Origin of the sequence: Paenibacillus athensensis, assembly GCF_004514475.2 — a bacterium.
In the GTDB taxonomy this organism is placed as follows: Bacteria; Bacillota; Bacilli; order Paenibacillales; family NBRC-103111; genus Paenibacillus_AL; species Paenibacillus_AL athensensis.
Window position 1 is genome coordinate 1 of the sequence record NZ_MYFO02000013.1, and the last position, 54,940, is coordinate 54,940.

General features: G+C 56.0%; 64 protein-coding genes, 1 rRNA gene and 2 pseudogenes (1 of these 67 cut by a window edge). 13 read left to right on the forward strand and 54 right to left on the reverse strand.

The features are described 5' to 3' along the window. Window positions 1-244: ribosomal RNA gene (locus B5M42_RS19875) — 16S ribosomal RNA — on the reverse strand; the annotation flags it as partial. Window positions 245-615: 371 nt separating this feature from the next. Beyond that, complete coding sequence (locus B5M42_RS19880) at window positions 616-1,485, reverse strand: nucleotidyltransferase-like protein (protein ID WP_134753404.1); 870 nt, start codon at window positions 1,483-1,485, stop codon at window positions 616-618. Between the two features lie 123 nt (window positions 1,486-1,608). On the opposite strand from B5M42_RS19880, the gene B5M42_RS19885 reads away from it, so the two are divergent. Further along, window positions 1,609-2,019 carry a DUF2614 family zinc ribbon-containing protein gene (locus B5M42_RS19885; protein ID WP_134753406.1) on the forward strand — a complete coding sequence of 137 codons (411 nt, stop codon included), beginning with the start codon at window positions 1,609-1,611 and terminating at the stop codon, window positions 2,017-2,019. A 135-nt stretch (window positions 2,020-2,154) separates the two neighbouring features. On the opposite strand, the gene B5M42_RS19890 is transcribed toward B5M42_RS19885, so the two are convergent. The 21 genes and pseudogenes from B5M42_RS19890 to ehuB all read right to left on the reverse strand — a co-directional run bounded on the left by B5M42_RS19890 (window position 2,155) and on the right by ehuB (window position 18,896). After that, on the reverse strand, window positions 2,155-3,861 hold the full coding sequence (locus B5M42_RS19890; protein ID WP_230633044.1) for a glycosyl hydrolase family 18 protein: 1,707 nt from the start codon (window positions 3,859-3,861) through the stop codon (window positions 2,155-2,157). A 135-nt stretch (window positions 3,862-3,996) separates the two neighbouring features. Next, complete coding sequence (gene perR / locus B5M42_RS19895; RefSeq protein ID WP_134753410.1) at window positions 3,997-4,431, reverse strand: peroxide-responsive transcriptional repressor PerR; 435 nt, start codon at window positions 4,429-4,431, stop codon at window positions 3,997-3,999. 90 nt (window positions 4,432-4,521) lie between these two features. After that, a complete protein-coding gene (locus B5M42_RS19900; RefSeq protein ID WP_134753412.1) occupies window positions 4,522-5,139 on the reverse strand; it encodes a hypothetical protein in 618 nt (205 codons plus the stop codon). 27 nt (window positions 5,140-5,166) lie between these two features. After that, window positions 5,167-5,478: a hypothetical protein gene (locus B5M42_RS19905; RefSeq protein WP_134753415.1), complete on the reverse strand. Its 312-nt coding sequence runs from the start codon at window positions 5,476-5,478 to the stop codon at window positions 5,167-5,169. Beyond that, window positions 5,429-6,031, reverse strand: a complete 603-nt coding sequence (locus B5M42_RS19910; RefSeq protein WP_134753417.1) for an RNA polymerase sigma factor — start codon at window positions 6,029-6,031, stop codon at window positions 5,429-5,431. Before B5M42_RS19910 ends, B5M42_RS19905 begins: the two co-directional genes overlap by 50 nt. Before the next feature lie 73 nt (window positions 6,032-6,104). Beyond that, on the reverse strand, window positions 6,105-6,803 hold the full coding sequence (locus tag B5M42_RS19915) for an MgtC/SapB family protein (RefSeq protein WP_134753419.1): 699 nt from the start codon (window positions 6,801-6,803) through the stop codon (window positions 6,105-6,107). 155 nt (window positions 6,804-6,958) lie between these two features. Further along, window positions 6,959-7,432 carry a GNAT family N-acetyltransferase gene (locus tag B5M42_RS19920; protein WP_134753421.1) on the reverse strand — a complete coding sequence of 158 codons (474 nt, stop codon included), beginning with the start codon at window positions 7,430-7,432 and terminating at the stop codon, window positions 6,959-6,961. An 81-nt stretch (window positions 7,433-7,513) separates the two neighbouring features. Next, complete coding sequence (gene gatB / locus B5M42_RS19925) at window positions 7,514-8,962, reverse strand: Asp-tRNA(Asn)/Glu-tRNA(Gln) amidotransferase subunit GatB (RefSeq protein ID WP_134753423.1); 1,449 nt, start codon at window positions 8,960-8,962, stop codon at window positions 7,514-7,516. A gap of 36 nt (window positions 8,963-8,998) precedes the next feature. Further along, the gene (gene gatA, locus B5M42_RS19930) at window positions 8,999-10,456 is read right to left on the reverse strand and encodes an Asp-tRNA(Asn)/Glu-tRNA(Gln) amidotransferase subunit GatA (RefSeq protein WP_134753425.1); all 1,458 of its coding nucleotides are present in this window, start codon (window positions 10,454-10,456) and stop codon (window positions 8,999-9,001) included. 33 nt (window positions 10,457-10,489) lie between these two features. Then, the gene (gene gatC, locus B5M42_RS19935; RefSeq protein WP_134753427.1) at window positions 10,490-10,777 is read right to left on the reverse strand and encodes an Asp-tRNA(Asn)/Glu-tRNA(Gln) amidotransferase subunit GatC; all 288 of its coding nucleotides are present in this window, start codon (window positions 10,775-10,777) and stop codon (window positions 10,490-10,492) included. A 149-nt stretch (window positions 10,778-10,926) separates the two neighbouring features. Then, window positions 10,927-11,304, reverse strand: coding sequence for an ATPase (locus B5M42_RS19940; RefSeq protein WP_134753429.1), 378 nt, complete (start codon window positions 11,302-11,304; stop codon window positions 10,927-10,929). A gap of 266 nt (window positions 11,305-11,570) precedes the next feature. After that, window positions 11,571-12,014 (reverse strand): hypothetical protein, encoded by a 444-nt coding sequence (locus B5M42_RS19945; RefSeq protein ID WP_134753431.1) that lies wholly within the window; start codon window positions 12,012-12,014, stop codon window positions 11,571-11,573. Then, the gene (locus B5M42_RS19950; RefSeq protein WP_134753433.1) at window positions 12,011-12,544 is read right to left on the reverse strand and encodes a DUF421 domain-containing protein; all 534 of its coding nucleotides are present in this window, start codon (window positions 12,542-12,544) and stop codon (window positions 12,011-12,013) included. The genes B5M42_RS19945 and B5M42_RS19950 overlap by 4 nt, the downstream gene beginning before the upstream one ends. 158 nt (window positions 12,545-12,702) lie before the next feature. Beyond that, window positions 12,703-13,602 carry an ectoine hydroxylase gene (gene thpD / locus B5M42_RS19955; protein ID WP_134753587.1) on the reverse strand — a complete coding sequence of 300 codons (900 nt, stop codon included), beginning with the start codon at window positions 13,600-13,602 and terminating at the stop codon, window positions 12,703-12,705. A gap of 22 nt (window positions 13,603-13,624) precedes the next feature. Next, the gene (locus tag B5M42_RS19960) at window positions 13,625-14,005 is read right to left on the reverse strand and encodes an ectoine synthase (protein WP_134753435.1); all 381 of its coding nucleotides are present in this window, start codon (window positions 14,003-14,005) and stop codon (window positions 13,625-13,627) included. Continuing rightward, window positions 14,002-15,285, reverse strand: a complete 1,284-nt coding sequence (ectB, locus tag B5M42_RS19965; protein ID WP_134753437.1) for a diaminobutyrate--2-oxoglutarate transaminase — start codon at window positions 15,283-15,285, stop codon at window positions 14,002-14,004. The genes B5M42_RS19960 and ectB overlap by 4 nt, the downstream gene beginning before the upstream one ends. Next, the gene (ectA, locus tag B5M42_RS19970) at window positions 15,286-15,831 is read right to left on the reverse strand and encodes a diaminobutyrate acetyltransferase (RefSeq protein ID WP_134753439.1); all 546 of its coding nucleotides are present in this window, start codon (window positions 15,829-15,831) and stop codon (window positions 15,286-15,288) included. A 73-nt stretch (window positions 15,832-15,904) separates the two neighbouring features. Continuing rightward, window positions 15,905-16,681: pseudogene (gene ehuA, locus B5M42_RS19975) on the reverse strand (ectoine/hydroxyectoine ABC transporter ATP-binding protein EhuA); the annotation flags it as partial. Window positions 16,682-16,694: 13 nt separating this feature from the next. Beyond that, window positions 16,695-17,351, reverse strand: coding sequence for an ectoine/hydroxyectoine ABC transporter permease subunit EhuD (gene ehuD, locus B5M42_RS19980; protein WP_134753589.1), 657 nt, complete (start codon window positions 17,349-17,351; stop codon window positions 16,695-16,697). 2 nt (window positions 17,352-17,353) lie between these two features. Then, the gene (gene ehuC, locus B5M42_RS19985) at window positions 17,354-18,007 is read right to left on the reverse strand and encodes an ectoine/hydroxyectoine ABC transporter permease subunit EhuC (RefSeq protein WP_134753443.1); all 654 of its coding nucleotides are present in this window, start codon (window positions 18,005-18,007) and stop codon (window positions 17,354-17,356) included. Window positions 18,008-18,011: 4 nt separating this feature from the next. Next, window positions 18,012-18,896, reverse strand: a complete 885-nt coding sequence (ehuB, locus tag B5M42_RS19990; protein WP_134753445.1) for an ectoine/hydroxyectoine ABC transporter substrate-binding protein EhuB — start codon at window positions 18,894-18,896, stop codon at window positions 18,012-18,014. A gap of 413 nt (window positions 18,897-19,309) precedes the next feature. Between ehuB and B5M42_RS19995 the strand changes: the two genes are divergently transcribed. The 4 genes from B5M42_RS19995 to B5M42_RS20010 all read left to right on the forward strand — a co-directional run bounded on the left by B5M42_RS19995 (window position 19,310) and on the right by B5M42_RS20010 (window position 21,738). After that, window positions 19,310-19,930 carry a winged helix-turn-helix domain-containing protein gene (locus B5M42_RS19995; RefSeq protein WP_134753447.1) on the forward strand — a complete coding sequence of 207 codons (621 nt, stop codon included), beginning with the start codon at window positions 19,310-19,312 and terminating at the stop codon, window positions 19,928-19,930. Between the two features lie 93 nt (window positions 19,931-20,023). Further along, window positions 20,024-20,359, forward strand: a complete 336-nt coding sequence (locus B5M42_RS20000; RefSeq protein ID WP_134753449.1) for a hypothetical protein — start codon at window positions 20,024-20,026, stop codon at window positions 20,357-20,359. A 315-nt stretch (window positions 20,360-20,674) separates the two neighbouring features. Next, complete coding sequence (gene clpP / locus B5M42_RS20005) at window positions 20,675-21,259, forward strand: ATP-dependent Clp endopeptidase proteolytic subunit ClpP (RefSeq protein WP_134753451.1); 585 nt, start codon at window positions 20,675-20,677, stop codon at window positions 21,257-21,259. 296 nt (window positions 21,260-21,555) lie between these two features. Then, complete coding sequence (locus B5M42_RS20010) at window positions 21,556-21,738, forward strand: hypothetical protein (protein WP_134753453.1); 183 nt, start codon at window positions 21,556-21,558, stop codon at window positions 21,736-21,738. A 46-nt stretch (window positions 21,739-21,784) separates the two neighbouring features. On the opposite strand, the gene B5M42_RS20015 is transcribed toward B5M42_RS20010, so the two are convergent. From B5M42_RS20015 to B5M42_RS20045, 7 genes and pseudogenes are all read right to left on the reverse strand, one after another. Continuing rightward, window positions 21,785-22,186 (reverse strand): LytTR family DNA-binding domain-containing protein, encoded by a 402-nt coding sequence (locus tag B5M42_RS20015; protein ID WP_134753455.1) that lies wholly within the window; start codon window positions 22,184-22,186, stop codon window positions 21,785-21,787. Between the two features lie 51 nt (window positions 22,187-22,237). After that, window positions 22,238-23,443, reverse strand: a complete 1,206-nt coding sequence (locus B5M42_RS20020; protein WP_134753457.1) for a M24 family metallopeptidase — start codon at window positions 23,441-23,443, stop codon at window positions 22,238-22,240. A gap of 569 nt (window positions 23,444-24,012) precedes the next feature. Further along, window positions 24,013-24,303 carry a hypothetical protein gene (locus tag B5M42_RS20025; protein ID WP_134753459.1) on the reverse strand — a complete coding sequence of 97 codons (291 nt, stop codon included), beginning with the start codon at window positions 24,301-24,303 and terminating at the stop codon, window positions 24,013-24,015. A gap of 342 nt (window positions 24,304-24,645) precedes the next feature. Continuing rightward, on the reverse strand, window positions 24,646-25,266 hold the full coding sequence (locus tag B5M42_RS20030) for an MBL fold metallo-hydrolase (protein ID WP_134753461.1): 621 nt from the start codon (window positions 25,264-25,266) through the stop codon (window positions 24,646-24,648). 23 nt (window positions 25,267-25,289) lie between these two features. Continuing rightward, window positions 25,290-25,856, reverse strand: coding sequence for a thioredoxin family protein (locus B5M42_RS20035; RefSeq protein WP_134753463.1), 567 nt, complete (start codon window positions 25,854-25,856; stop codon window positions 25,290-25,292). Between the two features lie 87 nt (window positions 25,857-25,943). After that, entirely contained in the window at window positions 25,944-26,456 is a 513-nt protein-coding gene (locus B5M42_RS20040; RefSeq protein ID WP_329959340.1) for a nuclease-related domain-containing protein, read from the reverse strand. Next, a pseudogene (locus B5M42_RS20045) lies at window positions 26,439-27,026 on the reverse strand (DedA family protein); the annotation flags it as partial. The pseudogene B5M42_RS20045 and the gene B5M42_RS20040, both read right to left, overlap by 18 nt. 199 nt (window positions 27,027-27,225) lie before the next feature. Here B5M42_RS20045 and B5M42_RS20050 point away from each other — a divergent pair. Continuing rightward, on the forward strand, window positions 27,226-27,678 hold the full coding sequence (locus tag B5M42_RS20050; RefSeq protein WP_134753467.1) for a cupredoxin domain-containing protein: 453 nt from the start codon (window positions 27,226-27,228) through the stop codon (window positions 27,676-27,678). A 90-nt stretch (window positions 27,679-27,768) separates the two neighbouring features. Continuing rightward, window positions 27,769-28,080: a dehydrogenase gene (locus tag B5M42_RS20055; protein WP_134753469.1), complete on the forward strand. Its 312-nt coding sequence runs from the start codon at window positions 27,769-27,771 to the stop codon at window positions 28,078-28,080. A gap of 125 nt (window positions 28,081-28,205) precedes the next feature. Here the strand turns inward: B5M42_RS20055 and B5M42_RS20060 are convergent, their stop codons facing one another. Both B5M42_RS20060 and B5M42_RS20065 read right to left on the reverse strand, forming a co-directional pair. Further along, entirely contained in the window at window positions 28,206-28,892 is a 687-nt protein-coding gene (locus B5M42_RS20060) for an oxidoreductase (RefSeq protein WP_134753471.1), read from the reverse strand. Window positions 28,893-29,063: 171 nt separating this feature from the next. After that, on the reverse strand, window positions 29,064-29,861 hold the full coding sequence (locus B5M42_RS20065) for an RDD family protein (RefSeq protein WP_134753473.1): 798 nt from the start codon (window positions 29,859-29,861) through the stop codon (window positions 29,064-29,066). A gap of 62 nt (window positions 29,862-29,923) precedes the next feature. On the opposite strand from B5M42_RS20065, the gene B5M42_RS20070 reads away from it, so the two are divergent. Beyond that, window positions 29,924-30,907, forward strand: coding sequence for a stage II sporulation protein M (locus tag B5M42_RS20070; protein WP_134753475.1), 984 nt, complete (start codon window positions 29,924-29,926; stop codon window positions 30,905-30,907). 36 nt (window positions 30,908-30,943) lie between these two features. On the opposite strand, the gene B5M42_RS20075 is transcribed toward B5M42_RS20070, so the two are convergent. The 12 genes from B5M42_RS20075 to B5M42_RS20130 form a co-directional block, all read right to left on the reverse strand. Then, entirely contained in the window at window positions 30,944-32,317 is a 1,374-nt protein-coding gene (locus tag B5M42_RS20075) for a DUF58 domain-containing protein (RefSeq protein WP_134753476.1), read from the reverse strand. After that, window positions 32,268-33,188, reverse strand: a complete 921-nt coding sequence (locus B5M42_RS20080; protein ID WP_134753478.1) for an AAA family ATPase — start codon at window positions 33,186-33,188, stop codon at window positions 32,268-32,270. Before B5M42_RS20080 ends, B5M42_RS20075 begins: the two co-directional genes overlap by 50 nt. Window positions 33,189-33,194: 6 nt before the next feature. Further along, window positions 33,195-34,439, reverse strand: coding sequence for a DUF4350 domain-containing protein (locus B5M42_RS20085; protein ID WP_134753480.1), 1,245 nt, complete (start codon window positions 34,437-34,439; stop codon window positions 33,195-33,197). Then, window positions 34,436-35,071: a DUF4129 domain-containing protein gene (locus tag B5M42_RS20090; RefSeq protein ID WP_134753482.1), complete on the reverse strand. Its 636-nt coding sequence runs from the start codon at window positions 35,069-35,071 to the stop codon at window positions 34,436-34,438. The genes B5M42_RS20085 and B5M42_RS20090 overlap by 4 nt, the downstream gene beginning before the upstream one ends. Then, the gene (locus tag B5M42_RS20095; RefSeq protein WP_134753484.1) at window positions 35,058-36,314 is read right to left on the reverse strand and encodes a hypothetical protein; all 1,257 of its coding nucleotides are present in this window, start codon (window positions 36,312-36,314) and stop codon (window positions 35,058-35,060) included. Before B5M42_RS20095 ends, B5M42_RS20090 begins: the two co-directional genes overlap by 14 nt. Before the next feature lie 1,070 nt (window positions 36,315-37,384). Beyond that, entirely contained in the window at window positions 37,385-38,440 is a 1,056-nt protein-coding gene (locus B5M42_RS20100; RefSeq protein WP_134753486.1) for an oxidoreductase, read from the reverse strand. Between the two features lie 137 nt (window positions 38,441-38,577). After that, window positions 38,578-39,333 carry a ThuA domain-containing protein gene (locus B5M42_RS20105; RefSeq protein WP_134753488.1) on the reverse strand — a complete coding sequence of 252 codons (756 nt, stop codon included), beginning with the start codon at window positions 39,331-39,333 and terminating at the stop codon, window positions 38,578-38,580. A gap of 22 nt (window positions 39,334-39,355) precedes the next feature. After that, on the reverse strand, window positions 39,356-40,042 hold the full coding sequence (locus B5M42_RS20110) for an SDR family NAD(P)-dependent oxidoreductase (protein ID WP_134753490.1): 687 nt from the start codon (window positions 40,040-40,042) through the stop codon (window positions 39,356-39,358). A gap of 242 nt (window positions 40,043-40,284) precedes the next feature. Then, on the reverse strand, window positions 40,285-40,743 hold the full coding sequence (locus B5M42_RS20115; RefSeq protein WP_134753492.1) for a VOC family protein: 459 nt from the start codon (window positions 40,741-40,743) through the stop codon (window positions 40,285-40,287). A 105-nt stretch (window positions 40,744-40,848) separates the two neighbouring features. Beyond that, window positions 40,849-41,889 carry a LacI family DNA-binding transcriptional regulator gene (locus tag B5M42_RS20120; protein WP_134753494.1) on the reverse strand — a complete coding sequence of 347 codons (1,041 nt, stop codon included), beginning with the start codon at window positions 41,887-41,889 and terminating at the stop codon, window positions 40,849-40,851. 218 nt (window positions 41,890-42,107) lie between these two features. Beyond that, complete coding sequence (locus B5M42_RS20125; protein WP_134753496.1) at window positions 42,108-42,758, reverse strand: HAD hydrolase-like protein; 651 nt, start codon at window positions 42,756-42,758, stop codon at window positions 42,108-42,110. Beyond that, a complete protein-coding gene (locus B5M42_RS20130; protein WP_134753498.1) occupies window positions 42,758-43,045 on the reverse strand; it encodes a hypothetical protein in 288 nt (95 codons plus the stop codon). The genes B5M42_RS20125 and B5M42_RS20130 overlap by 1 nt, the downstream gene beginning before the upstream one ends. Window positions 43,046-43,200: 155 nt before the next feature. Between B5M42_RS20130 and B5M42_RS20135 the strand changes: the two genes are divergently transcribed. Beyond that, window positions 43,201-43,743 (forward strand): hypothetical protein, encoded by a 543-nt coding sequence (locus tag B5M42_RS20135; protein WP_134753500.1) that lies wholly within the window; start codon window positions 43,201-43,203, stop codon window positions 43,741-43,743. A gap of 491 nt (window positions 43,744-44,234) precedes the next feature. On the opposite strand, the gene B5M42_RS20140 is transcribed toward B5M42_RS20135, so the two are convergent. The 4 genes from B5M42_RS20140 to B5M42_RS20155 form a co-directional block, all read right to left on the reverse strand. Then, a complete protein-coding gene (locus tag B5M42_RS20140) occupies window positions 44,235-44,909 on the reverse strand; it encodes a DUF998 domain-containing protein (RefSeq protein WP_134753502.1) in 675 nt (224 codons plus the stop codon). Next, complete coding sequence (locus B5M42_RS20145; protein WP_209280719.1) at window positions 44,906-45,379, reverse strand: hypothetical protein; 474 nt, start codon at window positions 45,377-45,379, stop codon at window positions 44,906-44,908. Before B5M42_RS20145 ends, B5M42_RS20140 begins: the two co-directional genes overlap by 4 nt. Before the next feature lie 68 nt (window positions 45,380-45,447). Next, complete coding sequence (locus B5M42_RS20150; protein WP_134753504.1) at window positions 45,448-45,924, reverse strand: SRPBCC domain-containing protein; 477 nt, start codon at window positions 45,922-45,924, stop codon at window positions 45,448-45,450. A 28-nt stretch (window positions 45,925-45,952) separates the two neighbouring features. Continuing rightward, a complete protein-coding gene (locus B5M42_RS20155) occupies window positions 45,953-46,285 on the reverse strand; it encodes an ArsR/SmtB family transcription factor (protein ID WP_134753506.1) in 333 nt (110 codons plus the stop codon). Between the two features lie 624 nt (window positions 46,286-46,909). On the opposite strand from B5M42_RS20155, the gene B5M42_RS20160 reads away from it, so the two are divergent. Continuing rightward, window positions 46,910-47,887, forward strand: a complete 978-nt coding sequence (locus B5M42_RS20160; RefSeq protein ID WP_134753508.1) for a prenyltransferase/squalene oxidase repeat-containing protein — start codon at window positions 46,910-46,912, stop codon at window positions 47,885-47,887. A 115-nt stretch (window positions 47,888-48,002) separates the two neighbouring features. Here the strand turns inward: B5M42_RS20160 and B5M42_RS20165 are convergent, their stop codons facing one another. The 3 genes from B5M42_RS20165 to B5M42_RS20175 all read right to left on the reverse strand — a co-directional run bounded on the left by B5M42_RS20165 (window position 48,003) and on the right by B5M42_RS20175 (window position 49,611). Then, window positions 48,003-48,209 carry a hypothetical protein gene (locus tag B5M42_RS20165; RefSeq protein ID WP_230633046.1) on the reverse strand — a complete coding sequence of 69 codons (207 nt, stop codon included), beginning with the start codon at window positions 48,207-48,209 and terminating at the stop codon, window positions 48,003-48,005. 75 nt (window positions 48,210-48,284) lie between these two features. After that, entirely contained in the window at window positions 48,285-48,671 is a 387-nt protein-coding gene (locus B5M42_RS20170) for a VOC family protein (RefSeq protein WP_134753512.1), read from the reverse strand. A gap of 79 nt (window positions 48,672-48,750) precedes the next feature. Next, a complete protein-coding gene (locus B5M42_RS20175) occupies window positions 48,751-49,611 on the reverse strand; it encodes a helix-turn-helix domain-containing protein (RefSeq protein WP_134753514.1) in 861 nt (286 codons plus the stop codon). A gap of 203 nt (window positions 49,612-49,814) precedes the next feature. Between B5M42_RS20175 and B5M42_RS20180 the strand changes: the two genes are divergently transcribed. Continuing rightward, on the forward strand, window positions 49,815-50,087 hold the full coding sequence (locus tag B5M42_RS20180; protein ID WP_134753516.1) for a type II toxin-antitoxin system Phd/YefM family antitoxin: 273 nt from the start codon (window positions 49,815-49,817) through the stop codon (window positions 50,085-50,087). Then, window positions 50,071-50,397, forward strand: a complete 327-nt coding sequence (locus tag B5M42_RS20185; protein ID WP_134753518.1) for a type II toxin-antitoxin system RelE/ParE family toxin — start codon at window positions 50,071-50,073, stop codon at window positions 50,395-50,397. The genes B5M42_RS20180 and B5M42_RS20185 overlap by 17 nt, the downstream gene beginning before the upstream one ends. A 33-nt stretch (window positions 50,398-50,430) precedes the next feature. Here B5M42_RS20185 and B5M42_RS20190 read toward each other — a convergent pair whose 3' ends face one another. The 3 genes from B5M42_RS20190 to yyaC all read right to left on the reverse strand — a co-directional run bounded on the left by B5M42_RS20190 (window position 50,431) and on the right by yyaC (window position 54,111). Further along, window positions 50,431-51,300 (reverse strand): arylamine N-acetyltransferase family protein, encoded by an 870-nt coding sequence (locus B5M42_RS20190; RefSeq protein ID WP_134753520.1) that lies wholly within the window; start codon window positions 51,298-51,300, stop codon window positions 50,431-50,433. After that, complete coding sequence (locus B5M42_RS20195) at window positions 51,284-53,122, reverse strand: ABC transporter ATP-binding protein (RefSeq protein WP_134753522.1); 1,839 nt, start codon at window positions 53,120-53,122, stop codon at window positions 51,284-51,286. The genes B5M42_RS20190 and B5M42_RS20195 overlap by 17 nt, the downstream gene beginning before the upstream one ends. 452 nt (window positions 53,123-53,574) lie before the next feature. Beyond that, the gene (gene yyaC / locus B5M42_RS20200) at window positions 53,575-54,111 is read right to left on the reverse strand and encodes a spore protease YyaC (protein ID WP_230633048.1); all 537 of its coding nucleotides are present in this window, start codon (window positions 54,109-54,111) and stop codon (window positions 53,575-53,577) included. Window positions 54,112-54,214: 103 nt separating this feature from the next. Between yyaC and B5M42_RS20205 the strand changes: the two genes are divergently transcribed. Then, window positions 54,215-54,940, forward strand: partial view of a glycosyltransferase gene (locus B5M42_RS20205; protein ID WP_134753524.1) — the 5' portion only. Its footprint extends 465 nt past the window's final position; only the first 726 of its 1,191 coding nucleotides appear in the window; the start codon lies at window positions 54,215-54,217; its stop codon lies beyond the right edge, outside the window.

A 54,940-nucleotide genomic window follows, 5' to 3' on the forward strand; every position in this document is an offset into this window, starting at 1 on the left:
GCGCCGCAGGCCCATCCTCAAGCCACAGATTGCTCCGTGTTTCATGATCTCTCCATGCGGAGAGACCAGCTATCCGGTCTTAGCTATCGTTTCCGATAGTTATCCCGATCTCAAGGGCAGGTTGCCTACGTGTTACTCACCCGTCCGCCGCTAACCCTTTCCCGAAGGAAAGAATCCGCTCGACTTGCATGTATTAGGCACGCCGCCAGCGTTCGTCCTGAGCCAGGATCAAACTCTCCAATAAAGTGTGGACAATTGCTTGTCCGTTATTGTTAAGCTCAAATAGCTCAAAATTTACTGCTAGCGAGATTTTGCAATCTCTTGTTGTGGTCGCTTGCGCGACCGTTGTGCTTCTTCACTCGTTGTTCAGTTTTCAAAGAGCAATCGGTGTTTCTTTTGTGTGCCACCATTTAGCGGCGACTTTTATAATATATCACATTCGAACCATTCAATGCAAGCTTTTTTTATTTCTTTTTTCTGGCTTGTCGGCTTGCTTCGATTCGTTTGCGGCCCTGTTTGAGCGGCGAAAATTAATTTATCACAGATTCGTCAGCAAAGTCAAGCATGAAAAAAAAGAACCGGCGAAATGGCCGATTCTCCCTGTATTTCCACGGCTTATGCCGTCGTGTATTTGAGCTCTACTTCGTTCAACTCCTCATCCATAGGAATGGCCACTTCGCGGATCAGCGATTTCCTGGCCAGCTTGTTCAGCAAAAGCGGCAGCTCAACGCGAATTTCCGCCAGATGGGGATGATTTTGCAAATCGTCGGCGCCCCAAGGCTGTTCGCTTTGCTGAAGAATACTGAATAGCGCTTTGCAGCAGCGCTCCATCTTGGACATAACGGAAAATTCACAGGCCAGCAAAACGAGCTGTACCCGTTGTTTTAAGGTTTCCTTGCTGGTCGTTAATTCTTCATACAGTTTGTATACGCCCGGGTTAATGACCCGTACCTGCCTCCAGACGGTAATCTCGGGATGGAAGCCTTCTTCAATAATGACAATCCGCGCCCAATGATGCAGCGCTTCAAGAATGTTGTTATATGCATCCAGCAAGTGCTCGTCCAGCAAATATTCCTTGCTTTGCAGATATTTGCGCAGAAAATAAGAAAACTCAAAGAGCAGCTTCTGCTCGCGCAGGTCTACGGGAAACTCCAGCATTTTGTGGCGCAGGCCCTCCAAATAAACATTGTGATCCAGAAGAATCTCCCCTTTTAAGAGCCAGTGAATGATGTTTCTATTGTCGCCGTTGCGAATCCACTGTTCCAGTGATGACGGGTCCACCCATCTTTCTTGTATACGAAGTTCGTCTTTTATATAATTAGTCGTATGATTGTTCAGGCTCAGATCGTTGGTAATGATAAGCAGCAGGATGTCAAAGCCGTCGGTCAATGCCGGCAGCTGCTTCGGGTTCTCCACGGCCGTAACGCTGATTACACGCGGATCGTCCCGAAATTTAAGCATGAGCTGATCTTTGGAATTGTCCATTGCGAATCGCAAGCTCCTGTCTTCATTTTGTTAATTTATTCTTTTCTACACGATCGTTGAAGTTTCCTGCTGATACCTGCGACAATTCAAACAATTCGTTGAAAGCGACGGGGGGAGCAAACTGTGCGTTTCAGATCTAGCAAGGTAAATGAATTTCGTCTGTGGGGGCTGCTGCTGACGATGGGCGGCATGCTGCTGATGATTGTCGGACTGGCCGGGATTGTGTTTGACTGGGGAACGGCTGGGAAAATTATCGCCGTTGTTTTTATGATCATCGGGATGATCGGGATGCTGCTGAGTATGGGAGTCTATTTCTGGGCAGGGATGCTGTCGACATCGGCGACGGTGATCGATTGTCCGGAATGCGGCCGCCGCACCAAAATGCTGGGAAAAACGGATCGCTGCATGTTCTGTAAAACGATTTTGACGTTGGATCCCGCTCATGAAGGGGTCGCCCACGAGTCGGACGAGCTGGAAGCCGCTCCGCTGCCGCAGCTGGAGCCCAACCGTGACCACGAGCATAAGCCGCATTGATTGAAGGCAACGCGAAAAAGGGTTTGTCCAAAAAGTCAATTTGTGATTTTTCGAACCCCACATGGAGTGGCAATATGCCCATAAAAAATGACCCCTCTCTCCACTTAACTGTGGATTTTGGGGTCATTTTTTTTGTTAGAAAGGCGAGACGGAAAGCGCTTTTTGAATGACGTCCCAGATCGCCGGCTGTTCGAAGCCACGACGCCAGGTGGCGATACCGGCGAGATTGTATTTGTTTGCTAATGCAATTCTCGCTTTCATGGAGGTGTCGTCTTCGAGCCAGATGCGAATAAGTTTGCCGCTTTCTTCGTATTCGACGTAATTTTGTCCGGCTTCGGGTGCAAAGACGGGTGTCAGTTTTTTTTCCTTGATGATGGCTTGCGCGCCTTCCATCGATAAGGTTTTGGAGCTGACGGTCGTTTTGCCGTTTTTGGTTTCTTCGGTCCACTGCCGCGTGTAGAACGGAATGCCGAGAACGAGCTTGGATGCAGGCACTTTGTCGGTGTCCAGCAGTCTGCGCACGGAATTCTCCATCCACGGCAGCGACGAAACGGAGCCGGCTTTCGGGCTGGTTGCCCAATATTCGTCGTATGTCATGATCATCATGTAATCTACGATTTGCGATAAGGCCGGACGATCGTAAAATAGCGACCACATTTCGTTGGTCGATTTGGGCGTCACGTCGATGGAAACGACCAAGCCCTGCTCGTGCATAAGCGGCGTCATTTCGCGGACGAATTGCACGAGGTCGTCTTTGTTTTTCAGATATACGTTCTCGAAGTCGATGTTGATGCCCTGCAGATTGTATACTTTTGCAAAACCGAGCAATTGTTTGATGATGTTGATGCGGGTGTCGTAGGTGGCTAGCGCGGCGGCGGTACGATCGGGCTCGAAGCCGTTACTGAACAGCGCCCACACTTGATAACCGCGATTATGCGCCCATTTGGCATAGGCGGCATCAGCGAGATTCTTGATGTTGCCCTTCTCGTCGGCCAATGAAAACCAGGTGGGACTGACAACGTTCAACCCCGGCATGGCGGGGATTTTGGCGGTGTCCGGGTTTTTGGATACGACATGCTCCCAGGTTACGTTCAGCTTGCCGCCGCTTTGCGGCTTCCACGGCACGAAATCAGGCGCAGCCGCGGTTTTCGGCACGGTTTCCGGCTCCGGCTCAAGCAGCAACCGCTTCTTGTGAACGAAGCCGATATATCCGGTAGTTTGCTGAACCTTGTACCAGTCGCCTGCTTCTTCCCAGACGATAACGCGCTCCTGCGCGGCCAAAGCGGATACGATCGGAGCTTGAAGGGTCGCTCCGGTGCGCATGACGGCTCCGTCTTTGTCGATCTGGCGGGCCCATTGCAGCTTCTCGCCCTGCTTGACGAGCAGGACAGCGCCGTTGACGTCCGATTCGCGCAGGTCGATCGGGTAGAGCTGACGCAGCGGTTCAATCGGCACGTAAACGACGCCGGCTTTTTTCTCAACAGGAAAATTCAGCGTGAACGGCTTCTCGTTCATGTAAGCGGAAAGCTGGCTCGTCTGAAAACGCAGCACCTTGTCCTTGGTCGTGATGATGACGGAATCGCTGGATTCCTCGTAAATGACCGCAGGATCAATCCACTTCTGCACGAGTTCGAGCGGCAGCTTGAGGCTATCCTTTTCGCCAATCGCTCCGACCGGAAAATAGTCGCCCTGATAAAATACCGGCTTCGCCAGGTCTGCAAATTCAGCTTGTACGTGCTGGCGATTGGGCAGCCACTGATCCTGAAACAAAACGGCTGCCCCCGCAGCCACCAGCAGGACGACGATGAACAATAATAACATCAGGCGTATCTTTGGACGCAAGTCATCACTTCCTTATGGTGTGCAAAAAGAAAACGCGCTCTTGTCTTCCCGGTATCAGAAGCTTCGAACACGTTTCAATTGGGTCGTGTGTATGAATTAGACGAGCTGACGCTCAAAAAGGTTGCAAGTTCGGGGTTAATGGGAGGTAATCCCTGCGCAGTCTGCGCAAACGCCGTACACTTCAAGACGATGACCGCGGACCTGGAAGCCGGTCTGCATAGCAGCCGTGTGCTCGACATCCGTTAACGGCGGATATTCAAAATCGGATATTTTGCCGCATACCTCGCAAAGCGCGTGGTAGTGGTCCGTCATATCGGCATCAAAACGGCTGGAGCTGTCGCCATACGTCAATTCACGAACGAGTCCCGCTTCGATAAAAACCTTGAGGTTGTTGTAAACCGTCGCCACGCTCATATTCGGAAATTTCGATTCCAGTGAACGGTAAATGTCGTCAGCGGTCGGATGTGTCATCGAATCCAGCAAGTAGGATAGAATGGCATGCCGCTGGGGGGTCATGCGAACGCCGGTTGTCTTCAATTTGGCCAGGGCCTGTTCTAGTTGTACTGCCATGATTCTCACCACCTGACATGATCTGCAAAGCTTCACTCTTTATTGTACGTGTGCAACTTTGCATTTGTCAACGACGGCTCGGTCAAACGGTTACTTTTTTCGCGATTCCAGCATAAACAGGACGAGTCCGGCGATGATAAGCACGACGGAGCCGACATAGGAGCCAAGCAGCGAAAACAGCCCTTCAAACCAGCGCGGCTTGGCGCTGAACAAGAAAAACAAGCTTCCTGCGACAATGAACAGGATGCCGAGGTTGCTGCCGCGCAACAGCCGCTGGATCGGGTCGCGCACCGCGCTGGCCGGATCGTCGGCAAACACGCCGAGCTCGCGGCGGCGATTGACGGCATCGGTCGATTGCAAGGCATCGAAGATGTTGTAAAAGTAGATCACCGGGATCATCAGCGCAAACAGGGTGACCATAGGAATGCTGACGTCACGGTTGCCGCTGACCAGGGTGACAATGGTGAAAATGTCGACGATGAGCAGCCCCATGATGAACAGGCCGCGCGGCATGAGGCCCAGGTAAAAGTGGCCGGTGCCGGGCATCAGCAGCGAAAACAGCCCGGATAGCCATTTGCGCTTGCGCGGAGTCTGGTAGTAAGGCGGCTGATAGCCCAGATGGGTGTAAGGATCGGCCGGATTGGCGGTAAAACGTTCTCCGTGCGCTTCTTCATGCAACGGATGACGGGATTCGTGAAACGAACTCATGGCAGCTGCCTCCTGTCTGCTGACGGATTATGAGATGAGCCGGGAAAGCTTTTCGATATAAAGGGACAGTTGAGCGATTTGCGAGTCGAAAGCGACGATTTTGCCGACGATGCCCGTGCTGATGAAGACGAACGTAGCGGCGATGGCCACGGAACCGTTTACGACTTCACCCCGCCAGCGCGGTATGCGCTTGGACGCGAGGATCGGTACAGGGCCGCCCTCCACCTGCTGCATGACTCTCCTCGTAAATTCGGCGGACGGTTCCAGCAGCGGCATATCGTCCAGCAGCTTATTCAGATATTGCGGCAGCTTGTCGTCTTGCCGATTGCTCGGTTTCATGCGCGTTCACCTCCAGCCATTGTTCCTTCAACAGCGCCTTGCCCCGGTAAAGTCGGGTTTCGACGGTTTTGACCGGCAGCCCGGTAGCCGCAGAAATCTCCTGATAGCTCAGCTGCCTGTAATGATACAAATACAGAATCAGCCGATACTTGTCAGGCAGAGCAGCCAACGCCGCCTGCATACGCTGCTGCTCGTCTCTGATCAGTGCTGCGGCTTCGGGCTGCTCGCGCGGCTCGGCAAACCAGCCCTTGACTTTCTCCAACAGCGTTTCGTAGGGCTTGCGCTTCTGGGACCTGCGGTAGTCCGTGACCAGATTAACGGTCATCCGGTACAGCCAGGTCGTAAACTTCGCATCGCCGCGAAAATAGACCAGCGAGCGAAAAAGCTTGACGAAGACGTCCTGGGTCAAATCCTCGGCGGTTTCCCGATGCGCCACCATCCGGTAGACGACGGTATAAATGTACGATTTATGCCGCTCGACCAGCGCGCGGTAAGCGTCGGAATGTCCTTGACGGACCTGTTCGACCAATTGTTCGTCCGTCAGCTCTTCCATGCTCCGCGATGCCTCCCCTTGTTTGTGCTCCTCATACTTAGACGATAGCCGCTCAGGTGAGCCCTTCACTTCTTTACTTTTTTTCCATGCTCACGCCCAAAATACCCGGCAGCTTGCTCGTTTCCTCTAACACGGTTAACAGCAGCCCCGGTTTGACGGCAGTCACAAAAAACGTCATTTCAATCGCCGGAGCGCCGGCGCTAACCGTCTCTTCCATCGCGATTTTGCGAATATCGATTTTTTGCGCCGCAAGCAGCGGCGTAATGAGCGCCAGCGTGCCCGGCTGGTCGACAGCAGTAATTTTCAACGTATGGATCCGCTTGCCGTTAAAATATTTATGCTCGACTTTATTCAAAATCCACAAGCTCAGCAAAACGACGCCGCAAGCCAATCCGGCGGGATAGTAGAAGCCGGCGCCGACGGCAAGCCCGATGCCGGCAACGACCCACAACGATGCAGCCGTCGTCAAGCCGGTAATCGAACGGCCGTTGAACATGATGGTCCCGGCGCCGAGAAAGCCGATGCCGCTGATGACCTGCGCCGCCAGCCGCGACGGATCGATCCGGACGTTCGTTTCATTGACAAATTCGCTGAAGCCGTACATGGACAGCAGCATCACCAGCGCCGAGCCTACGCAAACGAGGATATGTGTGCGCAAGCCGGCAGGATGGCTGCTCATTTCGCGCTCCAGACCGATCAGTCCGCCCAGCAGCAAAGCCAGCAGGATTCTGAGCGTAACATGAAGTTGGTCGATAACCCAAGGATTGCTCATGGTGATTCGCTCCCTTTTTCTCATGCGATATCCTATTGTATCACGCTTTATTCGGGAACGACCCGATTATTCGGAAAAAACAAACCGGGACAGGACCGGCCGGGCAAGAGCCGTTGCCTGACCTCGTGCCGCCAAACAGCGGACAAGCTCCCCGGCTAGAGGACGAGCTCCAGTGTCGTCATGACTACGCAAGGAACGATCGTCCGTGAACAGCGCGGCATAAAGCCGAAGCTTTCGTACAGGGCGATGGCGGGCAGATTGGCCGCAGCCGTCGTCACCACAAACCGTGACGCTCCCTGACGGCGCTGCTCGGCGAGCAGCTGCTTCAGCAAGGCCCGGGCAATGCCGCGGCGAAAATAATCCGGGTGCACCATCATCCGGCACACGGTGACGACGCAGCCGGCGCGCGTCCAGGAGACGGCGCCGACGAGCCTGCCGGGCGTTGCGTCGTCGCTCAGGAAGCCGTAGAAGCGCTCGCCCGATTGCCGCAGCGAGGCGATGCCGTCCGGTAGCGGTGCCGCCTCCGCCAAGCCGACGCGCTCGGCTTCCACCCGATACGAGGCGGCTTGCAGCGCAAGCAGCTCCAGGGCTTCGGCATTCGTTTGCAAATCGAGCTTCGTGATGCCCATCGGCAGTCCTCCCTCGGGAAATGGAAAAGCAAAGCAGCGTCCCGCTTATGCGCAGGACAGCCGCTTTGCCGTCAAGTTGATTTATTTGCCGCTCAAGCATTCGAGGATCAGCTTGTTGACCAGACCCGGGTTGGCTTTGCCCTTGGTCTCCTTCATGACTTGTCCGACGAGGAAGCCTACGGCTTTCTCCTTGCCGGCTTTGTAGTCGGCCACCGATTGCGGGTTGTTGTCGACAACTTGCTCGACGACCTGCTTGATGGCGCCTTCATCGCTGATCTGCACAAGCCCTTGCTCTTCGACGACGGTTTGCGGCGCTTTGCCGGTTTCGATCATGATCTTGAATACGGTTTTGGCGATTTTCGAAGAAATGACGCCTTTTTCGATCAGGCCGATCATTTCGCCGAGGCCTTGTCCGGTTATTTTGACATCAGAGAGCTCTTGGTTATTCGCATTCAAGTACCCGAGCATATCGCCCATGATCCAGTTGGCGACGGCTTTGGCGTCTTGCGTGAAGCGCAAGCTTTCCTCGAAGAAATCGGCCAGCTGCATGGAAGCCGTGATCACCTCGGCATCGTAGCCCGGCAAGCCGTATTCCGCCGCATAGCGGGCCTTGCGGACATCGGGCAGCTCGGGAATCGACGCTTGCACGCGCGCCTTCCACTCCTCATCGATATACAGGCTGACCAGATCCGGGTCCGGGAAGTAGCGATAGTCGTGAGCCTGCTCCTTGCTGCGCATCGTCAGCGTCTTGCCTTGGGCTTCGTCCCAACGGCGCGTCTCCTGCACGACTTTGCCGCCGCTATTCAGTACGTCCGCTTGACGGAATTCCTCGTACTCCAGCCCTTTTTGCACGCCGCGGAACGTATTCATGTTCTTCAGCTCGGCTTTGGTGCCGAATTCGGCTTGGCCTACGGGACGCAAGCTGATGTTGGCGTCGCAGCGCAGCGATCCCTCTTCCATTTTGACGTCGGATACGTCGCAATAAAGCATGATCGCTTTCAGCTTCTCCAGATAAGCGCGCGCTTCTTCCGGTGAGCGCAGGTCCGGCTCGGATACAATTTCAATCAGCGGGGTGCCGACGCGGTTAAAATCGACAAGCGACGCGTAACCGCCGTCGACGTGGGTCAGCTTGCCGGCATCCTCTTCGAGATGGACGCGGGTGACGCCAATGCGCTTGGTTTGGCCGCCGACTTCGATGTCGATCCAGCCATGCTCGCCGACCGGCTGGTCGTATTGCGAAATCTGGTACGCCTTGGGCGAATCCGGATAAAAGTAGTTTTTGCGGTCGAATTTGCTATGCGTGGCAATTTGGCAGTTCAGCGCCATCGCTGCCTTCATCGCGTATTCCACGGCTTGCCGGTTCAGCACCGGCAGCACGCCCGGGTGGCCCAGGCACACCGGACACGTGTTGGTATTCGGCGGAGCGCCGAAGGAAGTCGCGCAGCTGCAAAATATTTTGGATGCGGTATGAAGCTCTACGTGAACCTCAAGCCCGATTACCGTTTCATATTGCGTTTGTGTTGCCGTCAAAATGAATGCCTCCTTCGTCCTTGGTCTCGCTTTGGCCTACAGCGCAGGGCGCTTCAGGTGATGATCGGTTTGCTGCTCGAACGCATGGGCGACGCGCAGCACAGTGGCTTCGTCCAGCGCCTTGCCGATAACCTGCAAGCCTACGGGCAGTCCGTTCACAAAGCCGCAAGGCACGCTGATAGCCGGAACGCCGGCCAGGTTGACCGGAATGGTCAAAATATCGTTCAAATACATCGTCAGCGGGTCGGCCGTCTGCTCCCCGATGCGGAATGCCGGCGTCGGCGCCGTTGGCCCGATAATGACGTCGTATTGCTCAAATACGCGGTCAAAATCCTGCTTGATCAGCGTGCGGACTTTTTGCGCCTTCAAATAATAGGCGTCATAGTAGCCGGAGCTGAGCGCATAGGTGCCGAGCATGATCCGGCGCTTGACCTCGGAGCCGAAGCCTTCGCTGCGCGACATGTGGTAGACGTCGAGCAGATTGCGGGCGTTGTCGGAGCGTACGCCATAACGCACGCCGTCAAAGCGCGCCAGATTGGAGGACGCCTCGGACGAAGCAAGCAGGTAGTAAGTGGCTACGGCGTATTCGGAGTGCGGCATGGACACTTCTTCCCATACGGCGCCTTCTTTTTCCAATATGCTCAACGCTTCCAGCACCTTGTCGCGCACAGCCGGATCGACGCCCTTGCCCATGTATTCCTTGGGCACGCCGATGCGCAAGCCTTTGACGCTGCCGCTCAGGGCACCGATGTAATCGGGGATGTCGACGTTCGCGGAAGTCGAATCCTTGGGGTCGTAGCCGCTGATCGCTTGCAGCAGGTAGGCGGCGTCTTCGACGTTTTTGGTCAGCGGCCCGATCTGGTCCAGCGACGATGCGAAGGCAACGAGGCCGTAACGGGACACAAGGCCGTAGGTCGGCTTCATCCCGACGATGCCGCAATAAGCCGCAGGCTGACGGATCGAACCGCCGGTGTCGGAGCCAAGCGAGAAATACACCTCGCCAGCTGCAACCGAAGCAGCCGAACCCCCGCTGGAGCCGCCCGGCACGTAGTCGGTATTCCACGGATTGTAGGTCGGGTGGTAAGCGGAATTCTCGTTGGAGCCGCCCATCGCGAATTCGTCCATATTGAGTTTGCCGATCGTGACGGTTTGCGCGCTTTTCAGCTTCTGCACAACGGTGGCGTCATAAATCGGATTGTGATTGGATAAAAATTTGCTGGCACAGGTCGTGGTCAAGCCTTCGGTCACGATATTGTCTTTAATGCCGATCGGCAAGCCGAACAACAGGCCGCGCTCGGCGTCCGTACCCAGCTGCTCGTCCAACGCGCGCGCGCTGCTGCGGGCATTCTCCTCGTCCAGCTTCAGGAATGCTTTTACCTTGCCGTCTACCTCGCCGATTCGCGTAAACGATTGCTCGACCAGATCGGTGACGGATAGCTCCTTGCTGCGGAGCTTATTGTGAATTTCTTGTAATTGCAGATCAAACAAAGACAACGACAGGCACTCCTTCCATTAATGGTGTAGCGTCTATTCCAATACAGCCGGAACTTTGAACTGCTGGTCTTCCTCGTCGGGCGCGTTCAGCAGCACCTTCTCGATAGGCAGGGACGGGCGGGCAACGTCGTCGCGCATGACATTCACCAGCGGCATCGCATGGCTCGTCGGCAGCACGCCGTCCGTATCCAGCGCGTTGAGCTGCTCGGCGTATTTCAAAATCGCATTCATCTGCCCCGTAAACTGCTCCTTCTCGGCATCGGTCAAATCGAGGCGCGCCAGCTTGGCGACGTGCTCGACATCCTGGATCGTAATGCTCACATTCAGACACCCTTTCTCAACGTCTAGTCATTCTTTTCATTATATCTCAAGACGTGCAGGAAACTCAATCAATCGGGCTCGGGAAGGCCAAGAAAACCGCTGTATACAAAAAAGCCGGCGCTTGGGCCGGCCCCGTAAAGGCAATCGTCTCAGATCCAGGCGCGCAGGCCGATCTGCTTGATGAAATCCTCGGTGGATTGCACTTCCTTATTTTTCTCTAACAGCGTTTCGACATTGTCGCCGTTCATGATTTTGCGGAACAGCTCCTCATTCTTGGTAGCCAGGGCATAATCGATCAGCGCTTCGCGTTCGATCCGCTCGGCTTCCTGCTGCAGCAGCGTTTCCTCTTCTTCGATGTCGTCGGCGGGCACATAATAAATCTTGTTGTCCTTAGGCACCCGAACGACGTAATCAAACACGTTGTCGGCGTTGCGGTCATAAGCGATGATGTATCCGTATTCGCCGATCGGCAAATTTTGCTCAACTGTGTCGTTGACGATGTAAATCTTTTGACCAAGACGCAGCAAGGCGGCTCCCCCTCACTTGAAAAGCTGGAATGTCTCGCACAGCAATAATCAAACCTATGAACATAGTAATATAGTACTAAAAAAATAGGTAGTTTACAAATGAGTTTTGTCAAACCATCGCCTTACATCAAATAAGCGCCCGCTTCGCCATAAGGCGACGGACGCTTGCAAGGAAATTTTCCGCTTACCCGGCACGAGCTGAAGGCAAATGCCGCAGCTTGGCCCTCGGGCGAGAGCGGCGCTTCCTCTTTTTTCATGAAACAGAGCTATAGTGAAGCGGCAGCGCAGCGTTCGGGCAGCAGGAAAGAGACATCGTTATTCTCAATGAACGTCAACCGGTCTACGCCGAGTCCGCGGTAGGCAATCCGCGAATTGCTTTTTTTCGTAATAACATGAATGAAGGCCGGATTCCAGCTGCGGCAAATCTGCACGTAACGGCAGCATAGCGTAAAGCTCAGCTCGAATAAATACACCTCGCGGATGGGAACCTCGGGCGGATTCCACGTCTTGGCGTCTGTGGTATTGACCTGAATGATTGTATCGGTATCGACACCCATCGCTTCCAGACGTCGCTTGCCGTAGTTGCTGTTCGTCATGGCGTAGAAATCGAGACCGCGTTCCCGTAGCAGGGAAAGAAATGCTTTCCCGGCCTGATTGGGCGCAGATACCAGGATGCAGCCTTCGGTAGCTGCGGTGTTGCCATCGGTCATGCCTCCTCCTCCTTCAATGCATCGTATGCGGTCACCGGAATACCGGGAATCGTCCCCTCCACAGCGTCGGACCGCTTCAGATTCGTTGTTTTCATTACGGAAAGCGAGCCTTCCGTTTCAAGAACCGCGTAGGCAACTTCATGTATGTAAAATACGTCCTTGCCGCGGAGCAAGGCCATCAGGTTTTGCATGGTCAACCGACTTCGCTGCATCGCGTTGCAGTCGATTTGGCCGTTGCGGATCAACACAAGCGGATGGCCGTTAAGCACTTGTTCCGCACGCCGGCTTTTCAGCGCAAGTAGGCCGTTAACAAATGTAAGCAAAGCAAACAGGGTTAGTACAGAGAGGCTCGCCCACCAGGGGATTTGTTCGGTAAAAATCACGCTCCCTGCAATTGTCCCTAATGTAATCGACGCCACCAAATCAAAAAAAGTCATTTGTGAAATTAATTTTTTGCCGAGAATCCGACAGCACACGAATAAAGTGACAAAAGCCGCCACAGTCTTGACCAGCAATGAAATGATCAGCATGTTTCCTTCTCCTTACCGTCCACAGGTTTGATTTCGAAGATTTGCTCCAATAGGATAGGTTAGGAAAAAGAGAAGGGTTTTATGCGCACAATGGCTGAGCAGAACTCGTTCGACGGAAAAAGAGCCTGCCGGAGCAGGCCCGGTTGAATCATAGGCACTTAATCGCGCGATGCGATAAAGCCCGGCCGCGGCGATTTGCCCGAATAAGGGGCTTGCAGCTTATTGTCCACGCTGTTGTAAACAATGAAGACATTGCTGCGCGGGTCCGGCGTAATGTTGCTGTTCGAGCCGTGCATCAGGTTGCAGTCGAACAACAGCACCGAGCCCGCTTTCCCCACCGGGGCGGTAATGCCGCCGCGCTCAGCCAGCCATTTCAGGCTTTTCGGATCGGGTACGCCATACTCCTGACGGCGCAGCGACTCCTTGTAATGATCGTCAGGCGTTTCCCCGACACAGGAAACAAAGGTGCGGTGCGATCCGGGAATGACCATCAACGGACCGTTATTGGCGTGATTGTCCTCCAGCGCAATCGAGCAGCTTAAAGCGCGCATGCGCGGCATTCCGTCCTCGCTATGCCAGGTCTCGAAATCGGAGTGCCAGTAAAACTCCTTGCCGGTGAAGCCCTGCTTGAAATTGATTCGCGACTGGTGCACATAGACGGCGCTACCGAGGATCCGTTCGACGATGGCTTGGATGGCCGGGTGGCTGGCGACCTTGGCGAAAATCTCGTTATCCCGGTGTACGGCAAAAATCGATCGGATGTCTTCACCGCCGGGCTCGCGAATCACCTCCGGCCGGGCGTCTTGCTTGCTCACTTCCCACAACCGCGCCAGCTCGCGCTTCCACAGCTTGACTTCCTCTTCGCCGAAGAAGCTCTCCAGGAACAAATAGCCGTTCGCCTCGTAAAAATCGAGCTGCCCCTTGCTCACAGGCGAGGCTCCTTCGCCGTATACAACCGGATCCTGTCGCGCAAGCAGCTTGGCGCTGCCGCTCACTCTGGACGGATACGGGTCTTGCAGAGTCGAATCATGCAGAATAACTTGGCCTTTGGATGTCATCATCGGTTACCCCTTTTCCTCATTAGTCTAAAGGATACACGCCGTCGGCGTCGTGAACCTCTTGTCCCGTCGTTGGCGGATTAAACACACAAATCATCCGCATGTCACTTTTACCGCGCAACAGATGCTTCTCGTGCCCGTTAAGCACATACAGCGTGCCGGGTGTAATCGGATGCACCTTACCACTCTCCAGCACTTCAATCTCGCCTTCGCCTTCTATGCAGTACACGGCCTCCACATGATGCTTATACCAGATTTCCGTTTCCGTATTGGCCTTGATGCGCGTATCGTGGAGCGAGAACCCTGCTCCATCCTGCTTGACCAGCAGCCTGACGCTGCTCCAGGTCGGCGTGTCGACGTCAAACGTCGATCCCGCAAGCTCATTCAGGTGTCTGACAATCATGCTGGATTCGCGACCTCCTTCATGCTGGCGCGCAACAGCTCCAAGCCTTTGCGCAGCTCGCTGTCGGCAATTGTCAGCGGTGGCATTACCTTGGCTACCTCGCTGTCCGTACCGGACGTCTCCATGATCAGTCCATGTGCGAACGCCCGCTCACAGATGCGCTGCGCGGTGTCCCCTCCCGCAAAGGCAATGCCCTGCATCAGCCCCCGGCCCCGCACTTGACCACCCAGCTGCGGGAATTCGCGAACCAGCTCCTCCAGCTCGCTGCGCAGCAGCTTGCCTTTACGGACGATATCCTGCGAAAATTGCCCGTTCTCCCAATAACGCAGCGCTTCGGTCGCCGAAACAAACGCCAGATTGTTTCCGCGAAACGTCCCGTTATGCTCGCCCGGCTCCCAGACGTCCAATTCAGGACGGATCAGCGTCAATGCCATCGGCAGCCCGTAGCCGCCAATCGACTTGGACAAGCAAACAAGATCCGGTTGTATACCCGCCTGCTCAAAGCTGAAAAACGTGCCCGTTCGCCCGCAGCCCATCTGCACATCGTCGACGATGAGCAAAATGCCGTGCAGCTTGCACAAGCGGTCGAGACGGCGCAGCCAGGCCGTGCTCGCTTCATTGATGCCGCCCTCGCCTTGAATCGTCTCGACGATAATCGCAGCCGGGAGCGAGACGCCACTGCCGCTGTCACGGATGTAGGTTTCCAGATAGTCGATCGTATCGACGTTCTCTCCCATATAACCGTCATAGGGCATGGAAACGGTATGATGCAACGGAATGCCCGCTCCCTTGCGCTTGAACTTGTTGCCCGTTACCGAAAGCGCGCCAAGCGTCATGCCGTGGAACGCGTTGGTGAAACCGATCACGGTCGTCCGGCCCGTAACCTTGCGCGCCAGCTTCAAGGCGCTTTCCACCGAATTGGCGCCTGTCGGGCCGGGAAACTGGATTTTGTAATTCAGTCCGCGCGGCTCCAGAATCGTCTGACGGAAGCTTTGCAGAAAGCGCTCCTTCGCTTCCGTTGCCATATCGAGGCTGTGCGCAATGCCGTCATTTTGCAAATAACTGATCAGCTTTTGCTTGAGCGCTTCCGGATTGTGACCGTAATTCAGCGCGCCGGCTCCGGCAAAAAAATCGAGATATTCAACGCCGTTTTTATCCCAGAGCTTACTGCCCTTGGCTTTGGCAAACACGGCCGGGAAGGAGCGGCAATAGCTGCGAACCTCCGACTCCAGCGCTTCAAAAACGTGCATTGAACATCCGGCTGCATCCAAAACCTTCATTTAAGACTCCCCCTTGTTTGTGTTAGTACGATTACTCTGACTTCCAAGCGGCCCGATTCGCACCAGTTGCTCGGCTTCATGCTGGCTGCCCGGAAACAGCTCGGCAGCGAAGCCGCTTGCTACTGTACGCCGGGTGCCGAGTCTGTCGGCCAAGCCTGCAAACAGCCGGTGCGAGGCCGCATTGTCCGGCGAAATGGTCGCTTCGATATAGCGGACCTCCCGACAGCGGTCCAGTGCAATCAAGCTGCTCAGCAGCGAATCGGCAATGCCGCGCTTGCGGTAATCGCGCGAGACGGCAATTTGCCATACGAACAGCACCTCCCGGTCGGAGGGTTGGATAAACGCCGATACAAAGCCGACAATCCGCCCGTCCAGCTCAGCGACCAGACAGGTATCCTTGAAATAAGCGGCCAGCATAATGTAGCAGTAGGCCGAGTTCACATCCAGCCGCCCGCTGTCAGCTACCGTCTGCCAAATATGCCGCCCGTCCTCGGGACGAGCCTTGCGTATCGTCACTGCCGTTTCTTGAGCTAGCGTTTCTGTCATCGCGCTCTCCTTCCTGCTTCCCCGTATCGATCGCTGCGGCTGTATGCAAATCCGCGCCGATCGAGAACGTTTGCCGAAAGCGGCTCAAAAATGCTTTCAGTCTGGGGCTTTGCGGGTTTTCAAAAATTTGCTGCGGCGTCCCTTGCTCGACAATGGCGCCTCCGTCAGTGAATAAAATCCGGTCGGCTACTTCTCTGGCAAAATCCATTTCGTGGGTAATCAGCATCATGGCCATGTCTCCGGCAGCGGCCAGCTGCTTGATTACAGCCAGCACCTCGCCAACCAGCTCGGGGTCCAGCGCCGACGTTGCTTCATCGAACAGCATCACCTGCGGCCGCATAACAACGGCTCTGGCAATCGCCACCCGCTGCTTCTGACCGCCAGACAGACGGGCCGGATACTCCTGCAGCTTGTCGTCGAGCCCAACCTGCTCCAGCGTGGAAACCGCCAGCTTGCGGGCTTGCGATCGTTCCATGCCGAGCACATGCACCGGGCCTTCCATCACGTTATTTAAAATCGTCATATGCGGAAACAGATGAAACTGCTGGAAGACCATGCCGATATGACGGCGAACCCGGTGCAGATGCTTTTCGCCGGCCGGTACAAGCTTATTGTGAACGCGGCGATGCCACAGCAGCTCGCCCGCTACCTCAATCGTTCCGGCCGTCGGCCGTTCCAGCGTCATCAGCAGACGGGCCAGCGTCGTCTTCCCGGAGCCGCTTGGCCCGATGACTGCGACTTTTTCTCCCGGATAAATATCGAGATCGATGTCTTGAAGCACCGAATTATCGCCGTAGGCTTTGCTGATTTTGCGGTATTCCACAATGGGCTTTCGCTCGATGTCATTCATCGCGAACGCTCCCTTACTTCGTTTTTTTCATAAAATGCAGCTCCACGCCGCGCACGAGCAGCGACGAGGCATAGCTCAAAGCGAAAAAGAGACAGCCAACCAGCGTAAAAGCTTCTACATACCGGAAGGAAACCGAACCCAGCGACTTGGCCGTCTGCAGCAATTCAACCACCGTGATTGCCGACAGCATCGGCGTCTCTTTAAACATCGTAATCAAGTAATTGCCCAGCACCGGCGCCATTGGCGGCACAGCCTGCGGCAAAATAATTCCTGTCCATGTACGTCTTGCGCCGAGATTAAGCGCGCGGGCGGCTTCCCACTGCCCCTTGGGCACAGCTTCAATGCCTCCGCGGAACACCTCGGATATGTAGGTGCTATAATGAATGCCAAGTCCGATCACGCCTGTTGCAAACGGAGAAACGGCGATGCCGTAAAGCGGAAGCACATAGAATAAAACGAATAGCTGTACCAGCAGCGGCGTGCTGCGGATAAATTCAACCCAAGCGGCCACCATATACGAGCCGATCGGTCCCCCGGCATAGCGGATGACGGCAAGCGGCAGGCCGAGCAGGCAAGCCAGCGCGAAGCCAAGTACCGTCGCGCCGATTGTCATCGGCAACGCCTTGAGCAATTGAGGCAAAATGTCTAACGCATAATTCCAATCCCACATGACTAACTGCGCCTCCATGCGATTCTCCTGCCGAATGCGCGCAGCAGCAGCGTCAACAGCGCGGACAACAGAAAATACATAACCAGCAGGCAAACGAATATCGCTGCTGTTTGCGAGCTGTCGTAGGTACGTAGCAGCATTCCTTGATAAGTCAGATCGGTTAAGGTAATAAAATAAACAAGCGATGTGCCTTTCAGCAGCTCAATCTGCAAATTGCCAAACGACGGCAGCATCAGCGGCAGCGCCTGCGGCAAAATGATCCGCCGCAGCCGCAGCCAAGGCGTCATGTTCAACGCCGTTGCCGCTTCCCGCTGTCCTTGCGGCACCGCGATCATCGAGCTGCGAACCACCTCGGAGCCGTAGGCCCCGTAGTTCAGCCCCAAGGCCAGAACGGCTGCCGTCATCGCCGGCATATGCACATCCAGCAGCATCGGCAAAGCGAAGTAGAGCCAGAACAGCTGCACGAGCAACGAGGTTCCGCGTACAATCTCCACATATGCAGTCACTACGGCGCGCACCGGCCGCCAGGGCGAAAGGCGCAGCAGTCCGGCTGCAAACGCCGCAGCCAAAGCGACAATCAGCGCCATCGCGGTAATTTCCAGCGTCATGATCATTCCCCGGCCCAGCGCAGGAACGATTTCTCTCAAAACCGCCATCGGTTTATTCTCCGGACAGCTTGTCGGCCGTCATATCGCCCGGCAGCTCCTGCTCCGTAAAGCCAAACGGCTTCAAAATCTCCAGCAGCTCGCCGGATTGCTTGAGCTTCGCCAGCTCGGCATTAAACGCATCGCGGAACGCAGTATCGTCCTTGCGGAACGCCGCCGCCCCGTAGCCGCGAACACTGCTGCCGTCCACCTCGGGCTGCGTGAAATCCATCACCCGCTCCAGCTCCGCGTCCTTGGCCGAATCGAGATTGGCCTGTAAGGAAGGTCCCGTCATCGTCACAGCATGAACGCGACCGGCCTGCAGGGCGGAAATCGCCGAAGGCTGATCGGGAACCGTTACGATTTGCTCCTTGCCGACGCCTGATTTGATCAAATACTCATTTTCGATAGCGCCGGTCATGACCGCAACTTTCAATTCTTTATTCGCAGCCAAATCCTTATAGCTGTGCAGCTTTTGCGGGTTGCCTTTCTTCACCGCAAGCGCTTCGCCGATGCTATATTCGGGATTGGCGAAGGAAACCTCCTTGCTCCGTTGCGGATTGATGAACATGCCGGCCGTAATAATATCAAAGCGTTCGGCCTTCAATCCCGGAATCAGGGAACTGAATTCGGTCAGGACGCCGTTCATTTCAGCAATACCCATACGCTGGAGCACCGCTCTGGCCACTTCCACCGCTTCTCCGGTCAGCTTGCCGTCCGGCGTGGCGTAGGCATACGGTTTCTCGTTGGCGAAGCCGACTGCTACAAAGCCTTGCTGCTTCGCCTTCTCCAGTGTGTTGCTCGTATTATTTGCAGGCTCGCCGCCGGTGCTCTGCGTAGCGCAGCCCGCCACAGTCAGCGCCAGCAAGATGCATAGCGCAAACGAAAACAACCTGTTCATTGCAAAACTCCTTTTCCTTTTTTTGGGGCCCTCTAATAGCGTAACATGAAGCCTGCCGACGCTCACCCTCGCTCAGCACGACTCAGTCCCCTTCCGCCACGCTCTCCCCCGCTGAGTGAAGATAAGCAGACACATTCAACAAAAACCTCCCTGATCCTAACAAATGCTTGCATATACGCCATTTCCGCCAATAGCTACAGCAAGATATTGGATATGAGACGGATTAAACAGGTGATAATTGTGTATCTTTCAAGGAAACTGATTCTTTTTCTACCAAATCGACTAAAATCGATGGAAAATGACAATCTTGACGCAAAAACAGATTAGGCGGACGCCGGTGTTGACAAAAAGGTTTTCACGTAATAATATATTTTTACGTAATATAAATTTGTAACGTCAGGAGCTTTCGTTTCATGCCTAAAGAAATTCAGGAGAGCTATTACGTGGAGCTGCCGGAGCAGGCACTGGCCCTGCTGAATCCGCTGCGCGGTGAAATTTTGGCCCAGCTCGGCGCACCTGCCTCGGCGGCAGAGATCGGCCGCCTGCTTGGAGAGACGGCGCAACGCGTCAATTATCATTTGAAGGCGTTGGAAAAAGTCGGACTCGTGCGGCGCGTCGGCTCGCGTCAGGTGCGCAATCTCGTTGAGATTTTGTATCAGGCGATCGCCAAAACGTTCGTGCTCGCCGATTCGCTCGGCACCCGGCCGGACACTGTCCAGAAGCTCAAGGATCAAAGCGCGCTCGCCCATCTGGTCGCCGCTTCCGAGCGGATCAAGCGCGACGCGCTGCTGCTGCTGGAGCAAAGCGAGCAGGATGAGCAAATTCCAAGCGCGGCCCTTCACTTGCAGGTGGCGCTGCCCGACGACGAGACCCGCAGCGCGTTTGTCGAAGAATACGCAGCAATGGTGCACAAGCTTGTGGAGCGCTATCAGCAGCCGGATACGGCGGGAGCGGCGTATCAGGTCGTTGTGGCCGTATATCCGGAGCCGCTGGATCATTCGGGGAAACAGGAAGCAAAGCTTCCCAAGAAGTAAGAGCGGTTCTTGCAGAGAAAGCTTCACCTCGCCGGTCATGCACCGTTCGTCTGGGAGTGCTGTTTGGATTTAATGTTGAAGGAGGAGAACGCTATGGGTGAGCATAGGGAGCACCGTGAAGACAAGGAAGCACGGCTGGCGCCGGATCGGGCCGTTGTCGTCTGGGAAAGCGCGGTCCGCGAACGCAGCACTTCCCGCCAGCCGGAGGAACAAGGAGGCGTGACGGAGTTGGAGGCGTATCGGCAGAGTAAAACCGGGGAGCATGCAAGCGAAGAAGCGTTCGTGACAACGTGGAGCATTGGCACCGGAACGCAGCAGCGCGAGCCGATCAAGCTGATTATGGTCTCTTCGGGCTTTAGCACGCGCAAGCGGACAGAGCCGCTGCGGGAGAACAGCGGACCGCAAGCCGCATTATGCTTGGCGGCTTAGAATTAAGCGAGCGCAACACCCGGAGCGTGGTGCCAGCCTTACTCTCGGCTGTTTGCCGTGTGCGGCGCGGCCTTGCTCTGTTTGGCGGGCAGCCGATGGGCCGGGCGGCGCCATGCCGGCAGCTTGCGGTTTGTTTCGGAAGCGTAGCGGGAGCCGGTTCAAAGCGCTGCCAGCCGGCAGGCGGGCAGGTCGGTCGCAGCGGATGCTCTCCGCCAACTGCAGTGAGAATAGAGGAACTGCAACGCATACCGTGTCGCAAAAAGCGCGGCAAATGGTAGTAAACTAAAGGATGCCCATATACAAGGAGGTAGCAAAATGAGCATAATTCCGATGGTCATTGAGCAATCGGGGCGCGGAGAACGCTCCTATGACATTTATTCGCGGCTGCTGAAGGACCGGATTGTGTTCGTCGGCTCAGCGATTGACGATCAAGTCGCCAACGCCGTCATTGCCCAGCTGCTGTTTCTGTCGGCCGACGATCCCGAGAAGGATATTTCCATGTACATCAACTCACCGGGCGGATCAACGACTGCAGGCTTGGCGATTATCGATACCATGCGTTTTATCAAGCCGGATGTCTCAACGATTTGCGTCGGCTTCGCTGCCTCAATGGGTTCGATCCTGTTGACGGCAGGCGCTCCCGGCAAGCGCTATGCGCTGCCAAATTCGGAGGTGATGATTCACCAGCCGTGGGGCGGTGCGCAAGGCCAAGCATCGGACATCCAAATCCGCGCCGAGCATATCATGAAAACCCGCCGTGTGCTGTACGGCATCATGAGTGAAACGAGCGGACAGCCGCTTGAGAAAATCGAACGCGATTCGGATCGCGATTATTTTATGAGCGCTGCCGAAGCCAAGGAATATGGCTTGATTGACAGCGTTATTGAACGCAGCGGCTAAACCGCCGCACCATATATTGAAGCAAAGGCGTCGCTTGCCGGAACGTTGGCACAAGCGACGCCTTTTTTATTATGTTAACAATTTGTGAACATAAAGCGGTCATATTGTCAATACTCTTTTAAATTTCCAATCAGTGCTTTTATATTACGATAACTTATGTTAATATTTAAACAAAGAAATAATCCCATTAAAATCCAGTTAAAGCGCAATTTTGGTGTTTTCGTCGATACTCTCCTATTCTATGGTTTGAAAGTCAAAAATGATAAAAAAAATATAAACTGTTGAGGAACTTGCTTATGGAAATAAAAGATACGCTTCCGCTGCCCGATGCCTCGTTCGAAGAAACATTGGAAACCGCCATTTTTATCAATTACCATACGACGCATCCGCTGCCGACAACGCAGCAGATCAAATCTTCATGGGAACAGCTGCAACAGCGGCTGCACCAACAAAAAGAGACCGGCCTCCGACTAGGCTAGTCTCTTTTTTTGCTTGCTTTAGTTAAGCAGGCCAACAGAAAGCAGATTAATCGCTGCGTGAGGGCGGTTCCTTGCCGGATAAATAGCCCAGAACCTTTTTCTGGTGGCGCTCCGATACCGGAACAAACTTGCCGTCTGCAAAATAGACGGACTGACGCTCCTGATCATAGCCGCCCAGTTGAGCCAAATTGACGATAAACGATCGGTCTACGCGCGCAAAATCCAAATCGGCGTAAGCATGGAGGAGCTGCTCGAAGGTGGTGGGCAGCACAAATTCCTGATGGGCGGTGTATACCGATATTTCACTTTTGTGAATAGAGAAAAATAAAATTTCGGAATGGTCAAGCTCATGGACCGAACCATCTTTAGCCAGAACGCGCATCAATACGTCATCGCCCCCATGTAATTGAAAATTGTGATTGCTGTGCGCTGCTGTATTCTCCGCCATACGCCTACTTCCTATTGTATACACGTCAGCATGTGCTGTACAACTGAAACTTTACAGCGTAATAATTCCCTCCCGCGTTATGCTCAGCTTCTCAAAGCCATCCTCTGTAATCAAATAGCTGTTTTCGATACCGACCACGCCCCGGCCCGGGAAGGTAAATTTGGGCTCGACGGCAATGACCATCCCCGGTGCAAGCGGATAGGTGAAGCCTGCCGCCAACACCGGCAAGTCGTCAATCTCCAGTCCGATGCCGTGTCCGAGAAACCGTACCTGATCGTCGCCCCAGCCCATAAAGTAGGGGCTTAATCCCGCCGCTTCCACTTGTCGCAAGGCATCGTAATAAAGATGCTCACTGATCGTACCGGGCTTCAGCTTCGCTTCCGTCGCTCGCAGCACCTGCTCCGCTGTGTCATACGCGCGCTGTAGCTCGGGATCAAGCTCCCCGATGACAAGCGTGCGCGTCTGGTCGATCAAATATCCGTCGATGCAGCAGCCCAAATCGACGAGCAGCGGATCGCCGCGCCGGATGGCAGCGCGGCTTGAGCCTTGCGGGCTGGACGGGTGCAAGCCTTGCCCCCCGGCCGGCCCGTCAAAATACGTGGGCACCGCCGCCGAAGCGCCTGCCGCCACCATTCCGGTAATCAACTCGGAATTGTAGGCGCGCATGCGCATCAGGCCCAGATGCCCGCGCAGCCGGAGCTGATGCTCGATGAGCGCAATCAGCTCAAACTCGGCCATCCCCTCGCGAATGCTGGGGATGACAGCTTCGAAGGCCGCGTCGACGACCGTCGCGGCCCGGCGAATCGCCGCGATTTCATCCGGCGATTTGAGCATTCGCTGCTCGCGGACCAGCAGCGAGCCGTCCTCCCAGACCGCGCCGGGGAACGCGGTCTCCAGCCGCCGTAGCTGCTGCACGGGCAGCACGTCGAATTCGGCCGCCAGCCGCAGCGGCGCCGCGGCCGGCATCTGGCCCGGAGCGCTGCTGCGCAGCTCCGGGAAGCGCTGGGCAAGACGCTCCCGCAGCGTCTTGAGCGAACCAAGCGGCTCGACAGTCGTCGCCGCTTCGCTTTCGGCGCGCGCGACGCTGCGGCGCACGAAGTAAATCGCCTCACCGCTGGCGGGGAGAAAGACGTACCCGTTTTGCATCGAGCCGGTGTAATAATAGATATCGACATTTTGCGTAATAAAAAAGCCGTCGATTCCCCGTTTGCCCATCTCTTGCTGCAGCGCTTGCTGCCGTTGCTTGAATATCGTCATGCCCTTCTCCCTTCATCCTCTGTCCATATTGAGGCCTAACCGCGTATGGATGCTTATCTTCATTTATTATAGCTGCATGTCCGCTACTTTCATAAGCGCGAAAAGACCCATAGTCTGTCAGCCGATGCACGCCAGCTGGCACCAACGATTCTACAGCGATTTTCGCGATGTTCCGCCGCTCCCCGCAGCCCTGCCGACAATTTCCCGGGAAATGCAAGCCCGGTTGTCAATTTGCAGCGATTGCTCGACATCCACGGCCAGATTACGCCTGCACAATTCGACTCCTGTCCCTCCGCGCAATAGCGGCTCTGACAGCCGAGACTGTCCGATAAATCGGTAGCGATAAAAAAACGCGACCCGGTTCAAGCCCGTAATCGCGTTCTTCGCATTCCATTTGCTATACCTTAAATGATACCGCATCCCCATCCATTTATCAATATACTTTTACATATAAATCCATTTATTCCCAACAAAACCGCGAGCCCTCCGCCCATAAAGGAAGGAAGGCTCTGGGAACTCCGCTTTTTGGCTCGAGCTGCCGGTCTACTGTCCTCTTGTGTCTCAGGCGACTAGCAGGGTCTGAGGTAGCTGCGCGTAATGATGACAAGCAGGACAAACAGGACAAGGATGCTGCCGGCATTGGACGGTTTGGCTACCGGCATGACGACGGCCGGCTTCGGATACACAATCGACGTCTGTTGATAGGAAGCGTGCAGGTGAATGTCGTTGTGAACAGGCTTTTGAATGACTGGCGGCGGTTGAACGACGGTAGCGTGAATCGTTGGATGCGGCATGGGCATTGGGGCTGGCATCGGCATGGGCATTGGCATCGGGGCCGGCTGGGGAAACATTTTTTCCATAGAAAAAAACCTCCTTTATATTGGGGAACTGCTGTGGATGATTTCGCGGATGGGTGATTCACTTACAACACCAGTCTATGGGGCGTCCCCCTACACGAACACGGTAAATACCCAGATGCGGCAAAAATGGACGTTTTGCCGGCAGACAGGCCCGAACGGGCTCCGCTTGTCTGGGTCGTCCGCTGCATCGCAGCCAGGTGCGGGGCGGATCGGCCGAATTGGATTGGGACGGGCGAACCGCACCGCACTCCTCGCAGCCTACCGCCCTGCGCTATTCACCGCCGACGCCGGAGGCCAAAAAAACAGCCCGGCCGCAATTGCTTGCAGCCGAGCCGTGTGCTTTTACACGTATGGATTGTTTTCGCGTTCATAGCCGATCTTCGTCCGGACGCCGTGCCCCGGATAGACCACGACCTCGTCGCCCAGCGGGAACAGCTTGTCGTGAATCGACGTCATCAGATCATGCTGATTGCCGCCCAGATCGGTACGGCCCACCGACAGCCGGAACAATACGTCCCCGCTGAACAAATGCTTGTCATACAAAAAGCTGACGCTGCCCGGCGAATGCCCAGGCGTATGGAATACCTTGAGCTTGATGCCCAGCAGCTCCAGCACCTGACCTTCATCCAGCGCATACTCCGCCGGCGAAGCGGTCACCGGACCGCCCAGCTGCGGCCAGTAGGCCGAGCCGTTTTTGCGCGGATTGCCCAGCCAATCGGCCTCCAGATCGTGCAGATAGACCGGACAGCGCTTGAGCTTGCGCACTTCCTCTACGCCGCCAATGTGGTCGAAATGCGCGTGCGTCAGCAAAATCGCTTCAATGTCCAGATCGGCGATCCGCTTGAGCAGCGGCTTCGGATTGACGCCGGGATCGATAATAATGCCTTTTTTCCGTTCGGGATCGGACAGCAGATAGCAGTTCGTGCCCAAATCGCCCAGCGGAATCGTATCAATTTTGATCATCTGCCTATTGTCTCCGTAACCGCTTAAAATGTCGAAAGCAGCTCGCGCAGCTCCTTGACGATCACCGTCTGGTAGCCTGTGCCTTCGCCGTATTGACGGCCCATCTCAGCGCGGGCGACTTGAATCTTCTCGTTGTAGTCCGGCGCTTCGCGATCGGGATTCTCCTTCTTGAACTGCGTCATGACCGCCTGGACATGCTGCGGGCGCGGTCCCCATTGACCAAGCACAAAGCCGCCCGTATCAACGAAAATCACGATCGGAATCGCGCGTCCGCCCATCGTCAGGAACTGGTCCATCGTCTCCAGATGCTGCTCCATCACCAGCACTTCAACCGGAATGCCGCTGTTTTCCAGCGCTTTGAATACGACAGGCACGTTGCGGACTACGTCGCCGCACCATTCGGCGGCCAGAATCAGGCAGCGCAAATCGTCGCGGTTGTTCATCGATTCGAAAAACTCGCGATCGTCCTCATTCTCCCACTCAAAACGGTTATACCAATCGAGAAACGCTTCCTTGTTTTTGTCGATGCTGTCGATAAACTGCTGCGGCTTCACGCCTGTACGCAGCTTGTGGGCGAGATTCATACTCATAGCTTAACTGCCTCCTCATACCTAATCTTATGCTATTGTAGCAAATAAGGCTGCAACGTCCAACCTGACGAAGCAAGCGCGGGGTTTTTATTTTACGCTGTTGTCTTTGATCAGCTTTTCAATCTCGGCGATTTGTCCCGAGGTGAGCGTTTTTTTCGGCTTATGGCTCTTGATCGTATGCAGCAGCCTGTCCAGCTTGACGGTGGCAAAGGCCGGGCTTTTGCCGGTCAGCTTGCTGTGCGGATGCGTAAAACACAACACGCCCACGACATCGGCGTGCAGGTTGCTGCTTTTGAGCAGCTCCTTCATCACGAATTCATGCCGGTACATTTGCGAGGTCGGGTCCTCCTGATGGCCGCCTTTGCTGCGCTCCAGACCGTTTGACGTAAACGTAATGTCGCCGGACCAATGCTTGGAATCGATGTGGAACACACCGTTCGGTCCAACCACAATATGGTCGAACTCCTGCAGTCCGCCCCCGCCCCGCACCCTGCGGCTGTTCAGGACGCGGTATTCCTTGCCCAAATAGCGCAGCTGATGCGCCGTACTGCGTTCGCCGGCGTCGCCGTGTTTGGCTCCGGCCTTGCGCTTGCGGTAAATCTGGTAAACAACGTACAGCAGCGTGAGCACGACGGCCCCGCCAATAACCGGAACGAGATACGGGCGCGCATATTCGTCAATCTGCTCCCAATTATCCTTGAGCACGATGCCCAGATACACGTAAAGCAACGAATACGGAATTAGCGCTAGCCCCGTATACAGCGTGAAGCGTCCCAACGACATGCGGGCCATCCCGCCGGGTATGGAAATCGCGTGACGAACGATCGGCACAAACCGCGCGGTAAAAATCATGCCTGTACCGTAGCGGTTGAACCACGACTCGGCCACGTCGAGATGATGCTTTTTGATCAGCAAATATTTGCCGTATTTCTCCAAAAAAGGTCTTCCGCCGTACCGGCCGATCGCATACAGCACGATTTGCGCCAGCGTGCCGCCGATTACCGCGCATACAATGGCGCCAAGAAACGTAATTTCTCCTTTGGACACCAAGTACCCCGCATAGGCGAGCAGCAGCTCGTTCGGGATCACCTCCACCATCAGGCCGATAAAAATTCCCCAATAGCCGAGCCCCTCCAGGTACAACAAAATCTGGTGAATCAGTCCACTCATTCCTCCATCCACTCTCCCCGCAAAATAACCGGACCGGCTGTCCGCTTGTCTCTCATCCAGTCTATTCTACCACACACCCTTGCATGTCAACCACTTCCTGCCAAGCGGAAGTGCAGGACCATCGGCAAAATCGATTCATGCGCTGACAAGCCGCCGCATAGGATGTACCAACTTGACTGAACTGGGGGCGCGAACTGCAATGTCCAAAGTGTTTATTATCCACCGCCGGCATATTTTGCTGTCGGTCTGTCTGCTTGTGCTCGTGCTGGCGGCCATGCTGTACGGCGACAAGGAGCATGTACTGCCGGCCTTTTCCGCGGAAGCCACTGATACGGGACGGACCATTCAAATGGTCACGGGCGAATTCAGCTCGAAAACGAGCGACGGACGGGAAATTGAAGCGTATCGCTGGGATCCGGGCACGGTTGTGGTCAACAAGGGGGAAACGGTCAATTTGCACATTTACGGCGTGAACGGCGACAGCCATCCATTTGTCATTGAAGGGCTGAACGTAAAGGGCGAGGTGAAAAAAGGCCAGGAGACCGTCGTCACGTTCACCGCCGACAAGGCCGGCACCTACCGCATCATCTGCCTGACGCATGCCGATATGGCACACAACGGACCGATGGTCGGTTATATCGTCGTACAGTAATGGCAACTTGGGCGCTTGCGCGCCTGTCCGGCAAGTCGCTCCCCTCCCCTTGCCCGCATACACTGGCAAAGAGAGGAGTGACGGTGCGCGATGCAAAAAACGAATGAAAAGCACAAGCCGCAATTTCCGACGGCGCGGGGAATCCGCAGATCATGCGGCAAGGAGCTGTACCGGACCGCCAAACGGCTGAAAATATGGATTGCTCCGGAAAACATGCAGCAGGCCGAGGAGCTGTACGTCCGCAAGGTGATGCTGAACCTGCCTTACATTGTGGAAAACGGCAGCAACCGCAAGCTGCTCGCGGATTGGTGGGAGGAGCACGTCAGCCCGGAGATCGTTCCGCTGTGGAAGGTCGAGGCGGCAGAGCTGAACCGGGCGTTCCGCGACGCCTTTGGCGGTTAACGGGGAAGACGCTGTGTGATCGTCAGAAAAGCAAATAAAGCCGATTTGGGTTGACGCCTGAGTCGGCTTTTAAGATCGCGAATGATTAATGGAGTTGAACATGAATACCGTAAACCTTGATCTTGCTAATTGTTGCGCGACGCATCGGCCAATCGCTGAATGCGGTCCGATTCGTAAATGTGCGTGCCAGGCGGCCCGGCTTGCGCCGCATACACCATTGCCCGGGCCACGTCGGCAGCAGCAATGCCGCGATATTTGCGCAGCGGACCAACCAGCAGCCCGTTCAATGCGCCCATTACGACGGTAGCAAACCGTTCGCCGGCCCGATATTCCTCGCGCCGCCCAAGCAGCAGCGACGGGCGAAAGATGTACAAGCCGGGCCAATCCATCTCTCGCAGCCCCGTCTCGGTCTCCCCTTTTACCCGCGAATAAAAAATCCGCGAAGCGCTGCTCGCTCCCATCGCGCTGACGATCAGAAAACGGGCAGCTTCACGGCGTCTCGCCAGCTTGCCCAGCGCCAGCGGATAGTCGAAGTCGACCCGGCGAAACGCAGCCTGCGAACCGGCCGTCTTAATCGTTGTCCCCAGCGCGCAAAACACATCCGGCTGCGTTTCCCACGGCAGCGGCGTCTCCTCCAGCCGTTCGTAATCCACCTGCACCTCGGTCAGATTCCGGTGCGGCGTCAGCGTCCCCGGCTTGCGCACAAGCGCAAATACATCGGCGTAGCCGCCGTCCTGGACAAGCCGCTCCACCAGCGCCCGTCCGACAAGGCCGGTCGCCCCGGCGACAATCGCTGTTTTCTTTGGCTCCATCCCGCTTCCTCCTTTTTCAGCACCTGATGCAGCCAGCGCACAAGCCTGCATCGATGCAAATTGCTCCTCCGTCACGACGCGGCCCCGTACATAAGACAGCAGCCAGCTTCAAGCCTTCCTCCCGGTGCGCGGTGCGCCGTACGGCGGCTGTCGTCGACAATCCAGCTTCGCTCACACTTCCCAGTCCTCGCGCAGCGATTTGTACAAAGCAAGCAAATAAGCAATCGGATCGTCCAGCAGCTGCGGATGGTGATCATGTCCCAGCTTGGCGGCAAAATGCGCGGCAATCGGCTGGCTCCACCTGGCCAAAGATGGCTTGTGCATGACCGGCACGCGCTCGGCCCAAGCCTGCAGCAGCCGCCAATCCTCGGGTGAAATGCTTTCGCCGAAAGGCGCCGAGTCGCCCAATTCCGGCAGCCTCGTTGCCCAAAGCGCCAGCTCCTTGCCGATCAGGCGCTGCCGCTTGCGCCGTTCATCCTGCCGCTCCAGCACGACAATCGTGCCGGCCACCATATCGCCGAGCCGCTTGTCGCGTGAGCTCGCCAGCATGGCAATCGAGCCGATGAAATAGCCATACGGCAGCAAATCGATCAGTCGAAACAAATTGCGAATGATAATCGAAAGCACCGTCGCCGACTGGCCGTTGTTCTGCAAGACACGCAGCCCCAACACCCGCTTGCCCGGCGTTTGGCCGCCCATCAGCGCCTCGGTGCCGATCAGGTAGCCAACGTTCAGCAGCACCGCTGCAGCGATCAGGATCGCAAACGCATAATCGAAGCTCCACAGCAGTCCGTCCATCAGATGGGACACAAGCGACCAGGCCACAACCAGCAGCACATTCACCCCGGCCAAAATCATCCCGTCGATGAGATGCGCAGCGGCCCGGCTGCCCAGACCCGCCATCGTAAATTCGAGCTGTACCTGCTCCGGAGTTACAATACTTAGCGTGTGATCGATATTGTCGTTCATAGCATCTCCTCGTTCTGCGGGAATTATGGTAAGATTAGGGACATACACAAAGGGGGCCGGCTATGGAACCGTCGCGTTTTATCAAACAAAACAAGCCGCTGTGGACCGAGCTTGAAGAGATGCTCGGCGCCATCGGCAAAAGGCGCAAAACCGCCCTGCGCGCCGATCGGATCGACCGCTTCACCGAGCTATACAAAGCGGTTTCCGCTCATCTGGCCGCCATGCAAACGTATCGGCCGCACGATGAAACGACGCTGTATCTCAATCAGCTCGTCGCCCGGGCGCATAACTTGCTGTATAACGCCAATAACAGCAGCGTGACGCAGCTCAAGGATTTTTTTGCCGAATACTTTCCCAAGCTGCTGCAGGCCCGCCTGCCGTTCGTCGGCTTTGCCGCGCTGCTGTTCGTGTTTGGCGGCTTGCTGGGCTTTTTCGCCGTATGGCGCGATCCGCTCAACCTGCATCTGATCGTGCCGGAATCGATTGCCAGTCATATCGACCCGACCGCAACGGACCTGCCGCGCGACAATCTGCAAAGTCCGCTGATGTCAACCACAATTATGCTCAATAATATCCGCGTGGCGATTATGGCCTTCCTTTCCGGCATCACGCTGGGCGTCGGCACGATCTATCTGCTCGTTTTCAACGGCTTGCTGATCGGCGCGCTCGCGGCTGTCTTCATGCAAGCGGGCCAAAGCTATGTATTCTGGGCCTACATTTTGCCGCATGGCATCATTGAGCTGACGGCGATTTTCATTGCCGGAGGAGCGGGCCTGTACATGGGGTATCGGTTTTTCGTCCCCGGTCCCTACAGCCGCAAGCGCATGTTCCTCGAATCGGCCCGTGAATCGGTACAGCTGCTCATCGGCACGGTTCCCTTGTTCATCGTGGCCGGGCTGATTGAAGGCTACATCACGCCAGCTACGCTGCCACTGGCTGCCAAATACGGCGTAGCCGCCATCACGCTGCTGCTGCTCGCCGCCTACTACGTCTTCGGCACGATTCGCAAAAGGCGCCGTCAAGAGCAAGGCCAGTTGGCCGGCTAGTCGATAGACAGTTGAGAAGAGCGTCGGGCCGCTCTCCTAGAGCGCATCCTTCGCTTTTAATTCCAAATATACGCGGATGGCGTCGAGCGCCAGCCGATCGGCCGGGACGTCCAGCACGGGGATGCCCCGGCCGTTCATTTGCCGGACATAAGCGGCCCGATCCAGCGTGAATTTGTGCGCGACGCCCTGCACAAAGGCACTGCGGCTGTCCGCAGCCCGGATGTGCGTCCACGCGTGCAGCAGCGGATCGTTCAGCGACAGCAGCAGCAGGCGATGGCCGGCGCGCAGCTTTTGCGCATAAGCCGTCAGCTCGCGGTCGTACAAATAGCTCTCCATATCGGAAAAAATCACGATCAGCGAGCGCTTCTTCAAAACCAACAGCAGATGCTCCAGCGCCAGCCGGTAGCTCGACTCCACAAAATCGGCCCGCAGATCGAACACCGCACGCGTAAGCTCCTGCAAATGGGCAATCCCGCGGCCCGGCGGCACGAATACTTTGACCCGATTGGAAAAAGCAACCAGCGCGACCTGATCGCCCTTTTTCAACGCGACAGCCGCCAGCGTCAGCGCCGCTTCCAGCGTGCGGTCCAGCTTGATCTGAGCGTCCAGCTCCACGCCCATCAGCCGGCCGCAGTCGAGCAGCAGCGTGACGATTTTGCCTTTTTCCGGCTGAAACTGGTTGCTCATCAGACGCGCCGAACGGGCCGTCGCCTTCCAATTGATTTGACGCGGATCGTCGCCTTCGGCGTAGTCGCGGATATAATGAAAATCGCTGCCCGCCAGCTGCCGCTTGAACAGCCGGTTGCCGTCGAGAATCAGCGTGTCTTGTACGGAGGTCAGCACCCCGCGCACGCGCGACAGATCCGGGTAAATATCGATGCGGCTATTGACGTAGAGGCGCGTTTGCTTTTTCCAAAGCCCCAGTCCGCCCCAGTACCGCATATCGACCCATTGCAGCTCGTACGCGCCCCGCTCCAGCGCCATTGCCGTGTAATAAAACGTTCCCGAACCGCCCTCTACCGCTGCGCTCAGCCGGTTGCGCACCAAGCGAAACGACTGCGGCGCATCATCCTCCAGCTCGACCTGCACAAGCTGCCGCGCAGACAAGCGCAGCGTCAGGCCGATTTCGAACCCCTCCCTCACATCAGCTTGCTCAGGCATTGCACGAACGGCCAGCCAATCGGACTTGCGGGGCAGCAGCGCCAAATCGACCAGGCTGACCGCCGCCAGCAGCAGCATATAGCTCCAGAACGCCGCCAGCCCTGCGCCGAATTCTTCGGCAGCAAGCACCACGGCGCCTCCGGCAAGCACAAGCGCAATGAGCCGTCCGGTCGGCACAACCGCCAGACGCTGGGCCCAGCTAGCGAGGAACCGAAATCGTGCCGAGGATGTCCTGGATGAGTTGGTCACTCGTACCGCCCTCCAATTCCGCCTGCGGCGTCAGCAGCACCCGGTGCCGCAGCGCAGGAAGCGCTACAAGCTTGATGTCGTCCGGCGTCACGTAGGTGCGTCCCTCCAGCAGCGCCCAAGCGCGCGCCGCCATCAGCACGGCGATGCCGGCGCGCGGGCTGGCGCCCAGACGAACCCGCTTCGATTCGCGCGTCTGGCGGATCAATGTCGCGATGTAGGCGTATAGCGTGTCTTCGACAACGATGGCCGACAGCTGCTTTTGCATCACGCGAATGCGCTCCGGCGTGATGGCGGCGGCCAGCGGCTGCTCGCGCTCCTCCTGAAACGGCACGTGCCGGCGCAAAATCATAATTTCCGCATCCTCGTTCGGATAATCGAGCACGATTTTGAACAGAAAACGGTCGAGCTGCGCCTCCGGCAACGGGTAGGTGCCTTCATATTCTACCGGGTTTTGCGTCGCGATGACGAGAAACGGATCGGGCAGCCGGTAGGTGGTGCCCTGAATCGTTACCTGCCGCTCCTCCATCGCTTCGAGCAAGGCGGCTTGCGTCTTCGGTCCCGAGCGGTTAATTTCGTCAGCCAGCACGACGTTGGCGAATACCGGCCCCTTGATCGTCGTAAATTCGCTATTGTGCATATGAAACACCGCCGTGCCGGTAATGTCGCCCGGCATCAGATCGGGCGTAAACTGGATGCGGCGGTAATCGCCGCCGGTCAGCTCGGCGAGACTGCGGGCCATGCGCGTTTTGCCCAGACCCGGCACGCCCTCCAGCAGCACATGACCACCGGCCAGCATCGCCGCGACGAGGAGACGCGTATTCATCTGCTGCCCGTACAGGCGGCGTTCCATTGCTTCAAATAATCGATCCATCGGGGATCACTCCTTTTCGAGATATGCGATGATCTCGCCCAGCTCACGCGCGCGCTCCACGAACGCGCGCGCCGCGATCCGGCGGCGCTTCGGCGGAGCCGCCTCTTGGGAGCCGCCGCCCGGCAGCGGCTCTTGCAACAGGCGCACCAGGCGCTCGACCCGCGGCTTCGGCCAGCGGGCTTGCGCGGCGTGCGCCGCTTGCTCGGGGCTCGCCGTCAGGCTGAGCCCCCAGCGTTCGGCCAGCAGCCGGCGCAGCTGCTGCTGGTAGTGCGCGAGCGCCTCCTCGCGGGAGCCGAGGCGCTCGTACCAGCGGGCGACGGCGAGCAGCGTCTCGTCGCCCCGGCGCACCGTCCACGCCCGCGGCGTGTGGACGGGGCCAAAGCGCTTGCCCTGCTGCCACAGCCAAAGCAGCAGGGCAAGCGCCAGCAGTGCGCTTGGCAGCACGAGCCAAGCGGGGTAGACGGCGAGCAGACCGGGTCGCTCGCTCGCGGCGAAGCCGTGATGGCGTTCGTCGATCCAGACGGTCGCCGAGCTTTTCGCGAACAGCGGCCAAACGAGCTCGAAATGCGAGTGCTCGGCCAACTGGCTGTTCGTCAGCCACTGCGGCAGCAGCACGACGGTGACGCTGCCGTCGCCCAGCGGGATGCGGCTGGCCAGCACGCCGTAGGCATCCCGCAGCAGCGCTTCGGCGCCGTCAATCGGCAGCAGCCGCGCCGTTGTGGTCACAAGGCCTGTGTAACCGGAACCTTCGCCGGATGCCCCCTCGCCGGAGTAAATCGGCACGATGCCTTGTTCGGTGTCCTTTTTAGCAATCTGCCCGGAAGTCCCCGACCCTGACCCCGAATCCAGCTCCGGCTCCATGTCCGACTCGGGCGCAGCTTCCGAATCCGTTTGCAGCCAGTCCGCAAGCCCGTTCACCGGCTGCTCGGCAAACAACAGTAGATCATTGCCCTGCTCAACCCAACGCGTCGCTGCTTCCAGGTCCTCATCCGACAACGCATCCGGCTCAACAGCGACCAGCGCCGAGCCGCTGCCTGCAGGCAGCTTTTCCCAGTCCAGCCGCCATTCCTTCACGCGCGCCTGCTTGCGGGACAACAGCTCGCGCCACGCCTTCGTGCCGTCGACATCGGCCGAAAAGGACAAATACGGCGGCCGGTCGGGAGCGGCCGGTCGGGTAACGCCAAGCCCCGCCGCCACAAACACCGCCATGCAGATCAGCAAGCCGATCACATGCTTGTTGGCGCTTTTCACCGCTGTCCCCCTCCTTTGTCCAGCAAGCCGCCGACCTGCTCACGGAGCGCCAGCAGTCGCTCCTCCGTCGCTTCCTCGTGACCGTACCAGACCCGGTCAAACAGCAGCGAGCTTTCCCGGAATAACGTCGCCTCGGGCGCACTGCCCAATTCAGCGGCGTATTCCCAGTTCGTTTTCCACGTTTCCACCCGCAACCGGCCTTGGGCCTCCAAGTAAAACAACAACGCCAGATACACCTGGCGCAAGCCCTCGCGCCACGCGCCGGCCGCTGCAAGCTCCGCTGCCTGCCGCCAATAATCCTCATACGAGCGGCTCGGCTCCTCCTGCCGCCACAGCGCCGTTGCGCGATGACGCCGGTAACCGACCCATCGACGGCTGAACCAGTAAATCCCGAAGCCCGCCAAACCCAGCACGATCAGCAGCACCACATACGAGCCAAGCTGCCCCGAGCCGGGGGCAAAATGAAGCTCGGGCAGCCACGACCCGATTTTATTCAAAAGCTTGCCAAGCCAGCCCCACGAGCTCCCGCTATGCTCATGATGATAGACCGCATACTCATCCTGCTGCAAAATATCCAGCAACTGCTGCTTGTCGTCGCTGACCGACCCTGTTGCTCCGCTACTCATCGCCATCACGCTGTTTCCTCAAGTCGACAATCGGGGCCGGATTCGGCTCCGCACGGTCCGCGTTTGCTTGCACCGGCTCCCCGCCGGCCGCTTCACCGCTCGCAGGCTCCGAAACGGCCACTGTCGCAGTCGAAGTTGTACCTTCAGACAGTCCGTTCGGTTCACTTCCAGCCGCCGCTACTTCAGAAGCCGGGCCCCGAGCCGAATAGAATGCCGGGCCACTACCATTGTCCGCGTTTCGCGGACTGTTGACCGCCGCAGCTTCCGCCGGAATACCGGCCGCCTCCATCAGCTCGCGCAAGCCCAAGCCCTCATTGCGCACCTTCAAATCGAAATAACTCACCACATAGGGTAGTGCCCACATTGGTGCCATCACAAGCGAAGCCACCGTTTCCAGCAGCTGCACGACGGTCGACGAGCCCGTCCAATTGCCCAGCAGCGACAATAGCAAAACCAGCACCAGCGTAAGCGGATAAACAACCGCCGTCTGCACGATATACATCACCAGCAGCCGCCAAAAGCTGCGTCGGGTCAGCCGCCAGCTTTGCCCCAAGCCTACACTGACCTCGCCCAGCGCCACCCCCGGCAGAAAATACATAAAGCGGAAAATGAAATACAAAGCAGCGCAAGCACAGGCCAGACTGACGCCAACAATCAGCACAATCAAAAGCACGCCCATCACGCTTCCCGAGCCCGAAAAGCCCATGAGCAGCATCGAACCCGCACTGATCGTGACGAGCCCGCCAACAATCAGCAGAAAAACGCTCAAAACCATATATACGCCTGCCCCGGCCATTTGAACAAGCAGCGTATTGCCCAGCATCGGCCAAAACCTGCCCAGACCCGCCTTCAGCATCTGCCCCAGGCTCCGCTCGCCCTCCTGCAACAGATCCGCCTTTACCAGATGCAGGATGCCGGCCACAAATAACGGCATGCCGACGTTGAGGAACAAAGGAATCAGCACCAGCAGCAGCACCAGCACCCGCCACGGATCGATCCCGTCATTCATCGCGGCCATCCCGCCCAAACTGAGCGTATCCTCAACGGCATCCGAATCCGACAACCAATCGGACCAAGGCAGCAGCTCCGCGCTTCCCGTCCCTCTAAACAACAAATTGAGCAAGACATAAAAAGGCCCATACAATACCAGTGCCAGCAACATCAGCTTGACCCAATGCTTGCGATACAAGCGAAAGCTCCGGTCCAGCAATCGGCCGGCCGACAGCGGCCTTAGCTGTCCATTTATCATGTCCATCCCCCTAGAAATTGGAATCAGCTTCATTCTCAGCCTATTATACACCATGCGCCGCTCGCGCCGACATCTCTTTTTGAGAAATGGTCTCTTGTTCAGTGTCTGTTTTCCTGATCGCTGTGCCGGGACCAAATTAATTTTGCGGCATTGCGGTCCTCGAGATACACTTGTTCAATCTTATCAAAATTACCGTTAATGAGAATGTCCATTTTGCTAAATCTATAGAAAGCCGAAGACACTACGCCCACAATCTGTACATAAAGGCTGTGATCCTTCATGTAATAGCTGTAATTTTTATAGGCTGTAGCACTATCTGGTATAAATTCTCCTTGTATAACTATTTGGGAGCTATTTACTGCAGTATGCGCTACAAATATCCTATTCACGGCCATAATTTTTCCTATTAAAAAAAGGCGGGCCAATAACACCACTGCAACAACCAATAAAACAGCAAAAACATATCCAGACGTTCTGATTATGTGCCTTTTCATACATGACTCGTACCTTTCAGTTATTTCGTTCTTCTGTTAATTCCTAAAATATAACGCTATCATTAGCCCTGATATCTTTTGAATCTTTCGATAAACGGAGCAACAAGCAAAACCGCAAATATGATCATAGTCATTTGAACCACACTTATAATCTTATGATTTACGAGTATCATGGGAACGCAAACTAGCAAAAATAAAACAAATAGACTAAACCCGCGCAATTGGTAACTTGTTTTACAATGCTTGCAAGCTATCGTTTTCTTAAACGCAAGCGAAAATCGCTGCAACTGTAGCCACGTGAAACTGCTGCCACATACCTCGCACTTTGCCATACATACACCCCGCCTCTTTTTCTAGATAGCTCTTTCACAATCTTCAATTGAGAATAGCTTAAATGTCTATTTTACCATACAAAAATTAACTGCGCTGTAGGGAATCGTTGTCGCGTGGCTAGAGGCGATCCATGCCTTTATCTTCACACGAAGGTATACTACTCCCGTCTATGGACAAAAAAAACGCCCGCACCGACACTCCCCGTGTCGATACGGACGCTCTCAACCTCCCAAGCCCATCTTCCTATTCCGCGGTAAAAGGCACCGTCGCCCCGCGCCGGCTGCTCTCCAGCGCCGCTTCAATAATACGGATCGTTTGCAGCGCCTGTTCGGGCCGCACGATCAGCTCCGCCCCGTGTACAATCGCCTCGTACACGTTCTGGTAATAGCTCAGGTACGCGCCGGGGATCGTCTCGATCCGCCCCTGCACGTGCAGCTCCCCGAGCTGCGTATTCAGCGCCCCCCACAGCTCGGGAGGCTCCACGCCCCACCCATCGCTGCCGGGCAGAAGGCCTGCCTTCAACGCGGCCTCCTGCGGATCGAGGCCGTATTTCACGAACGAGCCGGTCGTACCGTGCAGCGTAAAATGCGGCCCGGGCTCGCGCACGAGCATCCCGGCCTGAAGCGTCGCCCGCAACGTGCCGTAATCGAGCGTCAGCTCAAAGAAATCGTCGGCGCCGGCGCCCTCGCGCTGGGTGCGAACATCCCCCCGCACCGCAGCAGGCAGGCCGAACAGCTCGACGGCTTGATCGATCAGGTGGGCCCCCAGATCGTAGAGAATGCCCGCGCCCGGCTGCGCCTTCTCGCGCCATGCTCCCGGCTTCAACGCATGTCGGAAGCGGTCAAAATGCGCCTCGTACTCCACGAGGCGGCCAAGCAGCCCGTCCTTCACCACTTGGCGGATGGTCAGAAAATCGCCGTCCCAGCGCCGGTTCTGGAACGTGCTCAGCACGCGGCCCCGCTCCCGGGCCAGCGCGATCAGCTCGCGGGCTTCGTCCGAGGTAATCGTCATCGGCTTGTCGACGACCACATGCTTGCCGCGCTCCAGCGCTTGCTTCGCCAGCGCAAAATGCGAGTCGTTCGGCGTCGCCACCACGACCAGCTCAATATCCGCATCGTCCAGCAGCTCGCCCGCATCGCGAACGATCTCGACCTGCGGATAGCGCTCTTTTGCCCGTTCGCTGCTGCGCTCCACCACCGCTTTTAACTCAATACCCGGCACGGCCGTCAGCAGCGGCGCATGAAACACCTGGCCCGCCATGCCGTAACCGATCAGTCCGGTACGCAATTTTGTCGTCATCCTTATTCAACCCCTATCGTCATAAAATCGTTTATACACCGCAAACACGCAAGCACGCGGGCCATAAACCGCAGCAGGCCGCAATCTCGCGATAAGCCCGACAGATCAGCTTCAGCCCACGTACCCTATGTTCGAGCTTACAACGCCTCACCGGCGCTCCACCGCACGCACTCCCGCAGCACCTGCTGAAAATGCGGATCGTTCAGCCCCTCCGGCTTATGCGCGGGCGTCAGGCAGCAAACGCGCCCCGCTCCGGCCGCATGCCGCCAGCCGGCAATCGCTTCGCCATCGCGCGACGACGAGCGCAGAAACACCTCGGTGTTCGCTTCGTCGCAAGCGACGAAATAATGCTCGTCGGAGAACGCAAACGTGGCTCCTGAATCGATCAAGGGTTCGGCCCCTGGATCAGCCGAAGGCTCCGCTACTGGATCGCCCGAAAGCTCCGCTCCCAAATCGCCCAAAGGCCCCGCTCCCGAATCGCCCGCAAACTCCGCACCGCCAACGCCATAAGTAACGACACTGTGCTGCTCGGGATGATGCAGGAAATAGCCCCGCAGCAGTCCCGTATAAGCGCCGTCCACCGGATAGGACGCCAGGCCCGAATGCCAGGCCAGCCAGCCGCCGCCGGCTTCCACATACCGGACAATCGCCGCCTGCAGCTCGTCCGTCATCCACGTATCGACCTGCGCGTCTTCGGGATTCAACCGATCCTCCTTGAACAAAATCACCGCATCCGGCCCGCTCGCCAGCGCCTGCGCCATTTCCTCGGCCCGATAATAGTCAATGGACAGCGCGCCTGAAGCCAACGCTTCGGCATGTGCAGCGGCCAGCGCCTCGCGAATCGGTCCCTCCGGATGATAAAAATCACCGATAACTGCTGCTATACGACTCATCTGACAACCTCCCGAACGAACGCTACAGCGGAAGAGGAGCGCCCGTATGGTCAACGAACACCGCTTCTCCTTGTACGTCGCGATTTTCGATTAAACGCAAAATGCCTGCCGCCGCTTCGGCCGGGTCACCGGGGGCCGCTGCGCCGCCCATGTCCGTCTGAATCCAGCCGGGATGCACCGCGTACACCTTCGTGCCCGCCTCACGCAAATAGGCCCGCAGCTGCAGCGAAAAATAATTCAGCCCCGCCTTGCTCAGCGCATACGGATAATCGCCGCCATAAGCTCCGGCCGTACTGCCGGCCTCGGAGCTGATATTGACGATAACCGCCGTACGGCGCTCGGCCACAAGCGGCAGCACATGCTTGACCACCAGCAGCGGGCCGAACAAATTGACCGTGAATGACGCCTGCAGCTCGCCCAGCTCCAGCTCCTCAATCGCCGCTTCCCGGCCCAGCAGCACAGCCGCATTGTTGACGATGGCATCCAGCTTAACGCCCTGCGCCGCCAGCGCTCCGGCCGCAGCGGCAATGGACGCCTCGGACGTGACATCCAGCGCCACCGGCCGGATCAACCCCTGATACTGTTCGCACGCCGCCGCCATACCGGCTGGATCACGCACGCCGGCCCACACTGTATGCCCACGCTCCGCTGCCGCCAACGCAAGCGCCAAGCCCAATCCACGGCTCGCGCCGCTAATAAAAATATGCATCCCATCAGCCTCCTGATCAAGCTCCAGCTGCGAGTCAGAGCGCCGTCACCAGCCTCATCTCTACAGCGCTCCGCAAGCAGCAATTTCCCTCGCCCTGAAGCTGTGCGTCATTGCTCTCTGTTATGAAAAAAACCGGCGGCGGTTGCCCGCTCCGCCGATTCCCGCGTTCGGTCGTCCCCTCCTCCATGTTACACCCGAAGGGACGGCAAATCAAAATTTACGGCCAACCCGGCAGCCTGCGACTAGCTCTTGTCGTTCTCCAGCAGCTCCAGCATCACCTTCAACTGCGGCACGGTATCCATATAGGCGTAACGCCCGCCGGTGTACTCGCCTTTTTGCAGCAGCGCCATGCCGTTTCGCTCCATCACCGCAACCTTCTCCTTCATGCCCTCGATCACAAAGGCGATATGATGCGGACCTTCGCCGTCGCGGTCAAGACATTCGCGCCATGTGCTCGGATGCTCGTCCGGCTCAATCAGCTCCAGCTGCAAGGAGCCCATATCAAAAAAAGCCAGCTTGGCCCGCGCCTCCGTCGAGCTGCCTTGAAATTCCGTCTGCGCCTTGTCGACGGTATCAGTCCAGAACCATTGCGGCTTGTCCACGCCAAAAAAATCGGCATACGCCTGACTCGTCTTCTCGATATCGTGGACGAGCAGTCCGATTTGAGCGATTACGTTCGTACCCAGTACATTTTTTTCCATATCAAAAGCACCCTTTCATCTTGTAAATGGATGGAGCATTCCCAGCATCTATCGTGCAAGCCGCAAGCGACATGAACGCGCGTTCATTTCTTTCAAAAAAAGAAGTCAGAGCTTCTTGCAAGACTCTCTGACCACAAGCTCGGACTGAATGTCCGCACGGTGGAATTCCCGGGCACCCTGTTCGATATTTTCGATCAACAGCCGGGTCAACTGCGTCATCATTTTATCAAAATCCATCCGGAACGTCGTCAGCGGCGGCTGACACCGGGCGCTCAACGCGTGGTCGTCAAAGCCGAGCAGCGACATGTCCTGCGGAACGCGAACGCCGCACTCCTCCAACGCGCGCATCACGCCGAACGCCACCGTATCGTTAGCGGCAATCAGCGCCGTAGGCAGCTCCTTGACACTGCGGACCAGATGCATCGCCGCCTCGTATCCGCTCGATTCATTGAAATCGCCGGGCAGCACCCAATCTCCGCGCACAGCCAAGCCGCGCCGCTGCATCGCCCGCACGAACGCGTCATATTTGGCCGGTCCGGCAAAACGCTTCATGTCGCCGTTGATAATCCCGATATGCCGGTGACCGAGATCGGCCAAATAATCGACCGCAGCATGGACACTGCTTTCATAATCGAAATTGACCAAAACCCGGTTCGGCTCATTGCGTCCCGGCAAAAACTGGTCTACAATAGCTACCATAAAGCCTTCCGCGACCAGTTCCTCAATGAACGGCTCATGATTGGCCGCGCCGATAAAAATACCCCCATCGACTCTGCGCTGATAGAACGTTTCCTTGACGCCGGTCGCCTGCTTGGGGTCCTGCGGATTGCGCACGATATGCGTCAGCACGTAATAGCCGTGGGCCGAAGCATTTTCGATAATGCTGGCGATCATCAGGTTGCTGACAATGTCACTGGATACCCGGCCCGCACCGATGAAAAACAAACCGAGCGTGCGCGTCTTTTTGCCTGCCAGCACCTGAGCCGACAAATTCGGGTAATAATTGTGCTGCTGAATGACCTTCATGACCTTGGCCCGCGTCTTCTCCGGCACGTTCGGATAATTGTTGATCACCCGGCTTACCGTACTGCGGGATACCCCGGCCAGCCTGGCGATTTCTTCGCTGTTCGTCTCTGTTTTTTTCAAAATCAACAAGCCCCCATCTTTCCGTGAACGCGCGTTTATGAGCTTTATTATAACGTGAAGCCGTTTTCAGTGTCAATGAAAATCGACACCCTCGATCCGCGCGCGCGCCGCTCCCCCGACGCGACATCATCCGTCCGACGGCTGTGCGAGCCGTAGCCCCCCACGCCAAAAACCGCCCCAAAGCCGTCACAGGCGTCGGGGCGGATGGCGGATACGCCTTATTTGCTTCGGGTTGCCAGCCGGGCCGCCAACACGCGCAGCAGCTCCTGCGGCGAATCGACGATATAGTCCGGCGAACCGCTGCGCAGCAGCCGAACATCGTCGTAGCCCCATGTCACCGCCGCGATCGGCATGCCCAGCTTGCGGCAAGCTTCGATGTCGCGCAGCTCGTCGCCCACATACATCGCTTGTGCCGCGCGCAGCCCGTGGCGCTTCAAATATTTGCCGATCGCATGCTGCTTGCCGAGCAGCGGCTTGACGGAAATCACCTCGCTGAACGCATCGTCCATCCGTCTTCCTTTGAGGAACGCCCGGATCGTCGCTGCCGAATTGGACGAAACAATCGACAGCCGCCCGCCCAGCTCCAGCAGCCGTCCGACCGTTTCCCGCATGCCGGGCACCGTGTGCAATCGGCTGACGTTATCGTGATAGCGTTGCTTCGCCGTTACGGCCAAACGGGGAATTTGCACGAGCGGGACACGCAGATGGGCAATGCGCTCGCGCGTCGAAAGTGTGCGCAGCAGCTGCAGGTCGCTTGCTTGTATCGAGCGAAAGCCGTGTTCGGCGGCTATATCATTGTAAAGCTGAACGATCAGCGCTCGCGAGTCGACCAGCGTCCCATCGAAATCAAATAACAGATGGCGGCGCATCAGCTGTCCGATTGCAGGAACAAGCCCGGACCATCCAGCGGCACTTGGCGTACCTGATTGCTGGCGAATTCCTCCAGCGGCTGGAGCACGATGTGCGGATTGCCGATATCGCGCACGTCCTCCCACACGCAAGCCACGCCGCGTCCTCCCGCATCCCCCGCAAACATTTTACAGCCACTGCAAAATTGCTGCTGCTGCTGCCCATCCAGCTTCACAACCTTATTGCGCAAGCAGCAATAAATCTCGTTATCCGCGCTGCGCACATTGATATGAGTAATCAGGGCCATCGCTTCTCAACTCCTTGCAGCACATGTTGGGTGTAATAGTAAGTGTATCGTCCCCGTATACATCGTATGACTGAATTTTGCCGGGTGAACCAACATTTTGATGACAAGTCGCCCGTTTCGGTTACAATAAGAGAAAAACCTATGGAGGATCTGGTATGCAAAACATTTCGCACTACGCGATCCCGATCGCGCTCGTTGCGCTCATCGTCTATCGACGCAGCAAACGCAGCATCGGCTTTCAAAAGCTGCGCCCCGGACGGTTGAAATTCCGGCTCGTCGTGTTCGGCCTCATCGGCCTTTTGATCCTCTCCGTCGGCTTCATGCATCCGATCCATTTTATCGCTTATGCGCTTGGCCTCGGCGCCGGTCTTCTGCTCGGCCGCGAAGCGATCCGTCACACCCGCTTCGAGCAGCGCGTCGACGGCTGGTACGCCCGCACCCATATCTGGGTCGAGCTCACTGTATTGGCCCTGTTTCTCGGCCGGATCGCCTACAGGATCATCGCCATGATGACAACGTCTGCGGGAACAACAACGATGAACCCGAACGATCCGATGCAAATGACGCGCGACCCGTGGACGGCCGGCATTTTCTTCGTCATCATTTCCTACTATATGCTGTATTACGGCTACCTGCTGCGCGAGGAGCGCAAGCTGGAGAAAGCCGCCGTTCCGGCGGAGGTGGAGAATCCTGCGTGACAGCTTGGGTACTTGCGTGATTCGCGTAGAGCGATGCCGGCCTTACGCGTAGCTGGCTGGCCTGACAATTCGATAAGAATCTGCCGCGAGCGCGGCGCATGGCGCGGAGTACAATGACGCTTGACCCGGAACAGATGCAGTCGACGACTCCGCCGTTGTGGCGCACACGGCTTGCCGAAATAAATCCTCTGCCATGCCAACAAGCTTCCCGTTCCGCCTATCGAATATCGCCTCACTTCAAGCCGACAGCCTGCTGTACAAGCGCGTCAGCTCGGAGCGAAGCGCATTCGCGCAGGTGGATAAGGAAGCTTTTTTTTGCCGGGTAGCCTTTGCTTGCCGCTGAAGCTGATCGGATCGGTGCGTCGGGAGCTGCGGTTGTTTTGCTGATATTGGTTGGCTAGTTAGAGTAATAGGTAGGATCATCGTTTAAGATCGTTTGAGGTGGACCGTATCATAAGTGAGGCGAAAAGTTGACGTTGCTTGCTAGCGGATTAAATTGTATTTGTGTTACGCTTTGATAATTTAAGAAAATGGAAACCAACCACTACAATCCATGCGTAATAAGACATTATCAGAAATCGACCGATAAGACCTGCATAAACACCAGGACCAAATGCACCGTCTCTAGGCAGAAAGAACATGAAAGCAAACATCAGTACTAGCATAATACATGAAGTGACCAACAGTCTTGTTCGAACAATCTGCCATGCCTTATGTCGAACTAAGGCTAAGCTTATCAAAAACGCCGCGATCGGGGTATAATCTAAGGATGCTCCCAAAACATGCATTTGGCCGCTAAATGTGGCTTTGTTCTGATAAATAACAATGGGATCCGTAACAAATATTCCGGCAATGAATAACCCGGTTGCGCTCATTAACAAGATGATCAGGCTGATGTAAATCATTATCGAACGTAGCTGTGAAACGATGACAATTCCTATAGACACTAGACTCAGTGCGATAAGATAAAAACAGAGATGCATCAACCAACCGAATTTTCCGAGGGCGTATTCACTGATAAACCGCCAGGTCGGATCAAATTCACGCTCTAAAACATGCAGGCTCGCCAGAATGATGATAAAGAGTGAGCTTGTCAGGATGGATAATTTAGCAGCTGAGACAGAAATGCTCGAATACGGCTTAGTAACGTTGTTTATTTCGCTCATGTCGTGCCCCCCTGTGAGTTGGTTCGAATCATGGTTGATTCGTATCCTCCACCTGGATAAACCCAACGACCTGAATTCGTATTGCCATCCTTACTCCAGATGCCTTTATAGTAAGCTGGCGAGCCTATTTCACCGCCCCAGATGGTTAATGAATTCTCATCGACCTCATATGTGTAATCAAATGTACTGCCGTGATTGTCGTATATACGTGATTTCAAATACTCACTTGGTGATTCTGCAAAGAAATCCTTCGTAAAGCCGATGATCTCTATTCCTTTAATGTTACGACCATTATGGATAAGATTAAACCGTTGAATGAGGAAGTAACCCCCATCCATCCACTCATAGGAGATCTCTCCGTCAATTTCAGGACCCCTAACTTTCCAATGACCTACCAATCTTTCGAGACATTCGAGGCCGGGATACGGATGAATCTGCTTCTCAGCTCCAGAAGCATTAGGTTTCTCCATATAAATCCCTCCATACATTTTGGGTTAGCAACTTGTAAAATACATTCCTCTATGCAGCCAGTGATACCCTAAATGGAATGCTTATTCAACAGGAGAGCGAACCGATCCATGAGTTCAACAATCCCTTCAGTCATCCCTGATTGAAGCGCTCCGTCGCGAATCTCGACCGAAGGATATATTGTTGTTTCCGTGAGGTTTGTTCTATTGCCCGGCAGTTCATCGAATGTTACCGTGACTAATCCGACTGCAGGAACGCCTTCGAATTCATAGGTATGTACTAGTCGTTCAGGCAAGAGTACTTCGTGAAAAACTCCGTTGTATGCATACTTGTTACCTTCGGAATCCTGACTGATGTATCTCCAAATGCCTCCCTTCTTCGCTTCTAAGCTATCAACCATCGTACTCATTTTGCTCGGTCCCCACCATTCAGGGATATAAGCGGCATCTGTCCACATGTGGGAAACAAGCTCGCGGGGAGCCCCGAATACGCGGTTTATAATCACTTCCTGTTTATTGGGTTCCGCAATTATTGTTGTTTTGGACATGTTCCATTCTCCTCTTCCGAATAAAGTTTCAACTCGTTTGGTTCTGCTGTCCCTGTACTCTGTTGAGAAGAGCGTCCAACCGTTCAAATTGCTCTTCCTTGGCATCGAGGAACGATTGCACCCACCGGTCCAATTCTGCTAACTGTTCCTTCCTTACCGTAAATATCCGCCGATTCGCCTCGGCCTGGACGTTGACGAGTTTGGCATCGGTAAGCACCCGGAGATGCTTTGACGACTGGGGCAATCGGAGTCCGAGCCGGTCGGCAATTTCCCCGAGTGTGAGGGCGCCTCCATCCCGTAACAGTTCCATGATATTCAAACGGGTTGGTTCAGCAAGGGCACTTAGTGTTGCCGAGTTCATTGAGCCTGTCTCCTTTCCGATTCGGTACCTGAATCACGATCGGCTTACCATAATCAAGATATCACGGAACCTTGTTTCCTTCAAGGGAAATTTCATATAAAGTAAAGTTAATTAGGATTAACCAACTTTCAGATGGTAAACTGTCATCCGGATTCATGAGACAGGCGCAGAGGCGTGACCCAATAACTGTGGCACCTCGGCCAACTCCCTTCGAGGACATTATCGCAAGAATGGTAAAGTTACTGGCAATTTGGGAAGAGATCGAAGCACCCAAATGGATTACAATGAAAAGTAGAGATTCGAACATTGCCTTCCTACCGTGTTGCCTGCCATCGTCATCTCACTGGTTATGACAAGGCGTTGGTAGTCAAGCGTGTTCATTTATTTTCCATTCAGTGATGTACGAATAGTAACCATCGGGACAGCTGCGAGGAAGCAGCTGTTCTATCCTACTTTCGCCTTAGCGATGATACGGAGAACCGTATCACAAATAACGGCAAGATCTCAGAAGGGGAATCTGCTGCTTAAATAGAAATATGATACAAAACGCGATTTTGCATGGAGCAAGTCTCTACCTGTCGCAGACCCCTCTTTTGTTTAAAATTAGGGAAGGAGAATGACTGGATGGTGATTTCAAGATCAGTCATGGAGTGGTTACTTGATTCTGACCCTTCGATCCGTTGGCAAGTCATGCGCGATCTGATTGGTGCGTCCGCAGATGAGGTTGCAGCCGAACGTGCACTGGTCGCCACCAAGGGAGTCGGCGCTCGATTGCTTGCTCTTCAACAGGCCGACGGGTCGTGGGCTGGCGCGGCATGGAACCGAGGGTGGGATTCCACCATGCATGTCTTGTCGCTGTTGAGAGAATTAGGCCTCGATCCCGCAAGCGAGGCGGCAATTCGAGCGGTGAGCCTGGTCCGCGATCAAGTGAAGTGGAGGGGATGGGGCGAGGACGGAACGTGGCGGGGAGGGGAATGGGAAGGCATTCCCTTCTTCGCAGGTGAGGTAGAGCCTTGCATTAACGGCCAAGTGGCGGCGGGCGGTGCCTATTTCGGCCAGAATGTTCAGCGAATCGTCGATCGTCTGCTTAACGAGCAACTGCCTGACGGTGGTTGGAACTGCGAGGCTCATAACGGCTCACTGCACTCTTCGTTTAACACAACGATCTGTGCGTTAGAAGCGTTGCTAGAATACGAACTGTCCTTTGGAAGCAAGGCTGAGGTGACGGAGTCTCGCCTGCGCGGGCAAGAGTATCTCCTCGATCGCAGACTCTTCAAGAGGCTGTCTACAGGAGAGGTGATCGAGCGAGACCGCAAAGGCGGGACGGTCTGGATGCGATTCTCCTTTCCGACTTGGTGGCACTACGACGTGCTGCGGGGACTCGAGTATCTGCGCAAAGCCGGCGCTACGCCAGACGAGCGTGTAGCTGAGGCGATTGAATTGGTGGAATCGAAGCGGAACAGTGAAGGCCGGTGGCTTCTCGAGTACCAGCACCCCGGCATGATGCCGGTCGAGCTGAATGAGGGGGAGGGACAAACGAGCCGGTGGATTACACTGCGGGCCTTACGTGTGTTGAACTGGTATTTAGCGGGGAACACATAACTTGCCGTTACAGACAGCGCGGTGAACCTTACCATAAGTAACGGCAAGTTTTTTGGGTAAAACGCGCAGCAGGCTTGTAAAGGCGCTTTGCCGGGCATGGGTCGGGAAAGGCCTCTTATGGATGAAAAGTCGGGTCAAATTCTATCTCGATGCCAGCGACTTTGCGCCTGTCCTTCATGTGGACTTGCTTGAGCCTGTACACCTGAATATCGCCAAGATTGAACTTTTCGGCAAACTCGACTGCGCGGCAGAGAAACTCGCCGCTGTCGCTGCTCAATCCTGCAAAGTTCAGGCTGAACAGGTCGTCGCCCGCTTCCAGCAAACCACTCGGTCCGTGCCGGTCGAGCCGAAACGCTTCTTCCTCGTTAAGCTTGATAAAGTGTTTGGTACTTATCAATTATTTGGAGACAGGCACTTCACTCATCAGGGCATGTACATTTTGGTCTGGGTCATGAAAGAACGCCATCCAAGTTGCTGTTTGCCCCATCTCAGCGATTTTGTGTGGCTTGCCTAAAAATTGTACATTCCGATTGACTAATGTTTCATACGCAGAGTTGATGTTGTCAACTTTGAAATAGAACACAGAACTGGGATGATCGAACTTGGGGTCTTCGGCAATGCCCAGTAAAATTTGAATGCCATTACAATCGAAAAATGTCATGTTGGGAATCTGAAACAACAGGTTCAGGCCTAACGTCTCTTGGTAGAATCGAGTAGCAACTTCCATGTCATGTACACGAATTGAAACTTGTCCAATACCTTTAATTTGAAATTCTGTACTCATTGATTATCTCTCCCTTGTAGCATTGTGCTTTCCACGTAGTAAATGTAACATGTGTTCATCCAACAGTGCTTTGCCAAAATCACTTTTTTCTAAACACCTGGGGAGAAAAGCCAGTTCTTTGTTTAAAAACCTTGTTGAAGGAAGAGACATTTTTGAAGCCCATACTCGAACTAATCTCTGTTACACTGCTCTCAGTTTGAGAAAGAAGACGTTGTGCTTCAAGTATTCTCTTTTCGATGATGAACTGGTGAGGTGTCTTTTTGAAGAAATGACGAAAGTTGCGAATCAGATGGTTTTTGGATATACATGAGACTCTCGAAACTTCTTCAAGTGACACGTTTTGGTTGTAATAAGCATGTAAGTATTCGTATGCTAGTGTCAACCGCCGAAATAGTTCTTCCCTAGTTGCTGGTCGTATTCCTGGGAGTGCATCGATTTCTTGAGAAATTTTCAGGTGAACGTTAACTAATGCTTGCATTAGATTTTGATACTGTTCATCGACCCAGAGATTCTCACTACCGAGCACAGGCAAGGACTTCTTAAAGTTTTCGATAATTGGAGTTATCAAATGACTATGCTGGTATGACTTTGTGTAAAAATGCAATGGGTGTTTTGATTCCGAAAATGGATCGTCTAAGCTCTTCTCTACTCCTAGATGAATTTCGCTGTGAAATTCATCAGCGAAGCCAGCCTTAAAAAATACGCAAAAGGATTCGACTTCTGTTTCTGATTCAATTGCAATCGCGTAGTGCTCCCCTTCGTTTAGAAGAAGGTAGCTATCACTTTCAACTGCGTAATGTCCAAGTTTTGTTTTGTAATAGGCGCGACCATTACGAAATGTCTTTATGGAAAGTGGTCCTGTACCATCCCAATGATGAATTTTACTACGTGCTTGTAGGACGAAGTTTTGCTGGAACAAAGGGAATTTGGAATTGGCCATTTATGAATCCACCCCTTTCCAGATTTCATCTTTCTTAGTTCAAGATTCTACAATAGGCTAACGAATTCCTTTACAGAGAAAAGCTTGCCGTTACAGACAACGCGGTGAACCGTACCATAAATAAAGACAGACCACGCATGGTCCCACATGTCATTTTAATGATATAATATCATCAGAATAATATCATCCAAGGAGGATGTACGATGAATATTAAACCATCGACTTCAATAAGAAATGACTACAATAATTTTTCCAAGTATTGTCATGAATTGGATGAACCCGTAGTTTTGACACGGAACGGGGAAGCGGATTTAGTTGTGATGAGCCATGAAGCCTACCGGCGAATGGAAGCTCGCATCAAACTCCAATCCAAACTGCTGATCGCCGAGAAGCAGATTGCTGAGGGAGAACCACTACTGGACCACGAACAAGTGATGGCAAGGATGCGGAGGAAAATAGATGCTGCCACAGAGTAAAATCACCTATTCTCCGGCAGCAGTCGATGATTTCGATGAAATATTCTCTTATATCTCCGCGAACGATATTTCCGCCGCAGACAAGCAGTTGCAAAAATTGGACCACCACCTATCCAAGTTGGCGGAATTTCCCGAGATGGGCTCCGTTTTGTCAGAGGACGATTATACACTCGTTCAACGAGGCTACCGTTTTATCGTGGTGAGTCCCTATCTGATCTTTTACCGGATCATTCGAAGCAATGTGATTATTCATCGCATCTTACACGGACGTAGAGATTATCTTCGCGAACTATTTGGCTCGTATGACTGAAAAGCAATCCTAATTAAACGCTATCGTTAAACGTTACCGCCCCTTCGCCCGCTTCCACGTCTCGTGCAATGCCAACGTTTTGTTCCACAGCGCTTCGCGCTCCAGCGCGCTGTAGCGAACCAGCTTTTCGCCGAACACGTCCCCGAGCACACCGAGCCAATCGGCCATTGTGCGCAGCTCCGTCGCTTCCATTCCCTGCGGCCCGCGCCGGTTCCACATGCAGCCGCGCAGCTCATTGCTGCCTGTCGCATGGCGCTGGCGGACCAAAAACAGGTTGATCCACGGCGAATCCGCTGAGGTGCTGTACATCTCATGCTGCCGCTCGAACGCCCCTGGCCCGGGCACAACGTCCGGCGCATAATCGACGCCGCTGAAAGCGCCAAGCGGATCATGCACAAGCCGCCAGCCGTTATCCGCTTCGCCGGAAGCGGTCAAGCCGTAGGTCAGCGGCCCTTGGGCATAATCGCCGAATTGCATCGGCAGCGGCTCGTAAGGCATATCGCCCAGCCCGACGTCGACGAGCCAAATCCGCTCGCCGGGCGGCTCCTCGGGCAGCTCAACGGTCATGCCGAGGTGAAAGCCGTTGATGCGCGGAGCTTCTCCCTTAGGCTGCACCCCGCCCCTGTGCCAGCGAACCTGATAACCCAACGTCCGCAGCAAAGCCCCAAACGCGCCGTTCAGATGAAAGCAGTAGCCGCTCCTCCCTCCGGTCATCAGCTCGACCGATTGGCGCACGTCAATCGCCGCCGGACGTCCGGCAAAAATATCGATCGTCTCCCACGGCAGCCGTTCCACATGAGCGCGATGCAGCTCAAACAAAAACGCGCGGCTCGGCGGCTGCGCTTCGGCTACGCCCAGCCGCTGTAAATACGCCCTTACTTGCTCCTCAGTCAGCATTCGCATCCTCCCTTTCCTGTCGCGGTGCTCCGTCACCGTCCGGCTGCGCTTTGGCAAACTGCGTCTTATACAGCCGGGCGTACAGCCCGCCGCGGGCCAGCAGCTCGCTATGCGTGCCGCGCTCGGCGACGGCTCCGGCCTCGATCACCAGAATGTGATCGGCGGCCAGCACCGTCGAGAGCCTGTGCGCGATCACGAGCGTCGTCCGCCCGCGCATCAGCTCCTCGAGCGCAGCCTGCACATAGGACTCGGATTCCGAGTCCAGATGCGACGTGGCTTCGTCGAGGATGAGAATACGCGGGCGCTTGAGAATCGCCCGCGCCACGGCGAGCCGCTGCCGCTCGCCGCCGGATAGCCGATGGCCGCGCTCGCCGACCATCGTGTCATAGCCTTCGGGCAGCCCGGCTATGAAATCGTGGATGTAGGCCTGGCGGCACGCGGCCTCCAGCTCGTCCTGCGTCGCATCCAGCTTCGCAAAGCGCAAATTTTCGCGGATGGTGGCGTGAAACAGGAACGATTCCTGTGTCACGTACGCGATTTGCGCGCGCAGCGAAGCGAGCTGGACGTCGCGGACGTCCATGCCGTCGATCCGCACCGTGCCGGATGACGGATCGTACAGACGCGCGATCATGCCGATCAGCGTCGATTTGCCCGCGCCGCTCGGGCCGACGAGCGCGAGCATCTCGCCCGGCTTCGCCGTCAGCGAGATGTCGCGCAGCGCGGGCTGGCCGGGCCGGTACGCGAACGAAACGTTCTCGTAGGCCACGTGCCCGCGGACGGTCGTCAGCTGCGGCGCGCCGGGCTTGTCGAGGACATCCGGCTGCATGTCCTCATATTCGAAGATGCGCTGGAACACGCCCAGCGCCGTGGCGAACTCGACCTGCAGGTTGAGCAGCGTCCCGACCGGCATGTACAGCCGGCCCAAATACGCGGTAAACGCGACGATTTCGCCAATCGACATCCGGCCGGCGATCACCGAATAGCCGCCGTAAATATAAATGATCGCTGTGCCAAGCGGCCCCAGCACATTGATGGCCATGCCGAACCAGCGGCCGACCAGATTGAGCCGCAGCTCCAGCTCCATCACCTTGTCGTTCAAGGCGCGAAACTGCGCCTCCTGCTCGCGCTCCCGGCCGAAAATACGGGTCAGCAGCGCGCCGGATATGCCGAAAAACTCGCTGAGCTGCGCGGAAATGTCGGCTCGCACCTTTTGCGTGTCACCGCGCAGCCGCTTGCGTACCGCCGATACCTTGCGCACGGGCAGCACGAACAGCGGCAGCACGACCGCGGAAATCAGCGCAAGCTTCCAGTCCAGCGCAAACAAAATGCCGATGCTCGTCGACACGATCACGATTTGGGTGATCGAGGAAACGACCAGCGAAGAGACGACATTTTGCACCGCTTGCACGTCGCCTGTCAGCCGCTGCACGATCTCACCGGAGCGCGCGTCTGTAAAAAATGCCATCGACTGCCGCTGCAAATTGTGAAACAGCGTCTGGCCGATATCACGGATAACGCCTTGCGACATGCGTGTATTCAAATGGTTTTGCCATACGCCCAGCACGCCGCTGAGCACGGGCAATCCGATCATCATGGCCGTCAGCTCGACAAGCAGCCGCACATTGCCTTGCGGCAGCGCCTTGTCGATAATATCGCGCATCACCAGCGGCGGGAACAACCCCAGCACAGCCGCCAGCAGCGCAAGCCCGATAATGACGCCGAGCTGGCCCCAATACCCGCGGAACAGCGTTGCCACCCGGCGCAGGGAGACATCCTTGAGCTTGGCTTTTGCGCGGCCTGGCTTATCCAAATCTCCTCCGAATCTCATAACAACCTCCTTACGACAGCTTGGGAACTCCAGAGCGGGCAACACGCATGACGAAGATGGAGTACGGAGCTTGCAGCCCGCCCGCGTATTACGTCAGGGAGCCCGGTCCGCACACCGCAATTTGCATTCGGGCGGGGACAACTACCGGACGCCAGCACACCGCACTAGCATTCGGGCGGGGACAGCCGCCGGACGGCCAGCACACCGCAATTTGCATTCGGGCTGGTACAGCCGCCGGACGGCCAAGCACACCGCACTAGCATTCGGGCGGGGACAGCCGCCGGACGGCCAGCACACCGCAATTTGCATTCGGGCGGGGACAGCCGCCATACAGCCAGCACTCCGCACGGGCATTGCACGCGATTCCGATTGCATTCACCGTCCGCATCCCGACCGCCGCAACCGCTGCGATGATAAACCTGCCGCCCTATCCCCTGCCCGATCCTGCCCGTTTAGCGCTCCCTGATCGCAGCCAGCGGAAAAGCCGCCTGCACGGCAGCAACGATTTCTTCGGCCATGACCATCACCCGGCGCAGCGACGTCGTTTGCAAAATCGTATATTGCTTCGGCCCGTCGGCATTCACAATCGCGGCAATCGTATAATCGCCGACCGGCGGCAGCACCTTGCCGACCGATTTTCCCGGCGACAACGGCTGGTTCGACACCTGGAACAGTCCGACGGACAGCGCCTGCCCCAGACAAGCGTCGATGGCGATCACTGTGCAAGTCGGCGGAATTTCCGCGAGTCGCTGCGGCAAATTGCTGGCATCGCAGGGCAGCTCCAACGTGCCGATGACACGCGGATATCCGGCTGCTGCCAAGCGCGAGCCGACAAGCGGCCCCAGCGCGTCGCCCGTCGAGCGATCGGTGCCGATGCAGACGAACGCCAGCGCCTCCGGGACCAAACGGCGCTCGGCCGCGATGCCGGCCAGAAAGGCGGCAAGCTCGCCGCCTTTGATTTTTTTCCAATAACGAGCTTCTCCCGACAACAGGGTTCCCTTCCCTTCGCACTCCTCTTTGCGGCAATTGCCCGCCGGCTCGGACGAGTGGTATAATGCGAGCAACTTCTATTTTTCCATATGGAGGTGCTTCATGTCCATCATGGGCATCCTTGCAATGGTCGTCTTGCTGTATTGGCTCGCCATGCTGGCGCTCGCCTCGCGCGGGCTGCAGCACATGCACGAGCTCCCTACAGCAGCTCCGCCCGCCGACCGGCCCGCCGACAAGCTGCCGCTGGTGTCGGTCATCCTCGCCGCCAAGGAAGAGGAAGGCACGATTATGGACACCGTGCGCCACCTGCTGTCGCAAACGTATCCGCGGCTGGAAATTATCGCCGTGAACGATCGTTCGCAGGACCGGACAGGTAGGCGGCTGGAGGAGCTTCGCCAATGGTCCGCCGATAAGCGCCAGATTCGCACGCCACTGCAAATCATTCATATCACGCAGCTGCCGCAGGGCTGGCTGGGCAAAAATCATGCGCTCTACCAAGGCTATCTGCAAGCCAAAGGCCAATATTTGCTGTTCACGGACGCCGATATCCGCTTTGCGCCGACCGCGATAGCCGACGCCATGAGCTATGTGCGCGCTAACGGCATCCAGCATTTGACGCTGGCGCCTGACATGATCGCCAAAAGTCGGCTCCTGCGCTGCTTTGTCAACCTGTTCCTGCTGTCGTTCTCACTGTTCGTGCAGCCGTGGCGGGCCAATCGGGACAACAGCCGCAAGCACGGCATGGGCATCGGAGCGTTCAATCTGATCACTCGCCAAGCGTATGAAGCGCTCGGCACCCATCGCGCCATTGCGATGCGTCCGGACGAC

Bases quoted from the DNA above. Each gene is read 5' to 3' on its own strand.
- B5M42_RS19880 (WP_134753404.1), bottom strand. From the start codon at position 1,485: ATGGACAATTCCAAAGATCAGCTCATGCTTAAATTTCGGGACGATCCG.
- perR (WP_134753410.1), bottom strand. From the start codon at position 4,431: ATGGCAGTACAACTAGAACAGGCCCTGGCCAAATTGAAGACAACCGGC.
- B5M42_RS19900 (WP_134753412.1), bottom strand. From the start codon at position 5,139: ATGAGTTCGTTTCACGAATCCCGTCATCCGTTGCATGAAGAAGCGCAC.
- B5M42_RS19905 (WP_134753415.1), bottom strand. From the start codon at position 5,478: ATGAAACCGAGCAATCGGCAAGACGACAAGCTGCCGCAATATCTGAAT.
- B5M42_RS19910 (WP_134753417.1), bottom strand. From the start codon at position 6,031: ATGGAAGAGCTGACGGACGAACAATTGGTCGAACAGGTCCGTCAAGGA.
- B5M42_RS19915 (WP_134753419.1), bottom strand. From the start codon at position 6,803: ATGAGCAATCCTTGGGTTATCGACCAACTTCATGTTACGCTCAGAATC.
- B5M42_RS19920 (WP_134753421.1), bottom strand. From the start codon at position 7,432: ATGGGCATCACGAAGCTCGATTTGCAAACGAATGCCGAAGCCCTGGAG.
- B5M42_RS19945 (WP_134753431.1), bottom strand. From the start codon at position 12,014: ATGACCGATGGCAACACCGCAGCTACCGAAGGCTGCATCCTGGTATCT.
- B5M42_RS19950 (WP_134753433.1), bottom strand. From the start codon at position 12,544: ATGCTGATCATTTCATTGCTGGTCAAGACTGTGGCGGCTTTTGTCACT.
- thpD (WP_134753587.1), bottom strand. From the start codon at position 13,602: ATGACATCCAAAGGCCAAGTTATTCTGCATGATTCGACTCTGCAAGAC.
- B5M42_RS19960 (WP_134753435.1), bottom strand. From the start codon at position 14,005: ATGATTGTCAGACACCTGAATGAGCTTGCGGGATCGACGTTTGACGTC.
- ectB (WP_134753437.1), bottom strand. From the start codon at position 15,285: ATGAAGGTTTTGGATGCAGCCGGATGTTCAATGCACGTTTTTGAAGCG.
- ectA (WP_134753439.1), bottom strand. From the start codon at position 15,831: ATGACAGAAACGCTAGCTCAAGAAACGGCAGTGACGATACGCAAGGCT.
- ehuD (WP_134753589.1), bottom strand. From the start codon at position 17,351: ATGTGGGATTGGAATTATGCGTTAGACATTTTGCCTCAATTGCTCAAG.
- ehuC (WP_134753443.1), bottom strand. From the start codon at position 18,007: ATGGCGGTTTTGAGAGAAATCGTTCCTGCGCTGGGCCGGGGAATGATC.
- ehuB (WP_134753445.1), bottom strand. From the start codon at position 18,896: ATGAACAGGTTGTTTTCGTTTGCGCTATGCATCTTGCTGGCGCTGACT.
- B5M42_RS19995 (WP_134753447.1), top strand. From the start codon at position 19,310: ATGCCTAAAGAAATTCAGGAGAGCTATTACGTGGAGCTGCCGGAGCAG.
- B5M42_RS20000 (WP_134753449.1), top strand. From the start codon at position 20,024: ATGGGTGAGCATAGGGAGCACCGTGAAGACAAGGAAGCACGGCTGGCG.
- clpP (WP_134753451.1), top strand. From the start codon at position 20,675: ATGAGCATAATTCCGATGGTCATTGAGCAATCGGGGCGCGGAGAACGC.
- B5M42_RS20010 (WP_134753453.1), top strand. From the start codon at position 21,556: ATGGAAATAAAAGATACGCTTCCGCTGCCCGATGCCTCGTTCGAAGAA.
- B5M42_RS20015 (WP_134753455.1), bottom strand. From the start codon at position 22,186: ATGGCGGAGAATACAGCAGCGCACAGCAATCACAATTTTCAATTACAT.
- B5M42_RS20020 (WP_134753457.1), bottom strand. From the start codon at position 23,443: ATGACGATATTCAAGCAACGGCAGCAAGCGCTGCAGCAAGAGATGGGC.
- B5M42_RS20025 (WP_134753459.1), bottom strand. From the start codon at position 24,303: ATGGAAAAAATGTTTCCCCAGCCGGCCCCGATGCCAATGCCCATGCCG.
- B5M42_RS20030 (WP_134753461.1), bottom strand. From the start codon at position 25,266: ATGATCAAAATTGATACGATTCCGCTGGGCGATTTGGGCACGAACTGC.
- B5M42_RS20035 (WP_134753463.1), bottom strand. From the start codon at position 25,856: ATGAGTATGAATCTCGCCCACAAGCTGCGTACAGGCGTGAAGCCGCAG.
- B5M42_RS20050 (WP_134753467.1), top strand. From the start codon at position 27,226: ATGTCCAAAGTGTTTATTATCCACCGCCGGCATATTTTGCTGTCGGTC.
- B5M42_RS20055 (WP_134753469.1), top strand. From the start codon at position 27,769: ATGCAAAAAACGAATGAAAAGCACAAGCCGCAATTTCCGACGGCGCGG.
- B5M42_RS20060 (WP_134753471.1), bottom strand. From the start codon at position 28,892: ATGGAGCCAAAGAAAACAGCGATTGTCGCCGGGGCGACCGGCCTTGTC.
- B5M42_RS20065 (WP_134753473.1), bottom strand. From the start codon at position 29,861: ATGAACGACAATATCGATCACACGCTAAGTATTGTAACTCCGGAGCAG.
- B5M42_RS20070 (WP_134753475.1), top strand. From the start codon at position 29,924: ATGGAACCGTCGCGTTTTATCAAACAAAACAAGCCGCTGTGGACCGAG.
- B5M42_RS20080 (WP_134753478.1), bottom strand. From the start codon at position 33,188: ATGGATCGATTATTTGAAGCAATGGAACGCCGCCTGTACGGGCAGCAG.
- B5M42_RS20090 (WP_134753482.1), bottom strand. From the start codon at position 35,071: ATGGCGATGAGTAGCGGAGCAACAGGGTCGGTCAGCGACGACAAGCAG.
- B5M42_RS20095 (WP_134753484.1), bottom strand. From the start codon at position 36,314: ATGATAAATGGACAGCTAAGGCCGCTGTCGGCCGGCCGATTGCTGGAC.
- B5M42_RS20100 (WP_134753486.1), bottom strand. From the start codon at position 38,440: ATGACGACAAAATTGCGTACCGGACTGATCGGTTACGGCATGGCGGGC.
- B5M42_RS20105 (WP_134753488.1), bottom strand. From the start codon at position 39,333: ATGAGTCGTATAGCAGCAGTTATCGGTGATTTTTATCATCCGGAGGGA.
- B5M42_RS20110 (WP_134753490.1), bottom strand. From the start codon at position 40,042: ATGCATATTTTTATTAGCGGCGCGAGCCGTGGATTGGGCTTGGCGCTT.
- B5M42_RS20115 (WP_134753492.1), bottom strand. From the start codon at position 40,743: ATGGAAAAAAATGTACTGGGTACGAACGTAATCGCTCAAATCGGACTG.
- B5M42_RS20125 (WP_134753496.1), bottom strand. From the start codon at position 42,758: ATGCGCCGCCATCTGTTATTTGATTTCGATGGGACGCTGGTCGACTCG.
- B5M42_RS20130 (WP_134753498.1), bottom strand. From the start codon at position 43,045: ATGGCCCTGATTACTCATATCAATGTGCGCAGCGCGGATAACGAGATT.
- B5M42_RS20135 (WP_134753500.1), top strand. From the start codon at position 43,201: ATGCAAAACATTTCGCACTACGCGATCCCGATCGCGCTCGTTGCGCTC.
- B5M42_RS20140 (WP_134753502.1), bottom strand. From the start codon at position 44,909: ATGAGCGAAATAAACAACGTTACTAAGCCGTATTCGAGCATTTCTGTC.
- B5M42_RS20145 (WP_209280719.1), bottom strand. From the start codon at position 45,379: ATGGAGAAACCTAATGCTTCTGGAGCTGAGAAGCAGATTCATCCGTAT.
- B5M42_RS20150 (WP_134753504.1), bottom strand. From the start codon at position 45,924: ATGTCCAAAACAACAATAATTGCGGAACCCAATAAACAGGAAGTGATT.
- B5M42_RS20155 (WP_134753506.1), bottom strand. From the start codon at position 46,285: ATGAACTCGGCAACACTAAGTGCCCTTGCTGAACCAACCCGTTTGAAT.
- B5M42_RS20160 (WP_134753508.1), top strand. From the start codon at position 46,910: ATGGTGATTTCAAGATCAGTCATGGAGTGGTTACTTGATTCTGACCCT.
- B5M42_RS20170 (WP_134753512.1), bottom strand. From the start codon at position 48,671: ATGAGTACAGAATTTCAAATTAAAGGTATTGGACAAGTTTCAATTCGT.
- B5M42_RS20175 (WP_134753514.1), bottom strand. From the start codon at position 49,611: ATGGCCAATTCCAAATTCCCTTTGTTCCAGCAAAACTTCGTCCTACAA.
- B5M42_RS20180 (WP_134753516.1), top strand. From the start codon at position 49,815: ATGAATATTAAACCATCGACTTCAATAAGAAATGACTACAATAATTTT.
- B5M42_RS20185 (WP_134753518.1), top strand. From the start codon at position 50,071: ATGCTGCCACAGAGTAAAATCACCTATTCTCCGGCAGCAGTCGATGAT.
- B5M42_RS20190 (WP_134753520.1), bottom strand. From the start codon at position 51,300: ATGCGAATGCTGACTGAGGAGCAAGTAAGGGCGTATTTACAGCGGCTG.
- B5M42_RS20195 (WP_134753522.1), bottom strand. From the start codon at position 53,122: ATGAGATTCGGAGGAGATTTGGATAAGCCAGGCCGCGCAAAAGCCAAG.